The organism is Candidatus Chryseopegocella kryptomonas, from assembly GCF_001536065.1.
Taxonomy (GTDB): domain Bacteria; phylum Bacteroidota; class Ignavibacteria; order Kryptoniales; family Kryptoniaceae; genus Kryptonium; species Kryptonium kryptomonas.
In genome coordinates, this window is sequence record NZ_CZVW01000015.1 from 1 (window position 1) to 51,119 (window position 51,119).

The 51,119-nt window shown below is 36.9% G+C and carries 45 protein-coding genes, 1 other RNA gene and 2 pseudogenes; 12 read left to right on the forward strand and 36 right to left on the reverse strand.

The features are described from left to right. Window position 1 precedes the first annotated feature (1 nt). Window positions 2-2,814, forward strand: a pseudogene (gene uvrA, locus AWW83_RS06915) (excinuclease ABC subunit UvrA). A 1-nt stretch (window position 2,815) separates the two neighbouring features. Here the strand turns inward: uvrA and AWW83_RS06920 are convergent. The 17 genes from AWW83_RS06920 to glnD form a co-directional block, all read right to left on the reverse strand. After that, window positions 2,816-3,649, reverse strand: a complete 834-nt coding sequence (locus AWW83_RS06920; protein ID WP_092350277.1) for an ABC transporter substrate-binding protein — start codon at window positions 3,647-3,649, stop codon at window positions 2,816-2,818. An 8-nt stretch (window positions 3,650-3,657) separates the two neighbouring features. Beyond that, the gene (locus tag AWW83_RS06925; protein ID WP_092350367.1) at window positions 3,658-4,329 is read right to left on the reverse strand and encodes a thiamine phosphate synthase; all 672 of its coding nucleotides are present in this window, start codon (window positions 4,327-4,329) and stop codon (window positions 3,658-3,660) included. A gap of 2 nt (window positions 4,330-4,331) precedes the next feature. Continuing rightward, window positions 4,332-5,399, reverse strand: coding sequence for an AIR synthase family protein (locus tag AWW83_RS06930; protein ID WP_143713915.1), 1,068 nt, complete (start codon window positions 5,397-5,399; stop codon window positions 4,332-4,334). A gap of 13 nt (window positions 5,400-5,412) precedes the next feature. After that, window positions 5,413-6,096 carry a class I SAM-dependent methyltransferase gene (locus AWW83_RS06935; protein ID WP_092350281.1) on the reverse strand — a complete coding sequence of 228 codons (684 nt, stop codon included), beginning with the start codon at window positions 6,094-6,096 and terminating at the stop codon, window positions 5,413-5,415. 20 nt (window positions 6,097-6,116) lie between these two features. Further along, the gene (locus AWW83_RS06940; RefSeq protein WP_092350283.1) at window positions 6,117-6,872 is read right to left on the reverse strand and encodes an RluA family pseudouridine synthase; all 756 of its coding nucleotides are present in this window, start codon (window positions 6,870-6,872) and stop codon (window positions 6,117-6,119) included. Window positions 6,873-6,890: 18 nt separating this feature from the next. Next, a complete protein-coding gene (locus AWW83_RS06945; protein ID WP_143713916.1) occupies window positions 6,891-7,472 on the reverse strand; it encodes a DUF5683 domain-containing protein in 582 nt (193 codons plus the stop codon). Between the two features lie 87 nt (window positions 7,473-7,559). After that, window positions 7,560-8,171 (reverse strand): Holliday junction branch migration protein RuvA, encoded by a 612-nt coding sequence (gene ruvA / locus AWW83_RS06950; protein WP_092350287.1) that lies wholly within the window; start codon window positions 8,169-8,171, stop codon window positions 7,560-7,562. Next, window positions 8,168-8,767 carry a crossover junction endodeoxyribonuclease RuvC gene (ruvC, locus tag AWW83_RS06955; protein ID WP_092350289.1) on the reverse strand — a complete coding sequence of 200 codons (600 nt, stop codon included), beginning with the start codon at window positions 8,765-8,767 and terminating at the stop codon, window positions 8,168-8,170. The genes ruvA and ruvC overlap by 4 nt, the downstream gene beginning before the upstream one ends. A 27-nt stretch (window positions 8,768-8,794) precedes the next feature. Further along, window positions 8,795-9,553, reverse strand: a complete 759-nt coding sequence (locus AWW83_RS06960; protein WP_092350291.1) for a YebC/PmpR family DNA-binding transcriptional regulator — start codon at window positions 9,551-9,553, stop codon at window positions 8,795-8,797. A gap of 19 nt (window positions 9,554-9,572) precedes the next feature. Further along, window positions 9,573-11,273 carry a single-stranded-DNA-specific exonuclease RecJ gene (gene recJ, locus AWW83_RS06965; protein ID WP_159421133.1) on the reverse strand — a complete coding sequence of 567 codons (1,701 nt, stop codon included), beginning with the start codon at window positions 11,271-11,273 and terminating at the stop codon, window positions 9,573-9,575. A 27-nt stretch (window positions 11,274-11,300) separates the two neighbouring features. Then, window positions 11,301-11,702, reverse strand: an RNA gene (gene rnpB / locus AWW83_RS06970) — RNase P RNA component class A. Window positions 11,703-11,707: 5 nt separating this feature from the next. After that, window positions 11,708-12,442, reverse strand: coding sequence for a zinc ribbon domain-containing protein (locus AWW83_RS06975; protein ID WP_143713917.1), 735 nt, complete (start codon window positions 12,440-12,442; stop codon window positions 11,708-11,710). A 231-nt stretch (window positions 12,443-12,673) separates the two neighbouring features. After that, window positions 12,674-13,678, reverse strand: coding sequence for a 2-oxoacid:ferredoxin oxidoreductase subunit beta (locus tag AWW83_RS06980; protein WP_092350297.1), 1,005 nt, complete (start codon window positions 13,676-13,678; stop codon window positions 12,674-12,676). Then, window positions 13,668-15,602 (reverse strand): 2-oxoacid:ferredoxin oxidoreductase subunit alpha, encoded by a 1,935-nt coding sequence (locus tag AWW83_RS06985; RefSeq protein ID WP_092350299.1) that lies wholly within the window; start codon window positions 15,600-15,602, stop codon window positions 13,668-13,670. Before AWW83_RS06985 ends, AWW83_RS06980 begins: the two co-directional genes overlap by 11 nt. Before the next feature lie 85 nt (window positions 15,603-15,687). Beyond that, window positions 15,688-16,698, reverse strand: a complete 1,011-nt coding sequence (locus tag AWW83_RS06990; RefSeq protein WP_092350301.1) for a radical SAM protein — start codon at window positions 16,696-16,698, stop codon at window positions 15,688-15,690. Between the two features lie 21 nt (window positions 16,699-16,719). Then, complete coding sequence (locus AWW83_RS06995; RefSeq protein WP_092350303.1) at window positions 16,720-17,625, reverse strand: hypothetical protein; 906 nt, start codon at window positions 17,623-17,625, stop codon at window positions 16,720-16,722. 2 nt (window positions 17,626-17,627) lie between these two features. Next, window positions 17,628-20,240, reverse strand: a complete 2,613-nt coding sequence (gene glnD / locus AWW83_RS07000; protein ID WP_159421134.1) for a [protein-PII] uridylyltransferase — start codon at window positions 20,238-20,240, stop codon at window positions 17,628-17,630. A 94-nt stretch (window positions 20,241-20,334) separates the two neighbouring features. On the opposite strand from glnD, the gene AWW83_RS07005 reads away from it, so the two are divergent. From AWW83_RS07005 to larE, 6 genes are all read left to right on the forward strand, one after another. Continuing rightward, a complete protein-coding gene (locus AWW83_RS07005; RefSeq protein WP_092350369.1) occupies window positions 20,335-20,661 on the forward strand; it encodes a Rieske (2Fe-2S) protein in 327 nt (108 codons plus the stop codon). Then, on the forward strand, window positions 20,648-22,276 hold the full coding sequence (queG, locus tag AWW83_RS07010) for a tRNA epoxyqueuosine(34) reductase QueG (RefSeq protein WP_092350307.1): 1,629 nt from the start codon (window positions 20,648-20,650) through the stop codon (window positions 22,274-22,276). The genes AWW83_RS07005 and queG overlap by 14 nt, the downstream gene beginning before the upstream one ends. Further along, on the forward strand, window positions 22,263-23,204 hold the full coding sequence (gene trxB / locus AWW83_RS07015; protein ID WP_092350309.1) for a thioredoxin-disulfide reductase: 942 nt from the start codon (window positions 22,263-22,265) through the stop codon (window positions 23,202-23,204). Before queG ends, trxB begins: the two co-directional genes overlap by 14 nt. A 104-nt stretch (window positions 23,205-23,308) precedes the next feature. After that, the gene (locus AWW83_RS07020; protein ID WP_092350311.1) at window positions 23,309-24,715 is read left to right on the forward strand and encodes a tetratricopeptide repeat protein; all 1,407 of its coding nucleotides are present in this window, start codon (window positions 23,309-23,311) and stop codon (window positions 24,713-24,715) included. Between the two features lie 53 nt (window positions 24,716-24,768). Next, on the forward strand, window positions 24,769-25,656 hold the full coding sequence (gene aroE / locus AWW83_RS07025) for a shikimate dehydrogenase (protein WP_092350313.1): 888 nt from the start codon (window positions 24,769-24,771) through the stop codon (window positions 25,654-25,656). After that, window positions 25,646-26,536: an ATP-dependent sacrificial sulfur transferase LarE gene (gene larE, locus AWW83_RS07030; RefSeq protein ID WP_092350315.1), complete on the forward strand. Its 891-nt coding sequence runs from the start codon at window positions 25,646-25,648 to the stop codon at window positions 26,534-26,536. The genes aroE and larE overlap by 11 nt, the downstream gene beginning before the upstream one ends. An 11-nt stretch (window positions 26,537-26,547) precedes the next feature. Here larE and AWW83_RS07035 read toward each other — a convergent pair whose 3' ends face one another. The 4 genes and pseudogenes from AWW83_RS07035 to AWW83_RS07055 all read right to left on the reverse strand — a co-directional run bounded on the left by AWW83_RS07035 (window position 26,548) and on the right by AWW83_RS07055 (window position 30,633). After that, window positions 26,548-27,612: a bifunctional phosphoglucose/phosphomannose isomerase gene (locus tag AWW83_RS07035; RefSeq protein ID WP_092350317.1), complete on the reverse strand. Its 1,065-nt coding sequence runs from the start codon at window positions 27,610-27,612 to the stop codon at window positions 26,548-26,550. A 17-nt stretch (window positions 27,613-27,629) separates the two neighbouring features. Continuing rightward, window positions 27,630-29,369 (reverse strand): annotated as a pseudogene (gene ptsP, locus AWW83_RS07045) (phosphoenolpyruvate--protein phosphotransferase). Further along, window positions 29,344-29,658, reverse strand: a complete 315-nt coding sequence (locus AWW83_RS07050; RefSeq protein ID WP_092350323.1) for an HPr family phosphocarrier protein — start codon at window positions 29,656-29,658, stop codon at window positions 29,344-29,346. Before AWW83_RS07050 ends, ptsP begins: the two are co-directional and overlap by 26 nt. Further along, window positions 29,659-30,633 carry a polyprenyl synthetase family protein gene (locus tag AWW83_RS07055; protein ID WP_159421135.1) on the reverse strand — a complete coding sequence of 325 codons (975 nt, stop codon included), beginning with the start codon at window positions 30,631-30,633 and terminating at the stop codon, window positions 29,659-29,661. It abuts the gene before it with no gap. Between the two features lie 185 nt (window positions 30,634-30,818). On the opposite strand from AWW83_RS07055, the gene AWW83_RS07060 reads away from it, so the two are divergent. Beyond that, window positions 30,819-32,807 carry an ATP-dependent helicase gene (locus AWW83_RS07060; protein ID WP_092350327.1) on the forward strand — a complete coding sequence of 663 codons (1,989 nt, stop codon included), beginning with the start codon at window positions 30,819-30,821 and terminating at the stop codon, window positions 32,805-32,807. A 32-nt stretch (window positions 32,808-32,839) separates the two neighbouring features. On the opposite strand, the gene AWW83_RS07065 is transcribed toward AWW83_RS07060, so the two are convergent. The 15 genes from AWW83_RS07065 to AWW83_RS07140 form a co-directional block, all read right to left on the reverse strand. Beyond that, on the reverse strand, window positions 32,840-33,307 hold the full coding sequence (locus tag AWW83_RS07065; RefSeq protein WP_092350328.1) for a nitrous oxide reductase accessory protein NosL: 468 nt from the start codon (window positions 33,305-33,307) through the stop codon (window positions 32,840-32,842). 2 nt (window positions 33,308-33,309) lie between these two features. Further along, window positions 33,310-35,586, reverse strand: a complete 2,277-nt coding sequence (locus AWW83_RS07070; RefSeq protein WP_092350329.1) for a TonB-dependent receptor — start codon at window positions 35,584-35,586, stop codon at window positions 33,310-33,312. A gap of 575 nt (window positions 35,587-36,161) precedes the next feature. Next, window positions 36,162-36,548: a hypothetical protein gene (locus tag AWW83_RS07080; RefSeq protein ID WP_143713918.1), complete on the reverse strand. Its 387-nt coding sequence runs from the start codon at window positions 36,546-36,548 to the stop codon at window positions 36,162-36,164. A gap of 21 nt (window positions 36,549-36,569) precedes the next feature. Further along, a complete protein-coding gene (locus AWW83_RS07085) occupies window positions 36,570-37,421 on the reverse strand; it encodes an ABC transporter permease (protein WP_092350335.1) in 852 nt (283 codons plus the stop codon). A gap of 1 nt (window position 37,422) precedes the next feature. Then, window positions 37,423-37,863: a nitrous oxide reductase accessory protein NosL gene (locus AWW83_RS07090; protein ID WP_092350337.1), complete on the reverse strand. Its 441-nt coding sequence runs from the start codon at window positions 37,861-37,863 to the stop codon at window positions 37,423-37,425. Next, the gene (locus AWW83_RS07095; protein ID WP_092350339.1) at window positions 37,847-38,758 is read right to left on the reverse strand and encodes an ABC transporter ATP-binding protein; all 912 of its coding nucleotides are present in this window, start codon (window positions 38,756-38,758) and stop codon (window positions 37,847-37,849) included. Before AWW83_RS07095 ends, AWW83_RS07090 begins: the two co-directional genes overlap by 17 nt. Next, the gene (nosD, locus tag AWW83_RS07100; protein WP_159421136.1) at window positions 38,745-40,163 is read right to left on the reverse strand and encodes a nitrous oxide reductase family maturation protein NosD; all 1,419 of its coding nucleotides are present in this window, start codon (window positions 40,161-40,163) and stop codon (window positions 38,745-38,747) included. The genes AWW83_RS07095 and nosD overlap by 14 nt, the downstream gene beginning before the upstream one ends. Continuing rightward, entirely contained in the window at window positions 40,160-40,789 is a 630-nt protein-coding gene (locus AWW83_RS07105; RefSeq protein ID WP_092350343.1) for a hypothetical protein, read from the reverse strand. The genes nosD and AWW83_RS07105 overlap by 4 nt, the downstream gene beginning before the upstream one ends. Window positions 40,790-40,859: 70 nt before the next feature. Beyond that, window positions 40,860-42,749, reverse strand: coding sequence for a Sec-dependent nitrous-oxide reductase (gene nosZ, locus AWW83_RS07110; protein WP_092350345.1), 1,890 nt, complete (start codon window positions 42,747-42,749; stop codon window positions 40,860-40,862). Window positions 42,750-42,772: 23 nt separating this feature from the next. After that, window positions 42,773-43,978, reverse strand: a complete 1,206-nt coding sequence (locus AWW83_RS07115; protein ID WP_092350347.1) for a c-type cytochrome — start codon at window positions 43,976-43,978, stop codon at window positions 42,773-42,775. Between the two features lie 18 nt (window positions 43,979-43,996). Further along, window positions 43,997-45,331 carry a cytochrome b gene (locus AWW83_RS07120; RefSeq protein WP_092350349.1) on the reverse strand — a complete coding sequence of 445 codons (1,335 nt, stop codon included), beginning with the start codon at window positions 45,329-45,331 and terminating at the stop codon, window positions 43,997-43,999. Between the two features lie 18 nt (window positions 45,332-45,349). After that, window positions 45,350-45,847, reverse strand: coding sequence for a QcrA and Rieske domain-containing protein (locus tag AWW83_RS07125; RefSeq protein WP_159421137.1), 498 nt, complete (start codon window positions 45,845-45,847; stop codon window positions 45,350-45,352). A 23-nt stretch (window positions 45,848-45,870) separates the two neighbouring features. Beyond that, window positions 45,871-47,793, reverse strand: coding sequence for an FAD-dependent oxidoreductase (locus AWW83_RS07130; RefSeq protein ID WP_092350353.1), 1,923 nt, complete (start codon window positions 47,791-47,793; stop codon window positions 45,871-45,873). Beyond that, entirely contained in the window at window positions 47,793-48,272 is a 480-nt protein-coding gene (locus AWW83_RS07135) for an RrF2 family transcriptional regulator (RefSeq protein ID WP_159421138.1), read from the reverse strand. Before AWW83_RS07135 ends, AWW83_RS07130 begins: the two co-directional genes overlap by 1 nt. A gap of 92 nt (window positions 48,273-48,364) precedes the next feature. After that, a complete protein-coding gene (locus AWW83_RS07140; RefSeq protein WP_092350357.1) occupies window positions 48,365-48,583 on the reverse strand; it encodes a DUF167 domain-containing protein in 219 nt (72 codons plus the stop codon). 204 nt (window positions 48,584-48,787) lie between these two features. On the opposite strand from AWW83_RS07140, the gene AWW83_RS07145 reads away from it, so the two are divergent. The 4 genes from AWW83_RS07145 to AWW83_RS07160 all read left to right on the forward strand — a co-directional run bounded on the left by AWW83_RS07145 (window position 48,788) and on the right by AWW83_RS07160 (window position 51,033). Then, the gene (locus AWW83_RS07145; protein WP_092350359.1) at window positions 48,788-49,516 is read left to right on the forward strand and encodes a MotA/TolQ/ExbB proton channel family protein; all 729 of its coding nucleotides are present in this window, start codon (window positions 48,788-48,790) and stop codon (window positions 49,514-49,516) included. Between the two features lie 15 nt (window positions 49,517-49,531). After that, window positions 49,532-50,038 (forward strand): ExbD/TolR family protein, encoded by a 507-nt coding sequence (locus AWW83_RS07150; RefSeq protein ID WP_092350361.1) that lies wholly within the window; start codon window positions 49,532-49,534, stop codon window positions 50,036-50,038. A gap of 18 nt (window positions 50,039-50,056) precedes the next feature. Then, a complete protein-coding gene (locus tag AWW83_RS07155; RefSeq protein WP_092350363.1) occupies window positions 50,057-50,470 on the forward strand; it encodes an ExbD/TolR family protein in 414 nt (137 codons plus the stop codon). 104 nt (window positions 50,471-50,574) lie between these two features. Then, the gene (locus AWW83_RS07160; RefSeq protein ID WP_092350365.1) at window positions 50,575-51,033 is read left to right on the forward strand and encodes a GatB/YqeY domain-containing protein; all 459 of its coding nucleotides are present in this window, start codon (window positions 50,575-50,577) and stop codon (window positions 51,031-51,033) included. The last annotated feature ends 86 nt before the right edge of the window (window positions 51,034-51,119 follow it).

Here is a 51,119-nt window from a genome sequence, read left to right on the forward strand (position 1 = left end):
AATTCGTGGTGCAAGACAACATAATTTAAAAAACATAAATCTTGACATACCGAGGGAAAAATTAATCGTAATAACAGGTGTCTCTGGTTCTGGAAAATCATCGCTTGCGTTTGATACAATTTATGCAGAGGGACAGAGAAGATATGTTGAGTCGCTTTCCGCTTATGCAAGACAATTTCTTGACATAATGGAAAAGCCCGATGTTGATTTAATAGATGGATTAAGTCCCGCAATCTCAATTGATCAAAAATCCGTAAGCCACAACCCCCGTTCAACAGTCGGAACTGTAACAGAAATTTATGACTATCTTCGGCTTCTTTTTGCAAGAGTTGGCGTTCAATTTTGCTATAACTGTGGTAAAAGAGTTCAAAAGCAATCAACAGACCAGATCGTTCAAAGCATACTTAAACTCGGTGATGGGAAAAGAATTGAAATTTTTGCTCCCGTCGTTCGTGGGAGAAAGGGGCATTATAGAGAACTTTTTGAAAAAATTTTAAAAGATGGATTTCTTCGCGTTCGGGTTGACGGCAAGGTTTTAGAAATTACACCCGGAATGCAAGTTGATAGATACAAAATTCACAACATAGAAATTTTAATTGACAGAATAACGATTTCAAAAGATGCTAAAAGAAGAATTTACGAATCTGTTGAGCTTGGACTTGAATATGGGGATGGTTCTATAATCGTAAATGATGGGAAAGAGGATTTGTTTTTCAGCAAACATCTTGCTTGCGTTGATTGCGGTATAAGTTATGAAGAGCTTTCGCCAAATTCATTTTCTTTTAATTCACCTTACGGAGCATGTCCAGAGTGTGACGGGCTTGGGGAGAAAAAAGAGATTGATTTAAAACTTGTGATCCCAGATGAAAATGTTTCAATCTCGGATGGAGGAATTGCTCCATACGGAAAAGAAAGAGATACATGGGAATGGTCACTTTTGAAATCTGTTGCAAAAAAGTATGACATTGATTTGAAAAAACCAATAAAAAAGTTAACAAAAGATAAACTCAACATAATCCTTTACGGTGCAGGCGACGAAAAATTTTCGGTTAAATACACATACTCCGATGGTTATGTCGCAACATACACACACAAATTTGAAGGAGTTATAAACCATTTAAAACATTTATACAACAACACAACATCGGAGGGAATTAGACAGTGGGTTGAAAGTTTTATGAGTAGTCAACCTTGCAATGTTTGCAACGGAAAAAGATTAAAAAAATCATCTCTTGCAGTCAAACTCGTTGATGCGAAAACTGGAAAGAAAACGGGAATTGATGAGATTGTTTCAATGACGATTAAATCTGCTTACGATTTTTTTGAAAATTTAAATCTTACAGAAAGAGAAACTTTGATCGCAAAACAAACTTTGAAAGAGATAAAATCAAGATTGAAATTTCTTCTTGATGTCGGACTTGATTATCTCACGCTTGATAGACCGGCAAGAACTTTATCCGGTGGTGAATCTCAAAGAATACGGCTTGCAACTCAAATTGGCTCACAACTTTCCGGAGTTCTCTATGTCCTTGACGAACCAAGCATCGGATTGCATCAAAGAGATAATTTAAAACTTATACAATCGTTGAAAAACCTGCGCGATCTTGGAAACACAGTTATAGTTGTTGAACACGATAGAGAAACAATTGAAAACGCAGATTTCGTCATTGACCTTGGACCTGGTGCGGGTGAAAATGGTGGTTATGTGATTTCAGTTGGAAAACCTTTTGAACTTGATAACAACTCAATTACTGCACAATACCTCAGGGGTGAAAAGAAAATTGAAATTCCAAAGAGACGAAGAGAAGGAAATGGAAAGTTTTTAATTTTGAGAGGTGCAAGCGGAAATAATCTTAAAAACATTGATGTAAAATTTCCACTTGGAAAATTTATCTGTGTGACAGGTGTAAGTGGTTCTGGAAAATCAACATTGATTGATGAAACGCTTTACAGAATTCTCAAAAGACATTTTTACGGTTCTGGCGAAGAACCTCTCCCATATAAATCAATTGAAGGGATTGAACATATTGACAAAGTCATTGAAATAGATCAATCTCCAATCGGTCGGACGCCGCGTTCAAACCCAGCAACATACACGGGTGTTTTCACATTTATAAGAGATCTTTTCTCACAACTTCCGGAGTCGCGACTTCGTGGATACAAACCGGGAAGATTTAGTTTTAATGTAAAGGGTGGAAGATGTGAAGCATGTGAAGGTTCAGGGGTTAAAAAAATTGAGATGCATTTTTTGCCCGATGTTTATGTTGTTTGTGATGTTTGTAAAGGTAAAAGATACAACAGAGAAACGCTTGAGGTAAGATACAAAGGAAAATCAATAAATGATGTTCTTGACATGACAGTTTCAGAGGCGCTTGAATTTTTCAAAGACATCCCAAATATAAAAAGAAAATTGCAAACGCTTTATGATGTCGGACTTGGATATATAAAACTTGGTCAACCCGCACCAACTTTGTCCGGGGTGAAGCTCAAAGAGTCAAACTTGCAACCGAACTTTCAAAAGTTGCAACAGGAAAAACACTTTACATCCTTGACGAACCAACAACGGGATTACATTTTGACGACATAAAAATGTTGCTTGATGTTTTGAATAAACTTGTTGACAAAGGCAACACAGTTATAGTCATAGAACATAATCTTGATGTTATAAAAGTTGCTGATTGGATAATTGACTTGGGTCCGGAGGGTGGAGATGAAGGTGGCTACATTGTTGCTGAAGGGACCCCTGAGGAAGTTGCACAAAATCCAAATTCTTACACGGGGAAATTTTTAAGAAAAGAGCTTGGGCTTGAATGAGCTAAAAGTTTTTGATTATTTCATTCAACCACGGCATCGCTTGGGTTATAAATCCCGGTCCATGATGTGCAAGAAAATCATAAATTCCCGGAGTTATAAAAACAAGTTCGTTTTTTATCGCTTCAACATCTCCAAATCTTTTATGTAAAGAATCAAATATTCTCGCTTTATCTCTATTTTTTGAAAACATCTTCGGCTCATAGATGATTATATCCGGATTTAAATTCTTAACACTTTCATCATCTGCATAAAGCCATTCAGAAGGATGATTCCCGAATATATTTTCACCACCGAGAATTTCAATTGCATCTGTTATATAACTATAAGCACCGAATGTCACAGGAGCGCCGAAATCAATTTCAACATAAATTTTCGGTTTTTTGCCTCTTTCAAAATTTTTTGAGATTAAACTTGATAAATTTACCATCAATTTCTTCTCAAGTTCTCTTGCATTTGAAAAATATCCAGCAACTATCCCAACCTCACAACTTGTTGAAATTATCTCAACAACATTTGGAGGAAGACGCACGGGATAAACTTGAAATTTATCTTCAAGTTTTTTGATTAGTTCAAGTTGATATCCTGTTGTTGTGAAAATTATGTCGGGATTTAACTTTTTAAGTTTCTCATCTTTAAAAGTGTTATAACTTCCAACGATTGTCTTTTTTCTTGCCTCTGGTGGTCTAACACAATAGACGCTCACACCGACGACAAATTCCCCAAGCCCCATCTCAAAAAGCGCCTCTGTGACAGCAGGGCTGAAACTTACTATCCTTTCACATTTATCTGGAAGATTTAATTCTTTCCCTGTGATTTCATTATAAACTTTTCGCAAGTGTAAACTTAATTACTTTTTGCGACAGCGATCTTTTCTTTAAATTTTTTGCTCTCATTCTCTGGATTTTCAGATTTCAATAACGCAGATACAACAGCAACTCCATCTGCACCAGCAATTAAAACATCCTCAACATTTTCAAGCGTGATTCCACCCGAAGCAAAAACAGGAATTTCAGAGCCAAGGATTTCTTTCGCCCTTTTTATCATTTCAAGAGGAACTATCTCGCATGAATCAACCGAAGAAGATGGAAAAACAGAGCAAAACGAGATATAATCAATCCCATTCACCTTTGCCCATTCAATTTTTCTGATGTCATTACCGCAGGTTACTCCAATGATTTTATCCTCACCTATAATCTTTTTAATCTCAAATCCTGATTTATCGGGTAACTCATAACTATCAAGGTGAACTCCATCTGCATTGAGTTTAACACAGAGTTCAATATCATTTGCAACAAGCACGGGGACATTGTATTTATGTGAAATTTCAATTATTTTCATCGCAACATCAAATAATTTCTCAAAATTTTCTTTCCACTTTGTTTTTTCAGCCCAGATTTGAATCACATCAACCCCGCCTTTAATCGCTTTCTCAACGATTTCACAAAGTTTTTCAACTCCAAATTTTTCCGCTGAATTTATATCAACAACGAAATATAAACCACCTTTTATCTTCATCTTTACCTCCATCCTTTATTTATGGCGTTTATATAAGCATTCCAGTAAGGGTCTGCCTCTGGGTAAGTTAATGCTTCTTTCGTTCCATCTTCATTCTCAATCCACATTCCATAAGATGGCTCTGCAAAATAACCAACTTCCACTGCTTCAATTCCCGCTTGAGAAAGTGTTTTTATAAGTTCAGAAACCTTGCTCTCTTTTACTGCGATAATCAAAGTTCCTTCGCTCAAAGAAATGTATGGATCAATTTCAAAAAGTTCACAAATTTTCCTTGTTATTTCAGAGACAGGGATTTTATTTTTAAATACATTAACACCGCATCCACTTGCAACCGCCATCTCATAAATTCCGCCAAGAACTCCACACTCCGTTGCATCGTGCATCGCACTTACTCCATCATCACGAACTCCAATTTTAACGGCAGTTAAGGCATCATCAACGACGGAAAATTTCCAGAAATAATTTTGTGCTTTTTTTAAAAAGTCCGAGCCAAAATTTTTCTCTATCGTTTCTGGGAAAACGCGAGCAAGAATTCCCGTTGTCGCAATTCCAGCACCTTTTGTTATCACAATTCTATCGCCTGGCTTTGCCATATTTGATGAGACATATTTATCAATATCTGAAACTGCTATAAATGTTCCACCGCCAACGATTGTGTAATCAATTCCAAAAAATTTTCCAGTATGTCCGCCAACAATTGCTATGCCAAGTTTTTCGCATTCGCGATGAAATGCATCCCAGTAAATTTCAAATTCTTCTTTTGTGATCTGTGGTGGAAGGTTAAAATCAAGAACTGCATACATCGGCGGAACACCGCTCGTTGCAAGATCCGAAGCAAGAAGATGAACCGTAAGCCAAGCCGAATCTTCAAACCCAAGTGCAGGAATTATTGAAAGCGGATCGGAGGTCAGAATAAGAACCTGTTTATCATTTAACTTTACAACCGCATTATCGCAACCGTAGCCAGGTCCAACAATAACTTCATCTCTTCTTGCACCAAGTTTTGGATATATCACATTGTCAAAAAATAACTTTCCAACTTTTCCAAATTTTGGGAAATCAACTTGCATATTTTCACCGATTTTATTTGAATTTAACTCCAACACCAAGGAAAGAACCCAAAAATGGAATTTTCACCAATTTTTTAATTCCAAAAATTTTCGGGAAAACAGCGCAACTCCAATCAAGAAATTCAAATTCTCCATCAACAAACGCCTGCTTGATTTTCTTTTTAATCATCGGCAAGGAATAAAATCTCGCATTGAAATAGTATGGATTTTTTCCAAGTTTCACTTGAATAATTCTTCTAATCGTTGGCAAACTCCACCTGTTCATAAGCCCCATAACTATTCCACGCCTTGCAACTCTTCTTGCTTCTCTAAACACGCGAACAAGAACAGGCATATACACAAGGTAAGCGACAAAACGGTCAACATGTAAAGATTTATCTTTAAAAGGTAAAAATTCAGCTCTTGCGTTGACAAATTTCCCATCCTTCCAAAGTTCTTTTGCGACACCAAGCATAACAGGCGAAATATCTGCACCGACAACTTTGTATCCAAGCGAATTCAACCACCTTGTGAAGTGCCCCGTCCCACATCCAACTTCAAGAATCTCACCTACGCCATCTATCTGATCAAGTAAAAATTTTAACAGATTTTTCTCCTGGATATCCGCTTCTTTATATTTCCCCTCATAAAAAGATTCATAAACCTTTGCTATTTCGGGTTGAAAATACCAAGGCGTAAATGTCTCTTCTCTTGCCATCGCTTTTCTGCAAATTTGTTTTAAAAATTATCTTCCTTGACGCTGTATTTTCTCAACTGTTTCAACAAACTTTCAAAATCTTTCGGCAACCTCGCTTCAAACTCAACATATTCTTTTTTCCTAAAATGGAAAAATCCAAGCCTCAAAGCGTGCAATGTTAATCTGCTCATTAACGGTTTCTCTGGTTCGTCTTCTTTTGGTTTATATTTTTTCTTTATCTCCGAAAGAAAAATCTCCTGCCTGCCACCGTAAACAGGATCAATAGCAAGCGGATGTCCAATCGCTTTAAAATGAACGCGAATTTGATGCATCCTCCCCGTCAATGGTCTTACTTCAAGGAGTGAGAAATTTTCAAATTCTTCAAGAACTCTGTATTCGGTGATTGATCTTTTGCCATTTTCATAATCAACTTTCATCGTTCCGGGAAGTTTCGGATTCTCGGAAAGCGGAATATCAATTCTGCCTTGTTTGTTTCTTAAATGTCCAGTTATTAAGGCAAGATAAATTTTTTTGACTTCGTGTTCTTCAAATTTTTCGCTCAAATCGGAATGTGCTTCTTCATTTTTCGCAAAACAAATGACCCCGCTTGTTTCTTTATCAAGCCGATGCACGACGAAAATCTCACCGTATTTTTCTTTTAAAATGTCATAAAGATTGGGGATACCACGAGCAAATCTGTCGGGAATTGTGAGAACTCCGGCTGGTTTGTTCAAAACTATAAAATCTTCATCTTCGTAAATTGTTTCAATCTCTTCAATTAACTCGTCAGGTTTCATATTCCGAGCGGGAAATTTTTAAAAATTTAATTTTAGAGAGAACTCCAGTCCCTGATGCGGTTTAAAATTTAACTCCGGCTTCAAATTAAATCTTTTTGCAAGTATAAAAGCATCTATTGCACTTGTGAAGTGATTTACAATTACAAAAACAAGGGCAAACTTCGCATAATACTTCATCGCACGACTTTTGATCCTGATGTCCTTATATTTTTGCCTTGATTCGTCGCTGTTCCACCACCAGAAAAATTTTTCAGGGTCATAAATTTTGTCGTAGCTTCTATCTCTACCCTTTCTCTGATTAAAATCAAAGACGCTTCTGTAATTTTCAATATCAGAGAAAAAGTCATCATTTTTATTCACGGGATCAATACCTGCATTTAAGATGGCAAAATTTATAGCGTCATCATTGAGCCATCTTCCGTATTCGTTCAATCCAAAATAAACAAGCCAAAGCGAGATTTCAGAAGCGATAAAATACTTACCTACATCAAACCTGTCAACATAGATTTGCCCTGCCCCCGGCAAAATCAAAGACATTGTGAAGGCAAGCGCTGGTGATTTCTTAATATCTTTCCCCGAAACAATCTTTTCGTTTATCATCAACCTTTCAAAATCGCCCGCACTCAAAAAATTTGCCAGAAAAAATAAGATGAAAATTTTTTTCATTTTAACTTAGCCAGTGTTAATTTACCTAACTGATGATACATGCCTTAAAGCAAGTTTGACAAGTTCCTCTACTGTAAATTCTCTCTTTTCATTTTCTTTAAGAGCGAGACGAATTGCTTTCTCCGCAACCTGTCTTGTAAAACCAAGCGATATCAAAGCAAGAAGCGCTTCATTGCGAACTTCAACTTGATCCGTGCTTATAAGTTCAACTTTCTTGCCAGCAAATTCAATCTTTGCAATTTTATCCTTAAGCTCAACTATAACTCGTTCTGCGGTTTTTTTGCCAACTCCCGGAATTGAAACAAGAGTTGAAACATCACCACGCATAATTGATTCCTTTAATTCATCAACGCTCATTCCCGACATAATAGCTTGAGCCATCTTCGGACCAATCCCAGAAACTGAAATCAAAAGTTTAAAAAATTCTCTTTCTTCAACCGTTGAAAATCCGTATAAAACCATTTCTTCCTCACGAACGATAAGATATGTGTAAAGTTTTGCCGTTGAACCCGGATCGCCAATTTTATCGTAAACGGTCACCGGAATATTCACAAGATAATTTACACCACCTACATCAATCACAACCTCCGTAGGAGCTTTGCTTACAACTTTTCCTTCAATTGCAAAAATCATTTTCTCTTTCGTTTTGACTTTATTAAAATATCCTCGCCTTCAGAGAGAAACTCCGGATGAGCCTTTAAAAATGCTTTCCAATCTCTGAATCTAACATATTCAGGCACAAGAGTTCTATTAATGTGACAAATTGCAATAGCAAGAGCATCTGAAACATCGTAAAATTCGGCAAAGTTTTTTAAGCCAAGGATTGCCCTTACCATAAATTGAACTTGCTCCTTTGTAGCGTTACCTCTTCCGACAACTGCCTTCTTGACTTCACGAGGAGTGTATTCAAAAACTGAAATTCCGGAGTTAACAGCTGAAAGAATCACAACTCCTCTGACATGACCAATTTTAAATGCGGATTGAAAATTCTTTCCGTAAAATGCGGTTTCAATTGCAAGTTCAGTTGGATGATGTAAATTTATGATCTCGGTAATTTTATCGTAAATTTTTTTCAACTTTACCGGGAAAATTTCTTCCTCATCAAGTTTAACGATGCCATAATCAATCACTGTTAACTTCGTCCTGTCAAGTTTCCCACCTTGCTCCATAACTTTGATTACGCCGTATCCAGTGATATTACTTCCCGGGTCCACGCCAAGGACAATCATCTAAATTCACCATCTGAATTTAAAATTTTAAACTCCCATTTGCTTGCTGTATTCTGCAAGGACGCTATCATCAATTTCAAAATTAGCATAAACATTTTGGACATCATCGTGATCTTCAAGCGCTTCAAGAAGTTTCAAAAGAAGTTGAGCATCTTTGCCTTCAACTTTGACGGTGGTTTTCGGCAACATTCTCACCTTTGCATCATCAAATTTGATGTTATTCTTTTCAAGCGCTTCACGAACTTGCTCAAGGTTTTCCGGTGCAGTTATAACCTCAAAGAAAGTATCATATGACTTCAAATCCTCAGCACCTGCATCAAGTATTATCGCAAGGATAGTGTCCTCATCATATTCTTTTGGAATTTGTATAACTCCTTTTCTTTCAAAAATCCAAGCAACGGAGCCAGCTTCACCCAAACTTCCATTGTGTCTACTCAAGATATTCCTTATTTCAGCTACGGTTCGGTTTTTATTATCCGTTGTTGATTCAATGTAAAGTGCAACTCCGCCCGGACCATAACCTTCGTAAACCACTTCTTCATAAGCAACGCCTGGGAGTTCGCCCGTCCCTCTTTTGATTGCTCTTTCAATGTTTTCCCAGGGCATGTTTGCTGCTTTTGCATTTTGAATTGCGATCCTCAATCTTGGATTTGTCTCAGGGTTTCCACCGCCTTGCTTTGCTGCAACGGTTATCTCTTTAATAAGCTTTGTAAAAAGTTTTCCCTTCTTTGCATCTACAACCGCTTTTTTGTGTCTTATTTGATGCCATTTTGAATGTCCTGACATAGCTTACACCTCCTGAGTTTTACTTTAAATCTTTTACTTTAAATTGAATTACCTGCTGTCCATTCCAGTTTCCCTCGTCAAATGTAAAAACGACGCTTGCTCTTTCCCTTCCCGAAAACTCACCGTAAAGATCACCAAGTCCATATCCAACCGCATCAACTGTCACTCCATTTGATTTAATTTTAAATTTTAAATGATTGTTCCCGAAAGTTTTTACATCAGAAATTGAAACATTGGGAGCAAGAAAAACGGGTTCCGGGTTCCCCGGACCATAAGGTTCAAAATTTTTCAACAATCGCCAGTATTCGTAAATTGACTCTGAAACTTCGTTTATATCAACCATCGCATCAATGTTAATTTCCCGAACAAGCATTTCATCATTTACTATTTCATCCGCAAATTTATTTATCGCAATTTTGAAATCATCAAGTTTTTCTGGGTGAAGGATCATTCCAGCTGCGTGTTTATGCCCACCAAATTGAATGAGCATTTCTTCACATTTTTTTAACGCATGGTAAATGTCAAAATTCGGGATGCTTCGTGCCGAACCTTTTAAAACTCCATCAGCGTAGGTTAAAAGTATCGTTGGTCTGTAATACTTTTCAACTATCTTTGATGCAACAATTCCTATAACACCTTGATGCCATTTTTCATTGTAAAGCACAAAAACTTTATCTTTTTCAAAAATTCCATTGCTTTCAATCATATTAACAGCTTCTTCAAATGCGGTTCTATCCAAAGCTTGCCTTCTTTCGTTTTCTCTGTCCAGTTCCTCTGCCCAGATTGAGGCTGAACTATAATCATTGCTTATCAAAAATTCAACAGCCCTTGTCGCATCGCCGAGTCGCCCAACCGCATTGATTCTGGGTCCGATGATGAAGCCGATGTGCCATGTGTTAATTTTTTTACCTTTTAATCCAGCTTTTTCAAGAAGCGCAAGAAATGAGACTCTCGGATTTGATGAGTTTAGAAGATCAAGCCCATACTTGACAAGTATTCTATTCTCATCAACCAATGGAACAACATCAGCTGAAGCTGCAACTGCAACGAAATCAAGATATTGATACGGATCTATATCAACATTAAGTTTTTTCTGTAAAGCTTGGATAAGTTTGAAAGCAACACCACAACCTGAAAGATATTTAAATGGATATTGACAGGTTTCTTTCAAAGGATCAAGCACAGCATACGCATCTGGAATTACATCCCCCGGCTCGTGATGATCGCAAATTATAACATCAATCCCGAAATTTTTAGCAAACTTCACTTCATTTATCGCAGTAATCCCACAATCAACAGCTATCATAATTGAAGCGCCCTTTTCATAAGCTCTTTGGATACCAACTTTTGAAATTCCATAACCTTCTTTAAATCTATCCGGAATGTAAACTTCAACATTTGCACCGAGCTCTTTTAAAAAAAGATAAAGCATAGATGCCCCCGTCGTTCCATCAACATCATAATCTCCATAGATCAAAATTTTTTCTTTGTTAAGAAGAGCCCGTTGAATCCTGTCAACCGCCTTATCCATATCTTCCATCAAAAATGGATCATACAAATCGTTCAAACTTGGATTGAAAAACTTTTCCATTTTTTCTCTTGTATCAATTCCTCTTGCGACCAGAACTTTTGCGATAGCTTTAGGGATGTTAACTTCGCTTGAAAGTTTCAAAATTTTCTCCTGATTTTGAACCTGTGATATTTTCCATCTGTTTTTCAAAGCACGAACTTGGATTTATTTTTAAAAACCTGGTGCGGGTCTATAAGCCAAATTCTGTCTATCCCACGCAAAAGTGGGAGAGGTGGTTATTTCTCTTCTGCGACCTACCCGAGAGTCCTTCGCCATCAAAGGCGAAGCTGAGGCGGGCAACCTCAGCCCCGTTTTTCAACAGGGGTCCTCTCCTATTTGGTCTTGCTCCATAAGGGGTTTACCCTGCTCCCGATATCGCTATCGGGACGGTGGGCTCTTACCCCACCTTTTCACCCTTACCCCGACTCAAAAGTCGGGGCGGTATGTTTTCTGTGGCACTTTCCATCTCCAGCGGATGTGGCCACTGGAGTTCCTGATTGCTCAGGACTTAACGCCCTAAGGAGTTTGGACTTTCCTCCCTCTGCTTCAAAAGCAGAGGGCAACCACCCGACCCGCACCAGAATTTACTTTAAACTCTCAACCGCTACCTTATAAACCTGATCCGATATCAAAATACGCCCGCACGACTCACAAGAATAAATCCTATTATTCTGCGAAATCTCAACAAGTCGCTGAGCTGGAATCCTCGCACCACAACCACCACAATTTCCATTGTTAATCGGCACTACAGCCGGAACCCCAAGCGCATTTATTACTCTGTTATACCTTGCCAAAAGATGCGCATCAACATCTTTCACAAACTTATCTCTAACCTTTAGCAACTTCTGCTCATCATCTTTTATCTCACTGTCAATCTCCTCAAGTTCTTTCTGCTTCTCCTCTAACTCATCTTTCATCCTTTTCAATTCTTTCTCATCTTCCTTTATCTCTTCCTCAAGCTCACCCTGTTGCTTAATAAGTTGACTCCTTTTCTCCTTAAGTTCCTCAATTCTTTCATCAGCATCACTTATCTGTTTCTGCAAAGTATCATATTCACGATTTGATTTTACCTGCGTCAGTTGTTTTTTCCATTTTTTCTTATTCTCGTTTAATCTACTTATTTCAATGTCAGCATCATCAATCGCTTCAATTACATTTTTAAGCATATCCTTTTTCCGCCGTAGGTCTTCCTCCAGTTTTTCAATTTCCTCGCTCAGCGACTTAATCTCATCAGGTAAAGTTCCTCTCTTCCCAGCAATCTCATAAAGCTTGGTATCAATCAACTGCAACTTATAAAGAGCCACCAGCTTCTTTTTCAATTCCACAACCTCATAAATTAATTTTTATTTTTAAATAAAAAAGTGCACCCCTGCGAGTGCACTTTCATTTATTTCCAGAATTTTTTGCCCAACAAAAATTTAAAACTTTTATTTTCTGTCTCAACTCCCAATCAATTCTTCACAATTTTTTTGTCTCGTGTTTTAAAATATAACAATTACAATTCAAAAAAACAAATGAAAAAACCCTCCCCAAACGGAGAGGGCTTATATTTATATAACTCTGGTTGTAAATTCAGCAAGTAATCTGTCAATTTTGACATTCGTTCGCCCATCACTTAAAGAAATCTTCTGATGAGCCGGTGGCTTTTCAAGGTAATGTTCTATGGTGCCCTGAATTCTCTCCTCATAACTTGATACATGTTCGTTCACATAAAAAATTCCTATCGGAATCTTATCACCCCATTCAAGAGAACGCTCAACTACCTGAATCCACTTTTGCTGTATTTCGTTCGGATCATCTGGATTATGAACATACGGATCATAGCCATTTTCTTCAAGTTTGTAAATTCTCGGAATTGGCTTTCCCGTTACTGGATCAATTCTATCTTTGCCCGAATACCAATCTTTCGTGTTAATATCATTATAAGTCGGACACGGTTGCAGAACATCAATAAATGCAAGACCTTTATGAAGGATTGCCTTTTTAATTATTTCCTTCAAATGTTTAACATCATAAGCATAACCTCGTGCGATAAATGTATAACCTGAAACGAGAGCAAGTGCAATCGGATTAACAGCATCATTTATATTTGGCTTCGGGAGAGATTTCGTCTTCATCCCCAATTTCAAAGTTGGAGATGCTTGACCTTTCGTTAATCCATAAACGGCGTTGTTATAAACGATGTATGTTAAATTAACATTTCTTCTTCCTGAACTTACGAAGTGCCCAACACCTATGCCAAGCCCATCGCCATCTCCACCAACAACTATGACATTTAAATCCGGATTTGCAAGCTTCGCACCAATTGCAAACGGAACAGCTCTTCCGTGAAGTGTATGAATGCCGTAAACATTCACATAATGCGGTGTTTTACCAGAACAACCAATCCCAGAGAATACAACCGCCTTATGTCTTGGGATCCCAAGCTCAAACAATGCAAGTTGCACAGATTGAAGTATCCCGAAATCTCCACAACCCGGACACCAATCGTTATGGACATCTGTTTTATATTCTTCAAGTGTTAATTTCTTTATTTCATCTATTTTAATCGCCATTGTTTAGCACCTGTATTTTGTTTGCTTTATTTTCAAGAATTGATTTTAAAGCGCTGTAAACTTCGCTTAAAGACATTGGTCTGCCGTTGTATTTCAAAACATGGTAATCAATATCCCTCAAAATTTCACGCTTCACAATTTGACCAAATTGTGCCGTTTTATTATGCTCAATATCAATCAAAAATTTTGAATTACCTATCAAATTAAGAACTCTATCCTTCGGGAACGGATGCAAAAGTTTAACCTGAACAAATTTCAATCTGTACCCTTCACTTCTTAACATATCCATCGCATCAAGTATAGCCCCTTTGGTTGAACCCCAGCTTATAATGGCGTAATCTGAATCTTCATCACCATAAACAATCGCTTTATCTTCATCTTCAATCTCTTGAAGTGCAATTTCAAGTTTTCTCATCCTTTTATCAACCATCATCGTTCTTATCTCATGATCTTCAGTTATATGCCCAAGCTCGTCATGCTCATCACCTGTATTCCAGAAAATAGCATTTTCCGTCCCAAGTTTAACCCTTGGGGATATGCCTGTTTCAGTGAACTTAAATCTTTTATAAACACCATCGCTAAAAACATCAACAAGCGCACCTCTTTCAATTTTGACTCTTGAAAGATCAAACTTCTTAACAGTAGCTATTGAATTTGCCATTGCTTTGTCTATCAAATGTATAACTGGGGTTTGATACTTCTCAGCAAAGTTAAAAACCTTAGCAACATCGTAAAATATCTCTTCAATATCTCCTGATGCATAAACAATCCTCGGAAATTCACCATGACCTGCATAAACAGCAAAAAGCAAATCTTCCTGACTATGTCTCGTCGGAAGTCCCGTTGAAGGACCGCCTCTTTGATAAAGCGTAACCACAACTGGAACTTCATTCATCCCTGCCCAACCAAGACCCTCAGCCATAAGCGAAAATCCTGGTCCAGATGTTGCAGTTGAAGCCCTTACACCAGCAAGTCCAGCGCCAATTGCCATAGTAATCGCTGCGATTTCATCCTCAGTTTGAACAACGACAATTGAACCTTTTTCCTCACTTCCATTTTCCCCGATCAAATCAAAAACCGCATTATCTTCAAGATAAACGCTTTCATCCGAAGCTGGAGTTATAGGATAATAAGATTGAAATCTACAACCACCAGCAATTTTACCAAGAGCCGATGCTTGATAACCCTGGATTATTATCAAATCAACAGCATCCCTTCCAACAGGCTGGAGTTTATAGTTTGTCTCTTCAAAATTTTCAAGCACATAATCATATACAAATTTCGCTGATTCTATGTTCAAGTCCGCAACTTTTTTCTTCGCTTTGAAAACATATTTAATCGCCTCTTTAACAAGATTAAAATCATATTTCAACAAAGCAAGTGAAGCTGAAACCGCCATAACATTTATCATAACATCCATTTTCGCAATTTGCGGATTCCCAAGTTTTTCAGCAAGCCCCTCAAGTAGTTTAACATACGGAATTCCATAAACCAAAATCCCATTATCACGAGCATAATTTACAACATCTCCAACACTATAACCAACGCCTTTCTCAGAAAGAAATTTTTTAATTCGTTTATTCGCTTGTTTATCAATCGTCGGAATTTTGTCAACGGTTATATTCTCCTGATTTACATCGTAAATTATCACACCACCAGGGACAACTTTATGTATATGCCTGAACAATGTCTCTGGGTCAAATGTCACAAGAAAATCAATCTCATCAAGATGCGATCTTATAAGATTTGAACTCACTCTGACGACATAATTACTATGCTCCCCTTTTATATTAGAGTGATATTCTCTCTTGCCAAAAACATAAAGACCGCCATAAGCGCACGCCCTTGAAAAGATGTTTGCTCCTGAATCCACACCACTTCCCTGTGGACCGCCAATCATCCAGGATAATTGATTTATCTTCATCTTGATTTCTCTCCTTATTTGATTTTAGATTAATTCTAAATTTTGCAACTTCAAAAGATATAACAAGCTTTAAAATTTTTTCGTTTCAACCCGTTGTCGTTCTAAACTTTAATCTATCCTTGAATGGTTCTTCCCTATCTGAAAAATCAGGTCTGTAAAAATCAGGTGATTCATCAAAATCCTGAATCCAACCATTTTCAAAACCAAATTTATCAAGCAAATCCAAAACAGCCACATATTCACTAAACATTATCCTGCGTGAGATCAAAGGATAATTAAATGCTTTATTCGTCGGATAATACTGCGACATTATGCTCAATGTCACCTCTGTCCCAATCTCTTCAGCAATCCAGCGTAATGATTCCTCGCTCCCTGCGATGTCATTTGGTAAAATCAAATGTCTTATTATCAATCCACGCTTTAAAACTCCATCTTCAATAACAAGTTCACTCCCAACCTGCCTGTGCATCTCTTTTATCGCCATTCTTGAATACTTAACATAATTTGGAATTTTTGAGTATCTCCACGCCATTTCATCACTGCTATACTTTATATCGGGAAGATAAATATCAACAATTCCATCAAGCAACCTCAAAACTTCAACTGAATCATAAGCATTTGTGTTATAAACAAGTGGAATGCGAAGACCATTTTCAACTGCTATGTAAAGTGCCTTAACAATCTGGGGGACGAAGTGTGTTGGAGAAACAAGTCCAATGTTGTGGCAACCTTTATCCTGCAATTCAATCATAATATCAGCAAGTTGTTCAAATGTAACCTCGTTTTTAATTTCAACTTTCCAATTTTGGCTGATTTGATAATTTTGACAGTAAACACATCTTAAATTGCAATTCCCAAAAAATATATTGCCCGCTCCATTAACTCCGACAAGCAATGGTTCTTCACCAAAATGTGGGACATAAGCCGAAACAATCGGTTTATATCCAGAATAACATCTTGCTATCTCATTTTTCAATCTATTAACACCACAATTATGCGGACATATATTGCATTTTTCAAGCATTGATTCAAGAATCTCAACTCTTCTTTTAAGTTCGCCACTTTCATATAACTTAACATAAGAAGGAACGAACATAACTTCAAAGATAACTTTGTTTTAAATCTTCGCCATCCTATTGGCATTGTTAACTGGGAGTAATTCTTTCATATTTTCAATTATGTATCCGATTTCTTCTTTAATTTCAAAGTAATATCTCAACTCATTTTCCCTTTGCTTCAATTCAACATCTTTCGTGATTCTTTTATCGCTTCCTTCTTCTCTATAAGTTTGCTCTATCATTTCGTTGAAGAACTGCTTTCGTCCCGTTTTTAAAACATCAACCTGCGTTTGTGTCCAATTTATTACATCTGACATAAGGTTATAAATTTCGTATATATCCGATGCAGTTGGATTTCCTCTTAAAACTTTCAAAAGAAATTCAAATTTTTCAATTGAAATTTCCCTGTTTCCAGCAACATATACAAAATAAGCACGCAAAAATTCTTCTCGCCATCCTTCCTTCCAAAATTTATCTCTTAACATCGCCTTAACTTTATCTGCATCCTGTCCAAAAACGACATCAATCGCTCGTGAAATTTGCTTTGATGGTTGACAATCAAGATTTAAAAGTTTAACATATCTTTCAAGATTAACTCTATTCAATTTAACTGTAAATTTTTTCTCAACAACTTCATCACCCTTTTTGAAATTGACATAAAAAGTCGTCTGCAATCCTTTAGAATCAAGCAAGTCAATTATTTCCGAAATGTCTTCGCCCGTTAAGACAACCTCATCAAGAATTTTTGAAAACACCGCTTTATCAGAAATCTTCGGCGTGAAAACTGGTGAGAACAAAAGATCAATTTCATAATCCTCAAGATTTTTCAATTCTTCTTCAAAAAATTCATCAATCTGATCAAGTGTATATGAGTAGTGCGAAAGTATATGATTTATAACCTGCTCTGTAATTTGCTTTGGTTTCATAAGTTCGTTTTCTATCATATGAATTAGTTCTTGTTTCATTTTTATTCCGCTGTTAGTTTTAAATTGTTAAGTTCGTAAATGACATTTAAAATTTCTTCTTTGATTTTTTCTTTGAACTTCTCATCACAAATTTTGCGTCCGCTTAAATCAAGGACATAGAAAGAATCAACAATTCCATCGGTTCGTGTGGCAATTTTAGCAAAATAAATGTTTAAACCAAGTTCAGAAATTTTTCTTGAAACCCTGTATAAAAAGCCAAGCGAATCGGGGGCGAAAACATCAATTATAGTATAATCTTTTGAATCTTCAAACTCAACCGCAATCTTGACATCTTTTTTCGTGCTTTCAATTTTTCGCTTCCATTTTCTCCTGTGCTTTTCAAATATCTCATCCAAATCAACTAATCCATTAAAAACATCGTTTAAATCCTTTTCAATCTTTTTACACTGTGTTTGAGATAGTTCAAGCCCAGAAATGTAATCAAAGACCCTGAATTTATCTATCACAATCCCATCCTTTCGTGTGAAGATTTTCGCATCAAATATATTCGCATCGTTTGCAGATAAAACACCGCATATGCTCGCAAGAACAAATGGTGCATCTTTCGTTATGACGGTTATCTCCGTATAACCCTCCATCTTTTTGAAAACGACATCAACTTTTTTCTCGCTTGTTTCAACGATTTTCTTTATATGCTCTTCTATTTCAACATCACTAAAGACGCTTAAATATGAATCATCTTCAATCAAATTTTCAAAATGATTTTCAACAATCTCACGAGAAATTTTGTCCGAAAGAGATGCGATAATTGACTCAATTCTTTTGTTCGTTCTTTCTTCAACTAACTTGTAAACTTCATCAAGTGTTAATTTGTTTTCCACGATTGGCTTTGAAACAAAATAAAGTTCTTCAAGAAGTTGTGCTTTCCAACTCGTCCATACTTCTGGATTCACTGCGGAAAGATCAGCATAGGTTAAAATATAAAGCATATCAAGAAGATCGCTCTTATAGAATTTTGAAGCGAAATTAAACAATGTTTCTGGCTCATAAAAATTTCTTCTAAAAGCGGTTTGCTCCATTAAAAGATGATTTTCAACGAGAAAACAAACATCATCAATTGCGTCAAATTTTATCTTTTGCAGAAAATTTCTCGCCATTTCAACGCCAATTTTGCTATGACCTTCAACTTTTATCGCTTTCCCTGAATCGTGAAATAAAATCGCAAGATAAAGAATGTCCCTTCTTTGAAGATTTCTAAATATATCCCCAAGATTTGAGTGATCATCTGTTAAATTCTCTGCATTCCCAATCGCCTTCAAAGTGTGTTCATCAACAGTGTAAAAATGATAAACGCTGTGCTGAAAAAGTCCCGTCAAGTTGCCAAACTCTGGAATATACTTACCTAAAATTCCAAGTTCATTCATCAATTCAAGCGTAGATGCGACATTGTAGTGTGAATTCAAAATTTTTAGAAAAATTTTATTGACCTCATCTTCGTTTTCAAAGTTAAATCTTTCCGAACTTTTCATAATCGCATCTTTCAATTCCTCATCAAAGTCAACTCCGAATTTGCATCTGTGAAGAAATGCTGTGAAAATTTCAACGGGAGTGAGAAATTTTTTTCCAAAGTTAAGAAAAATTTTTCTGCCATTGCGAATTGAAAAATTAGAATCAATTACTTCAATTTCTCCGAAATCTTGCGGTTCAAATTTTTCTTTAAATTTGCTCACAAAGAATTTATTCAAACTGTAAATTGCACGTGCATTCAAATAATAATCCCGCATAAAAATTTCAACTGCTTTTACTCCACCTTCATCTTTGTATCCAAGACCACGGGAAATTTTCTCTTGAACATTGAAATCAAGAACATCGGTCGTTCCTTCTGTGTCAAAGTGAAGTTCAATTCTCGTTCGGAGTATAAATTCAAAAGCCTTTAATGTCAAGTTAAATTGTTCATCTGAAATAATTTTTTTCGCATGCATCAATTCAAGCATACTTTTACAGGCAGATTTATCAGATGGGAGATTCCAGAAATCAGGGTTTGTGCTTTTGAAAAGCCAAAGCAAAGTGTGAATGTCCCTTAAACCACCTGCACTTTTCTTAACATTTGGTTCAAGAAGTTTGATTGAATTCCCATATTTTTCATGCCTTATGCGATTACCCTCAATTATCCCAGAAATAAATTTTTCTGAATCTCTGCTCAATGCTTTTGATCTTACTTGCTGAATAAAACGATTGTAAAGTTCTGTGTCCCCATACACAAACCTTGCTTCAAGAATTGAAGCCCAAGATTCAAAATCAAACTCAAAAAGTTCAAGGCAATCTTTTATGGTTCTGAAACTATGCCCGATGTTTATGCTCTCGTCCCAAAGTTTTTGAAAAAACTCAACAACTACATTTTCAACGCCATTAGATTTATTCTCAACGAGAAACATAATATCAATGTCGGACTTCGGACACAGTTCAACTCGCCCATATCCACCGAGCGCAACTATCGCAAATGGCGTGTTAAAATTTAAACTTTCTGCGATTGCTCTTAACTTCTTGTCAAGCAAAAAAGTCAATAACCGAGTGGTTTCAAATGCACTCGCACCGTTTCTATGTAATTTTTCAACTTCTTTAAAATCTATTTTAATTTCCGACCCTTGGCTCACGAATTTTACGAGATTTATTTTGCTTAAAATTACGCAAAATTTTTCTCTTTTCAGAATTAAACTTAAATTTAACAAAAAATCAACCTGAAAAAATATGTCAAAGGAGTTAAAAATTTGCAAAGTTTCGGAGATAAAAACTGGAAAGGCGAAATCATTCAAGATAGAAGAATTTGAAATTGCGATTGTGAATTTAAATTCAAATTTTTATGCAATTTCAAATATCTGTCCGCACCAGCACACGAAAATAGTTAACGGAAGTGATGCTATAATTGAAGGTGAAAATATAGTTTGCCCGATGCACGGGTGGAGTTTTGAGATAAAAACTGGAAAACCAGTTTATGGCTCTGGAAGATTGAAAACTTTTGAATTGAAGATAAAAAACGATGAAATATGGCTAATAATTGAGGATGGACAAGTTTGAGTTAACACATAAGATAAAGCAAAAAGCAATTGAACTTGGGTTCTCAAAAGTTGGAATTGCAAAGGCAGAAAAACTTCTGGATGAAGCGGAGAGATTAAGGCAATGGCTTGAGCGAAAATATCACGCTGATATGCTTTGGCTTAAAAATAATTTTGAAAAAAGAATAAATCCCGAGAATATCCTTCCAGATGCAAAGTCAATAATTGTCGTTGGACTTAACTATTTTCAAAAAATTCCGCCAGCAAAGAAAGAGCAGGGCAAAATTTCAATTTACGCTCTTGGTAAAGATTATCACATCGTTCTAAAATCAAAACTTGAAAACCTCTTGAATTTCATAAAAGAAATTTGCCCAAATGTAAACGCAAAAATTTATGTTGACACTGGACCTGTTATGGAGAAAGTTTGGGCTGTAAGAGCAGGACTCGGATGGATCGGAAAACATACAAATCTGATAACGAAAGAATTTGGTTCGTGGATTTTTCTTGGGGTTTTAATTTGCGACCTTGAACTTGAATACGATGAACCAATGGCTGACTTCTGCGGTAAATGCACAAGATGTATAAATGCTTGCCCAACATCTGCAATTGTTGAACCTTATGTGCTTGACTCAAATAAATGCATCTCATACTGGACAATTGAATTTAAAGGAGAAAATTTTCCAGAAGGTATAAAGAAAAAATTTGGCAATTTAATTTTTGGATGCGACATTTGTCAAGAAGTTTGCCCGTGGAATATTAAATTTCAAAAAGAGACAACCGTTGAAGAATTTAAAGCGTTTGAGCACAACATAAATCCAGATTTATTTAAACTTTCAAATTTAACGGTTGATGAGTTTAACCTTCTTTACAAATTCAGTCCGATAAAAAGAGCGAAGTTTTTTGGATTTATGCGAAATGTTAAAAACGCTATCTCAAATTTAACACTTGAAAAAATTTTAAATCTTGATTTTGAATGCGCTATATTTGACCTTGATGGAGTTGTTGCAGATACTTTTCTTTTTCATTTTTCATCGTGGAGTGAAATTTGCAGAAGATATGGGCGTGATTTAAGTTTGGAAGAATTTAGAAAAATTGTCTTTGGAAGAAAAGGTGAAGAAAGTGCAAAAATTTTGTTTGATGGGAAAATATCTGATGAAGAAGCGAAAGAAATAGGTGTTGAAGTTGACAGAATTTTTAGAGTCATAGCAAAGGGACAATTGAAAGAAGTGGATGGGGCGATTGATTTTATAAAGATGTTGAGAGAAAACGGGATTAAAACAGCGCTTGCGACATCTGCACCATTTGAAAATGTTGAGTTAATTTTTAACGAGTTGAGTTTGAATGGTTTGTTTGATGTTGTTGTTTCAGCAAAAGATGTGAAGCGAGGGAAACCCGAACCAGATATTTTTATTCTTGCGGGTTCAAAGTTAAATTGTAATCCGAGAGAATGTATCGTTTTTGAAGATTCAATTGCGGGTCTTATCTCTGCAAAGAGAGCAGGGATGCTTGCGGTTGGCGTTGAAACTACTTTAACGAAAATAGAGTTATCAAATTACGCAGATTTGACAATCAAAAATTTTTTGGAAATTTTTGAAAATGTAAAACAAAATAGAAAGGAGAAAGATGCAACCAATTGAGCACAGAAAACTTATTATCATTGGTTCTGGACCTGCTGGTCTTACGGCTGCTATTTACGCAGGGCGAGCTGATCTTCAACCGCTTGTATTTGAAGGTTCTCAACCAGGCGGACAATTGATGCTGACAACAGAAGTTGAAAATTTCCCCGGTTTTCCGAAGGGTATTCAAGGACCTGAACTTATGCAACTTATGAGAGAGCAGGCAGAAAGATTTGGGGCAAAACTTGAAATGCTTGATGTCACAAAAGTTGATTTTTCCACGCGACCTTTCAAAATCTGGGCAGATGAAGACCTTTATACTGCCGATGCAGTTATAATCGCAACTGGCGCATCTGCCAAATGGCTTGGGCTTGAGTCAGAACAAAAACTTCGCGGTTTTGGGGTCTCTGCGTGTGCAACTTGCGATGGTTTCTTCTTTAAAGATAAAGAGGTCGTCGTCGTTGGAGGAGGCGATACCGCAATGGAGGAAGCTCTATTCCTTACAAGATATGCAAGCAAGGTCACCGTCGTTCATCGCAGAGACAAACTAAGAGCATCAAAGATAATGCAGGATAGAGCAATGAAAAACCCAAAAATTACATTTATCTGGAACTCCGTCGTTGAGGAGGTCTATGATGTGAATCAGAAAAAAGTCACGGGAGTAAGATTAAGAAATGTTTTAACAGGCGAAACTATGGATTACAAATGCGATGGGCTATTCATTGCAATTGGACACCAGCCTAATACGGAAATTTTTAAAGGTCAAGTTGAAATGGATGAAGTTGGCTATATAATAACCAAGCCGGGCACAACTGAAACGAGCGTCCCCGGGGTATTCGCCGCTGGCGATGTCGCTGACAAGGTTTATAGACAGGCAGTTACAGCAGCCGGAACAGGGTGTATGGCTGCTCTTGATGCGATAAGGTATCTTGAATCACTCCACGATTGACAGTGGGACGAGGCGGGTTTCAAACCCGCCTTTTTTATTTGCTTGATTCAAAATTTTTATTTATTTTGACTTTGAAAAACGAAAAATAAACCACCGGGTCAAAAATGGATTTCAGAGATTTTGATGACAGAGATGAATTTGAAGAATCCCCGGAAAAAATTGAAGATAAAATTAAACAATATGAAGAATACATCAGAAAAACCAGTGGCTCTTATCTCAATAGCGAAATCATTGAGGAATTGATTGACCTTTATATTATCTCTGGGCAATATGAAAAGGCATTGCCTCATATTCAAAAGTTGATTGAAATTTTCCCTTATTCAGCTGACTACTGGATAAAGCGTGGAGTCATATTAAACAACATGTCCGAATATGAAAAAGCGCTTTTATCCTTCCATAAAGCATTGATGCTTAATCCGAATGAATCCGACGCCTGGGCAAATATGGCCATAACTTTTGAAAATATGAACAAGACAGAAGAAGCGCTTGAATGTATTGACCGTGCGCTTGAACTTCAACCGACAAATTTTGACTTTATGAGGATAAAAGCAGAACTTCTTGAAAAAACAGAAAGGTATAAACAAGCAATTGACCTTTTGAAAAAATTAGCCGAAATGAACCCGAACAATAAAGATATTTATTTAAAACTTGCAAATTGCTACGAGAAAATCGGCGATTTTGAATCAATAATTGATGCACTTGAAAAATGCATAAACCTTGACCCGTATGATCACGAATTGTGGTATAAAAAAGGATTTGCACATGCAAAGACAAATCAACTTGCAAAGGCGATTGAAAGCTTAGATATGGCAATTGTCATTAAAGAAAACTTTATTGATGCGATTGAGCTAAAAGCGGAGATTCTTTTTAAAATGGGAAGATACATAGATTCACTTGAGACATTCAAACAACTTTTAAAATTTCAACCAAATTATGAAGTCGCCTTATTTTACATTGGGAACATTTACGCAAAACTTGGTCAATATCGTGAAGCTATAAAGTATTATAATCAAGTCATCAAGATAAACCCTTCAAACTTCGTCGCATATTATGCACGGGGAAATTGTTATGAGGCAATTGGAAATTACAAAAGAGCTCTTGCGGATTATACGATTGCTGTTAATTACAATCCGAAAATTTCTGATTTATGGGAAGCAAAAGCGGAACTTGAATATGAAATTGGCAAATTCAGTGAAGCACTTTCAAGTTATATGATGGCGATAAAATTAAATCAAAAGAATCCAGATTTGTGGATAGGTGCTGGTATGACTTATGAGCAACTTGGAAGATACCAAGAAGCAGCACAGGCATATTACAATGCGCTTAAAATAAATCCAGATTATGCAGAGCCGTATTATCAAATTGGACGCTTATTTTTACTTGCAGATATGCTTGATGAGGCGGGGAAATACTTTTCAAAAGCATTTGAACTTGACAGCTCAAAAATTGATGAATTTGAGGAAGAATTTCCTAAGTATAAGCGATACATAAAAAAGTGGGTTAAAAAATAATAAAGACACTGCCTAATCTTTGATTTCACCCAATAAAAAATTAAGCGGGGGCTATGGAAATTAATGCGGAAACGAAAATAGTTGGTCTCATTGGACATCCTGTTTTGCATTCTTTTTCTCCTTTTATTCACAATCTTGCTTTTGAAATTTTGGGGCTTAATTATAAATACCTAACTTTTGATGTGCTACCTGAAAATTTGAAAGATGCCTTAAAAGGGATCATCTCGCTCGGAATAAAAGGAGTAAATGTCACGATTCCACACAAGGAGACAGTGATTGAAAATCTTGATTTCGTTTCGCCAGAGGCAAGGATAATCGGCGCTGTTAATACGATTGTAAATGACAATGGAAATTTAAATGGATACAATACCGATGTTTTCGGGTTTACGGAGTCGCTGAAAAAATACAAAGATTTGCTTTCAAATACCCCAGCTTTTATATTTGGCGCAGGTGGTTCAGCAAGAGCTGTGATTTATTCGCTTATTACGAATTTTCAACCAGAAAGAATTGTGATAGCAAATAGAAACTTAACAAGGGCTGAAAGTTTAGTAAGATATTTCTCACAGGTTCTTGGTTATAAAGATTTTGAAGTTAAAGAATTCTTCCCGCCCGAAATTGCAGGAGACATAAAGTCATCTCGTCTAATAGTTAACACAACTCCAATCGGTATGTATCCTAATTCAAACGAACTCCCTTTTCAATCTGATGAAACATTTCACGAAGGTCAAATTGTCTATGATCTTGTCTATAATCCGCCGATGACAAAGTTTTTAAAACTTGCCCAAAGCAAAGGAGCAAAAGTTATAAGTGGGGTTGAAATGTTAATTCTTCAAGCAAGCAAATCTTTTGAACTATGGACTGGGAAGCAGATGCCAGTTGAAGAAGTAAAAAAGTTCTTGCTTAAAAAACTAAAATTAAGAAAAAAGAGAAATGACACTTAACGATAAATATCTCAAACTTCGCAAAATCCTTGAAGAAATGGGCTCGGTTGTAATTGGTTTCTCGGGTGGAGTTGATAGCACATTGCTTGTTAAGGTCGCTTATGATGTTCTAAAAGATAAAGCAATTGCCGTCATCGGTAGGTCTGACACATATCCAGAAGATGAGTTAAATGAAGCGGTAAAACTTGCAAAGATGATCGGGATAAAGTATAGAATCATTGACACGGAGGAAACGGATAATTTAAAGTTTAGCGAAAATCCGCCCGATAGATGTTATTATTGCAAAACTGAATTATTTTCAAAGTTGAAAAAAATCGCATTTGAAGAAAATATCCAATGGATTGCGGATGGGACAAATGTTGATGACCTTGGAGATTTTAGACCTGGTTTGAAAGCAGTACGGGAAAACAATGTCCGTTCTCCGCTTCTTGAAGCTGGATTGACAAAAAATGAGATAAGAGAACTTTCAAAAATGCTTGGACTTCCAACTTGGGATAAGCCATCTTTTGCTTGTTTATCTTCACGATTTCCATATGGATTGCCGATTGAGAGAGAAAAACTTAAAAAAATTGATAAAGCGGAGTCGTTTTTACGAAAGCAGGGTTTGAAAATCGTCAGAGTAAGATACATTGACGAGAACACGGTCAGAATTGAAACTGGGAAAGAAGAATTCAAAAAATTTTTTGATGATGAATTCAGAAACAAAGTTGTCAAAGAACTTAAAAATCTCGGCTTTATATACATAACGCTTGACCTTGAAGGATACAGGACTGGAAGCATGAACGAAGTTTTACAAATTCAGTTTAACGCAAATCCAAAACATTCAAACGAACTTGAAAAAGTCGTCAATCGTTCGGGAAACGGGGAAAATAATCCTTGAAAATTGGATTTTTAAATTTTCGCAAGTTCTGATTTTAAATACTCAATTGGTTTAACTGGCGTTGGATCAACTTTGTTTAAAATGGCAAGATAAAAACTGACCCAATCTCCAAGATAAATATGCGAGAAAATTCTTGCAAGCAACGATTTGCCTTCCGAATAAATGTTAAGAATTTCACCAGCGTAAGGTCTCATCAAATCATCGGTTATTTCAATTCTGTGTTTTATTCTTTCATATTCTCCATCGTCACGAAGCATCACAATGCTGATTTTATTCATCAAATCCTTGAAACTTCCGCCAACTTCTCCAGACCACCCAACGATTTCATTATGATTTAACTCTGGAAAAACATTAAAATGTGCGAGCATTTTTGCATTCTCCTCAATCTGACAAGCCCATCTCATTGCGACTGCGTCAAATTTACCTGATGTGTAAATAAAGGGTAGAGACCCTGAAAGGCGGATTGCAATTTTATAAGCGAGATTTTCTTCGTGTTCGGGGTTTGAGTAAATTTTTGATTTTTCCTCAATGAGTTTTACCGTCTCTGCGATTTCTCTCTTTTTATTTTTGATAAAGCCAAGTTTTGTGAGAACAACAAGAAGCGGGAAAAAAGAATAACCAAGCGCTGTTCTCGGCGGGAAACCCGACGGTATTTTTATAACTGGATGTTTTTTCTTTAAAGCAATTTTCTCAACCTCACCATTTGAAGTGATGCAAATTATCTTTGCTTTTTTCTTAACTCCATCTTTATAAGCAGAGATCGTCTCTTCCGTATTTCCAGAATAACTTGAAACGACAAGCAATGTATTTTCATCAACAAACTTCGGAAGGAAATAATCACGGTTGACGATTATCGGAATTTTGATTTCTTCTGAAAGATACGAGCGAAGTAAATCACCAGCAATTGCCGAACCCCCAAGACCTGTTAAGACAATTTTGTTAATTTTTTTAACCTGCAATTTAACTTCGGCTTGCTCCCCTATTTTAACTGATTCTTTTATTTGTTCGTGGAAATTGACAAGTTTTGAAAACATATCCTGTTTGTCAAAAGTTCTGATGTCTTCAATTGTAATCATGTTGCCTCCATTTGGTTTTAGATTTCAAATTCAGAGATTAAATCCTTCAACTCCTTCCGCAGATAATCAATGACTTCGCTTTGCGTTTTGAAAATAAGAGCACGCTTGCTAATTCGTTTTGCGTCTTTAAATTTAATTGAGCGAATTATTTGTTTTATTTTTGGAATTGACTTTGGAACAGTGCTGAATTCATCAAGTCCAAGACCAACTAAAAGAATTGTCGCAAGCGGATCGCCTGCCATTTCACCGCACATTGAAACGGGTATCTTTGAGCGATGCGCTGATTCAATCACAAACTGAATTAACCTTAAAACTGCTGGATGAAATTCCTGAAAAATTTTTGCAACTGTTTCATTCCCACGATCAACTGCAAGTGTATATTGAATTAGATCGTTTGTTCCGATGCTGAAGAAATCAACCTCCCGAGCCCTTTCCTCAGCCAATAATCACGACGATGGAACTTCAATCATAACTCCAATTTTTATACTCTCATCAAACTTGACATTTTTCTCTCTCAACTGCGATTTTGCAATCTCAACATATTTTTTAATTTCCCTCACCTCATCAATGGTTGTAACCATAGGAAACATTATCATAACATTTCCTTTGATGCTCGCTCTCAAAATTGCCCTAAGTTGTGTTAGCAAAATATCCGGTCTATCAAGCCCGATTCTTATTCCACGCCAGCCGAGGAATGGGTTATCCTCCTTGTGATAATCTTTGAAGATTTTATCTCCGCCTATATCAAAAGTTCTTATTACAACTTTTCCGGGATAAATTTTTTCTGCAACCCGGAGATATTCTTCAAATTGTTCATCTTCATCAGGGATGATGCTGTTGTTGATTATATATTCGGTTCTGAAAAGTCCAATTCCTTCGGCGCCATTTTCAATTGCCTCATCAACTTCATCCGGAAATTCAATGTTTGCAAGAAGTGTGAACTTTTTACCATCCATTGTTTCCGCAGGAAGTTGCTTCAGTTGTTCAAGTTTTCTTTCAAGTTCAGCAATTCGTTTCATTTTCTCTTGATACTGCTCTATCAAACTTTGATCAGGATTCACGATCACAATTCCTCTATAACCATCAAGAATCACTGTATCTCCGGTTTTTATAAATTTTGTCGCCTCTTTTAGTCCGACGACAGCGGGAATTTTCAAAGCCCGAGCAAGAATTGCTGTATGTGATGTATATCCGCCAAGGTCTGTTATATAGCCGAGGACTTGATTTCTACTGAACAAAATCGTGTCAGCTGGTGTTAAATTCTCAGCGACGACAATTCTTGAAGTGTCAAATCTTGAAAGCCATTTCTCTTGTTGAATGTTTCTTATAACCCTGTTTTTAAGGTCTTCAAGGTCGTTTGCTCTTTCCTTTAAATACTCATCCCCCGAACTTTGCATAAACTTAACATATTTTTCAACCTCGTCATTTACGATGGATTCGGCGTTAAATTTTTCTGTTTTAATTCGCTCAATTATTTTGTCAATCATTGTTTTATCATCAAGCATCAAAAGTTGCGCTTCAAAAATTTGTGCGCCTTCAGAGCCAATTCTTTCAATTGCAAGTTTTAAAATTTTGCTTAATTCGCTTTTTGACTTCTCAATCGCTCTCAAAAATCTTTCAATCTCTACTTCTACCTCTTCCTCTTTAATCTCTTTTTTCGTGATCTTTGGTTTAAGCTTTTCGTATTTAAGTGCTGTCCCAATTGCTATGCCAGGCGATGCAGGTATGCCCTCAATTATCTTTTGATGACCGTCCATCTTTGTTTTCTTCTTTTAATTCTTCAAGTTCACCAAATCCTGATTCAAAAAGTTTAACAATTGCCTCAGCTGCTTCTTCTTCATCTTCACCATCAAATTTTAAAATAAGCTTTGATCCCTGTTCCGCTGCAAGAGACATCACTCCGATTATGCTTTTGCCATTTATTTCCATTCCGTTTTTCTCAATGAAAAAGTCAGATTTAAATTTTGATGCAAGTTTTACAAGCATTGCAGCGGGGCGAGTGTGTAATCCTGTTCTATTTTTTATTTCAACTTCCTTCTTTATCATTTAAATTTTTCTCTCACAAAGTTTATTTGCAAGCCAAATTAACATATCACGTGCTCTGGATTTGGGCAAATCCTCAATTGATTTAACCGCAAGTTCAGTGTAAAATTTAACCTTATTCTGAGTTTCCTCAATGACGCCACAGCGATAATAAATTTCTTTGACAATCGGAACAAGTGAAGCATCAATGCCATCTTTATTGAAAACTCTCATTATAATTTCTCTGTCTTTATCTTTTGTTAATTCCTTTGCTCTTAACAGAAGAAATGTTCTTTTCCCATTTACAATATCTCCACCGATTGACTTGCCAAATTCTTCATCTGCGATAACATCAAGGAGGTCATCCTGAAATTGAAAAGCAAGCCCAAGATTCAAACCATAATTTTCAAGAGCCAGAATTTGCTCTTCACTCCCGTCTGCTATTAACCCACCTATTTTAACGGAGTTTTTGATAAGTGATGCTGTTTTTTTGTTTATCATTTTTATGTAATCGTCAACAGTGACATCAAACTTCGTTTCAAGTTCAAGGTCAAGCGCCTGCCCTTCGCAAACTTCAATCGCAGATTGTGAAAATGCGGTGAAAATTTCGCTTAATCTGTTTGATTTCGTCTGAGACAATAATTTGTATGCTATTGCAAACATTGCGTCACCACTTAAAATGGCTGTGTTCATGTCCCATTTTTTGTGGATCGTTTGAATTCCCCTGCGAAGGTCCGCATTGTCCATTATATCATCGTGGACAAGTGTAAAATTATGAAAAATTTCAACGGCAACAGCAGCATTTAAAGCACCTTTATAATTTCCACCAAGAGATTCACACGCAAGCAAAAGCAAGGTAGGTCTTATCCTTTTCCCGCCAGCGAACAAAATGTATTTTATTGGCTCGTATAAACCCGCTGGTTCGCTTTCCGTAATTAACCGCTTCAAATGTTCGTCTATAATTTCTCTGTAATTTCTATAACTTTGGTCGTAATCCACTTTTTGTTGTTTATAAATTTTTAAACGCTTCCCGACGGATTGACATTCACAGAAATTTTAATAAAAGATGATTAAATAATCAAGTTTTAAACTTTACTTGCCATCGGTTTTACAGAGCAAATGAAAATTTGAATTTAGCGCAATAAAAGTTAATTTTATTAAAAACAACCATTTGAAGATAAGCGATGGAGAAAAAGCGATACATATTGAAGCGGGAGATTTTTGAAGAGCATAGCGTAAAACCGTCAAAAATTAGATATAGAGACGAATTAAACCCAGCGCAGTATGAAGCTGTGATGACGCTTGATGGTCCTGTCCTTGTGATCGCAGGAGCTGGAACTGGGAAAACAAGGACGATAACATACCGTGTAGCACGACTTGTTGAAATAGGCGTAAACCCGGAATCAATTTTACTTCTCACATTTACGAGGAAAGCAGCGCAGGAAATGTTAAGTCGGGCTTCAATTTTACTTGATGCAAGATGCGATAGAGTTTCAGGAGGAACTTTTCACTCATTTGCAAATTTAACACTGCGAAAATACGCTCATCTTTTAAAATATGATAACTCATTCACCATTCTTGACCAAGGAGATGCAGAAGATGTGATAAATTTACTCAGAACGCAAGAAGGATATGATAGAGCAAAAGTTCGTTTCCCACGAAAGCAAACACTTTATGAAATTTACAGCAAAAGTATCAACACAGAGACACCGATTGAAGAAATTGTCCTAAACGAATTCCCACATTATTACGAACAGATTGAAGACATTGTTAAGTTGTTCAGAGTTTATAACTCATACAAAGCAAAACATAATTTGATGGATTATGACGATTTGCTTTTAAACTTAAAAAGATTGCTTGAAGAGTTTGACGATGTGAGGAAAAAACTTGCCAACCAATACAAATACATTATGATAGACGAATATCAAGACACAAATCGTCTTCAAGCGGACATCGTTCGTTTGCTTGGAATGGAACATAGAAATGTAATGGCGGTTGGAGATGATTCACAGAGCATTTATGCATTTAGAGGGGCAAATTTTAGAAACATTATGGACTTTCCGAAAGATTTCCCTGGGACAAAAATCATAAAACTTGAAGAAAATTACAGGAGCACGCAACCAATTTTAAATCTTGCAAACGAAATAATTGACAGAGCAAGGGAAAAATATACAAAAGTTCTTTACACAAAGAAGCAAGGCGGAGAGCTACCTGTAATCGTAATCGCACCAAGTGAAAATCATCAATCAAAATTTGTCGTTCAAAAAGTTCTTGAATTAAGAGAAGAAGGAATTCCATTAAATCAAATGGCTGTTTTGTTCAGAGCAAGCTATTTATCTTTTGACCTTGAAATAGAGCTTGCAAAGGCGAACATACCTTTTGTTAAGTTTGGTGGTTTTAAATTCATTGAGACAGCACACATTAAAGACATCGTCGCTCATCTGCGTGTAATTCTCAATCCAAGCGATGTGATTTCCTGGCATAGAATTTTACTTCTTCTTGATGGAGTTGGTCCGAGAACCGCTCAAAAAGTTATTGAAGATATAACATCTGGAAAATTGAACATAAAGACGAATCCAAATTTCTGGCTTGAATTTAAAGGTTATCCTGAAAGCGTCTTACGACTTTTTAAAGTTCTTTACACAATTTATCCGGACGATGTTTCCGTTCAAGAAAAGACGGAAATAATCCTTCGCTATTATGAGCCGATAATGAGAGATAAATACGATGATTACGAAAAAAGGAAAAAAGACCTTGAAATTTTTGAGAGCATAGCTTCAAGATATGATTCACTTGAAGAGTTTTTAACAGACCTTGCAATTGAGCCACCGAATGAAAGCGTTTCTGAAATTGTCCCACCTGGGACAGATGATGAGTTTTTAGTTCTTTCAACGATTCATTCAGCAAAGGGTCTGGAATGGAACACGGTTTTTATTATTCACGCACTTGATGGAATTTTCCCTTCTTCACACTCTGCGAGAAATGATGACGAAATGGAGGAGGAAAGAAGATTGATGTATGTTGCTTGCACAAGGGCAAAGGAGCATCTTTTCATTTGTTATCCCGTTGGGATTTACGATTCAAGAACTGGCTTTGTTTTAACAAAGCCATCAAGATTTATAGCAGACCTTCCAGATGGACTTGTTGAATACTGGGTGATTGATGAAGAATAAAAAAGGCGGGCAAAAGCCCGCCACAAGATTTTTCAATTGCTCTTTTTTCTCTCCTCACGAATCTTCTTCGCTAAATCAAACATACTTTGATAATCAAGCACTTTACCACCGTAAATTTTTGCAAATTCATCCGCTTCTTTTTTGCTTGCAAAAGAAAATTCAGGCAACATCGCCCTTACCGGGGATATTACGCTTCCAACGACGAACCACGATTTTTTAGCGTCAACGAGCTTGAATGTTTTAAAATCAACCACCTTTACATCTTTAACATTTTTCCCTTCCATTATAGCGGTTGCACAGCCAATGCCACACGCGTGATAAACAGTATCAGCAACTTCAATTTCAACTCGTGTCATCATTTTTTCAAATACATCCATTCCACAAACACTACATGTCCCGAGTTTTTTGCCAAGGTCTGGTTTTAAAATATCCATCATTGATTGAGCGAAAATTGAAGCCGGCAAAAGCAAAAGAGCCAGAATTAAAATTTTAATTTTCATATTCACTCACCAACTTTCATTGTTATGTTGATAAAGAAATTGCGTCCGGGCTCATAAATTGGAATTCCGCTTGTTCTAATTTTTCTGTTAAGATGCTCATAGTAAGCTTTATCAAAAAGATTGTTCACGCCTACGGAAATATCTGCAAATTTAAAATATACGATATCAACGAGGAAATTGACAAGGACAAATCCGGGAGTTGAAGTTTCACCAAAGCTTGTTGATACATCGCTCTTTCGTGCAACAGCTCTTATCGTCAACTCAGGTCTTATTTTTCCATCAAAGAAGTTATAATAAACAACTGTCTTTGCTTCAAATGGCGGAATCTCGGGCAATGCTTCACCAGTTACAGCATCCCATGCCTTTGTCTGATAAATGTTAAGGTCAAATCCAAATGTCCTGCTAAACGTTGATGTATAACCAAGTTCAAATCCAAAGAACTTTGCTCTGTCAATGTTGACAAACTGCTTCACACCGCGAACTCCCATGTTCTTGGGCGTAAGATCGCTTCTTATCTTTGCAGAGATAAAGTTCTTAACATAGTAATAGAAAACATCGCCTTTGAATATGCCTCCGATGACTTTGCTCTTTAAAATCAAATCAATGCTGTTATTTGTCTCTGGCTTTATTGATGGATTCCCGACATAATCATAATTATCAATTCCGATTGGGAGAAAGTTTATAAATCTTTCACTTATGTTCGGGCTTCTCTTTGCTGAACCAGCAAGAATTGTTAATTGCACATTTGGAGTAATTGCTTTATCTAAACCACCGCTGAAGCTGAAATTATGAAACTTGGAAGACAAATTACCAAACAATTTTGCAAAAGATGGAGCTGGCGTTCGTGCTTGTGCGTAATTCACATCGTATCTTGCAGAAAGCATCAAATTAAATCCATAAATTCCTGTCCTGAATTCACCAAAAATTCCGAAATTTGAAACATAAGAATTTTGCCATACCGTATCAATGAAAGTTTTACCAGCCATTGGACCCGTTTTCATTTTCCTCGTTCTGAAACCATCCTTTTCAACTTTCGCATAATCAAAACCGACATAAAGCAAATTATTTCCAAAAATTAAACCTGCTTCACCTCTTCCACCTGTAACTTTTGTATTCGCCTCCGTGACCGCATCAACATTGAGTCTCGTTGGCTTGAATTCGTTATCCATCAAGTGATAAACTTTTGAATAATAAGCTTTAAGATTGACGCTATTTATCAACGAGTTTAAATTTCTCGCTCCATAATCAATTGAAATTATCCTTGAATCATCTTTTCTACCGTCCATAGGAAGTGCTGGATAAAGAACATCACGAGCGTATGTCTCACGAATAGAAAATTGAACTCTATGATTATCGCCCAAATTAACACCAAATTTCCCAGTCCAATCTCTGATTTTAAAACTTGACTGAATTTCATTTCCATCGCCATCTTTATAATTTTTATAATCTTTCACTCCACCAGCAATTCTAAAATCAAACAATCTCTGTCCTCCGAAAAGCGTCAATCTTGCAACTTTGCCATTCCAATTGCTTTCATAACCTGTTTCAATGTTTCCACCGATAGAAAACTTTTCAAATCTTTTTGGCTTCGCAAGGACAAAATTCATAACACCACCAATGTTGGGTCCATAACGCAAGGCATAGGGTCCTTTTAAAATTTCTATTTTTTCAAGGTCTTCAGCTTGAACATGCGAAGTTGGCGGGTCCATTCTGTTTGGGCAAGCTGCTTCAATCTTAACACCATTATCAATTTGAACATTTATCTGGTCAAACTTTGTCCCTCTCACAACTGGATCAAGAGCATAGCCACCTTTTTTAATTGCGGATGTATTGGAGAAATTTCTCACGAAATCACCAAGATCACGAGGTGCCTTTTTCATAATCTCTCTTCCTCCAATCTCTGCCTGATTATATGTCTCGGCTGGTCTCCCAAGAACAACAATCTCCTCAACCGAAAAATAAGGCAATTCTTCAAGATAAACTTCAACCGTTTTAACTTCACCAGATTTAAGTTGAATTTGCTCCTTCGTCTGTTTATAACCGACATAAGAAACGACAAGATTGTAATTTCCAGGCGCAAGATTTTTTATCTCAAAATAACCTTTGAAATCCGAGACATCACCACGATTTGTTCCCTCAATCCATATATTTGCATTCACAAGAGGATATTTCGCTTTTGAATCATAGACAAAGCCACGAATTGTCGCTTTTTCCTGCGCAAATGAAATTTGAAAAGATACGAAAATAAACACCACAAGTGTGAAAATGGCTCTTCTCATGGCTATAACCCTCCTGATTTTTTGTTTGTTTAAAATTTCCAGAAAATTTAAAACGGTAATGTTGATTTGTGGGGATTTTTAATCAGGAGGGTGGAAAATTTCGGTTTGGGAAATTGAAATGTTTAAGTTCTCAACAATTGTGAAAAATTTTTGTTGATTGAAAGGGAATAAATCCTTTTTAGTTTCAAATTTTGCCTCTTTTATCGGGAAATCGGAAACATTTTTGACTTTTTTACATCCGCAACCCGTGGAATCTAAACAAACAAAATTAATCAGGTTAATTCCAATTTTACCTTTACATCCGCATTTGCAATTTTCTTCACATTGGCACACTCCACCGTGGCAATGGTTTTTCCCAGACGGCAGAATCACAAGCACATAATTAAGGCTCACCACGAAAACAAGTAAAAGCGAAAATATTTTGTAAAACCTAACTTGCACCTAAACTTTTGAAAATTGTTTGACGATTTTCTAAAAATTTAACTCAACATTCCAACGCAAAGTTCCACTCCCACGATTAGAATTTCTTTAACAAAAAATTGAAATTCCCCCCTCCGATATGGAGGGGGGAAAGATTAACTTCCTTTCTTCTTAACCTTAACTTGCAAACTGTTAAGTGCAAGGGTTAACTTCGTTCCTGCCTCAACATAATATCTCCACGCATACCCAAGCTGTAAAAAAACATCTTCGTTATACTCGCCTTTGTCCATGCGGGCTTTTTGCTTGTTCATAATTTCATCCGCAAGATTAAGCCAGTATTGTGCATCTGTTAAATCCTTCTTCACAACATCTGTTTGTTCAGATTTTTTAACTTGGTCAAGAAGATTCAGCACAACATTTTTCACAGCGACATTGTCGTTATACTGCTTTTCGCAGGTTGTCTTCCAGTCCTTTTGCCCCTGCGCAAGTGCAAGTGAAAAAGTAAATACCAAACCTGTTAAGATAAAAATCAGGCGCTTCATTTTTTCTTCCTCCACTTTTGTTTAACTTATGTCTTGTTTTGAAAAAATTTTGATTGATAGAAAAGTTGTTGCAATAAACCAGAAAATTAAATCAGCAATTAAAATCACATAGGTTTGCAAGCTCCCGCCCATAAACTTCAAAAACGCTGCACCAGCTGGACCGAAAATTTCAGGTGAGTTCAGAGTTATCAAACTTAACACACGAACGATGTCAACAGGATTTCCAAGAAGTGAAACCATTGCGAAAGTTGCTGCAACTTTGCCCTTTAAAAATGTCGTCGCCCCAATTATCACAAGATCGTAAAAAATTAGAAAAAGAAACCAAACAAGAATTGAGATCCCAAAAGCCCTCGCCCTTTGCTTTGCAATTGCACATACAAAAGCCGAAATCCCAATGAACACAAATCCAAGAAGATTTGAAAGCAAAACAAAAACAAGATATTTGAACACACCTTCTGCACCAACCCTCATCAAAATAATAAAACCACTTATCCCAAACCCAAGAGCAGTCGCACTAAAAATGACGATTAACAAACCTAACAATTTCCCCGCTTGAATCTCCCAACGATTCAAAGGTTGTGAATAAAGTATCTCATTTAATCTTCCATCACCAGAAAAACTCATGACTCCGATGACAAGAGAAACAAGTGGAATGATGTAAAGAATCAAATTAAGCAAACTCAAAGTCGTCCTTGAAAAATCCTGCATGCTCCCCGTGTATCCACTTGCTGTCAATCCAAAATAAGAAATTCCAAGGACAAGAATTGTAAAGATTGCTGTAAAAATATGCGTCCACTTATTCCTAACGCTTGTGATGACCTCCGTCTCCGCAACAGTTAAAATTGCATTTCCAGATAAAGCAAAATTTTTCATCTCACTTCAAAATTTTAATTTCAAGTTGTTCATAAGGAAATTCTTCCCCGCCGTATTCTCTCATAAATCTCTCAAGCGATTCCTTCGTTTTAAATGTGACGACAAAATAATTCATCGGCGTTTGAATTTTCTCCGACCTGACGAAATAAGCGTTTTCAATCTTAACCCATTCTTTCGTGTAAAAATCCCTCACAAACATAACCGAGCCATCGGGCAAATTCTTCATCTTTTTAAATTCAATCATACATCCAATGTCGTCAAACTTATAAACTTCACCATCTGGAGTGACTATCTCCGTTGCAAAATTGAGTTGAGAAATTGCCATCTTGCAAAGATAACAAACATCATAAGGTTCAATTTCTTCAGGTCTTAACTCTTTTGAACACGAGAAAAATAAAATTGACAAAGTCAAAATTAACGCTGTTTTAACTTGTCCTTTCATGTTCTTCAATTAATTTTTGGTAAATTGATTCAAAAGATTGGCTTGATGTCTGGAAATTTTCAATTTGTGCTCCACTTTCCTTGATCTTAAAAAGTATGTCAAGAATTTTGCTTGACTCCGCTTTTATAATCATACTTGTTCCATTTCTTCTAACCTCAAGCGCTCCATAATCGTATGCAACTTTAACGAAATCATCTTGCATATTTTTCACGACAAGATAAATTTTTGACTCAAACTTTAACTTCTTTTTTAATTCGCTTGCGTTTTCAAAAGTTATCAATTTCCCGCTCACAAGAACCCCAACTTTATCCGCAAATTCATCAACTTCGTTCAAAAGATGAGTTGTAAAAAGAATTGTTTTACCCTCTTTTTTCAAATTTGAAAGAAGAGATTTAAACCTCATCACACCTTCGGGGTCTAAACTCAATGTCGGCTCATCAAGAATTAAAATCGGGACATCGGGAAGAAGAGCAATTGCAATTCCCAAACGCTGTGCATTACCTCCAGAGAGTTCACGACTGTATTTTCCAAGTATATCTTTCAAGTTCAAAGTTTCAATCACATATTCAACTCTTTGAGCCGACAAATTTCTCACTTTTCTGAAAAACTCAAGTATCTCAATCACTTTCAAATTTTCGTGAAGAGCAACTCTTTGCGGAAGAAAACTCAAAAACTGTCTTGCTTTTTTGGGCTCTTTTAAAGCATCTACTCCATTGATGTGAATTTCACCTTCATCAGGGATCACAAGCCCGACGATTGATTTGAGCGTGGTTGTTTTACCGCTTCCATTTGGACCAAGCAAAACCACCGTCTCATTTTCTTCAACGCTGAAACTTACACCATTTACCGCAAAAACATCGCCGTATGATTTTTTTAAATTTTTAACCGAAAGCATATCTTGACCTCAAGATTTTTGATTGAATCAGAAGAATCAAAAAAGGAACAAAAGCCATAAGTCCAATTGCAACAACTATGAAAAACGCAATCTTTCTATTTTCCTCGCCACGAGCGACTTCTCTTTTGACAAGATATGTTAGATCAGGGATTTCAACTTTTCTCATCAGCGGATGTTCATCATAGATATTAAACGACTTAACAATCGGCATTGCTTTTTCTGCTATTTCAATCGCTTTCGCACTCGGGCTTGACAGATAAAGTTGCAGGGCTGGATATTTCCCTTGAATTGATTCAAAAACATTTGTTAACTTGAACTTCACATCTCCAACGCCATCATTATCAAGATCGTATCCGAGATATCCGTCCCAGTAATTTCCCCTGCCATTGTTGCTGAATTGAGTTGTCTTCGGATTTCCAATTGTCCTGATCAAAGCAAGATTTCCAATGAAATTATTTTCGTAAATTTTATCATAGTTCGCACTTGCAAAAAGTGCGATAGCAAGGTCATTGTTCATAACAAGATTCCTGCGAATGATGTTGTAATTTGTGCTTTCAAAATGAAGCCCTATTGAATTATCAATTACATAATTTTCTTCAGCAACGCAATAATCGCAAGATTGAAGCAAAAGTCCGTAAGAACTAAATCCACGATTTCTCGCAAAGATATTTCTTTTGAAATAAATATGCCTTGAATACATCACTGCACCACCAACGACATCATTAATGAAAACATTTTCCTCAAATCTGTTTGAATCCGAAAACATATAATGAATCCCGTATCTTAAATCGGTTGCGTAATTTCTTCGGATCAAATTGTTTGAAGATTCCTGAATATACATTCCATCTCTTACCTTCGTGATGAAATTCTCTTCAACAAGGTTGAAGTGCGAATTCCAGATGTGAAGTCCGCTCCCACGCTCACCTATGCCAAGATAAGGTCTTCCGATGACGGTATTTCTTCTCACAATATTATAGTTTGAAGCGAAGAAATAAATACCGAAAAGAACATCTTCAAGTAGGTTATTTTCAACGATGTTGTATGAAGAATTTTTTAGAAGGATTCCAGAATCTTCTTTTTGCAGTAAATTTCCTCCACCTGTAATTTTAAATCCATTTATCACGCATGAATCCGCAAGAACTGTGACTGTGCTCCCCCAGTTTTCGCCTTTTATCCACGGTCTTCCAACACCGATCAATACAAGTGGTTTTTCAAGAAATATATTCCCGAAATATTCCCCGCCGTAGACATAAATAGTATCGTGTGGTTTTGCAACCGCAATTGCTTCCTTTATAGTTTTGAATTCGTAATTTTTCCCAACTTTTAAAACATCCGCAATGCTTGAACAAAAAAGTAATGAAAGCAAAAAAGAAATTTTCAAAATATGTCCTGATAAAATTTTCACTCTGTTTTCACTTCTTTTGATGTTAATATCAAAGCGACAACAAGCGTCAGAAGTGATAACAAAAGTCCAATTGAGCCAAGATCAGGATAACTATAAACTGTGAATTGTGCTATTAATTTTTTCCCCAAAAGAGGTGGAGTAAATGGTTGAACTTTTATCGGCGCATCTGGAGCAAGATTATGCCCATAGGTGTAAAGTTTGTTGTAAAAATCAAGTATTGAGAAAATTCCAACATAAAGATACATAACGATCAAGTCAACAAGCGTTGAAATTTTCCCAAGGACAACCGCTCTTAAAGCAAGAAGCCCCAAAGCACCAAAGACAAACGGAAGATATGTAAACTCTGCAAAATCACTTTGAGAAAGTGGCTTCATACCGATGTAATGGTTGAGCGTATTGATTTCACGGAGATCATCTCTGCCTGCAGTTTTACCGCCTTCAAGCTTATAGGAGTAAATGTAAAGTTTTAAACCATCGGGATAGAATGTCGCAAAAAATTGCATTCTCCATAAAGGGAAGAAGAAAACCGCAAGAAGGAAGATTACAGAAATAAAAATAACAAGTCGTGATTTCAGGTTCAAAGGTGTGTCCTGGAGTTTTTCCCACTTTTGAATTATTCGCTCCATTTTTGCGTTCTCCCTATTAAATTTTTTGATAGAACGGGGTGGCATTTAAGCCACCCCTTAAGTGTTTAATTTACTTTTGTGCTACACCAGCTCCGCCTTTCGGCTTAACAAGAAGATAACCCTGCATCTCTTGATGGAGAGCAGAGCAGAAGTTTGTGCAATAGAATGGATAAACGCCCGGTTTATTTGCAACGAATTCAATCGTCTTTGTCTCGCCTGGGTCAACAACAACATTTATATCATACTCACAAATTGCAAATCCATGAAGTTCGTCCGTCGTCTGCTCAATGTTTGTAAGATGAATTATAACTTTATCTCCTTGATTAACTTCAATCTTCCACGGTTGGAACCTTGACCTTACCGCTATCATCCAAACCTCAACCGTATTCCCCTTTCGCACAACTTTTGCATCTTTCTCATCCCAGATCGCATTCGGATTCTTATTATCAATACCTTTTTGATAAACTTCAATAACTTTATCTTTAAGTTTGTCCGCTCTAATTGCTTTCGCATAATGTGGTTCCGGTTCTGTAAAAGCATCGTAAAGCAATTTCATCTTTTCACCTGTTATATCAATTAACTGTGATGCCTCTGGCTGGGATGGTCCAACTGTGAGATGCCTTCCGTGAGAAAGCTTATTTAAAGCGATGACATACTTCCCAGCCGGATGCTTTGTGTCACCTTCGGGAACACAAAGATGTCCGATGTTATAAGCGATCGGTATTTTATCAACAACTTCCCAAGTCCCAAGTTTCCACTTTGCGATTGCACTTTCAACGAAAAGCGATGTATAAGCATAACCTTTATCATCAAACTGCGTGTGAAGTGGACCAAGCCCAACTGGAACCTCTGCTTCACGAACGCTTTCGTATCTCAAAACTGGAATTCCATCTTCTTCACCAACAAAATCTTTATTCTCAATTGCTTTGAGCATTTTTTCAAAGTTATAAACTGTCGTTATGCTCTGCAATTTCCCGCTTCCAACGATCCACTTACCATCTGGGCTGACATCAACTCCGTGCGGTGATTTAGCACATGGCATAAGATAAACAACCCCGGGAGCTTCTTTCGGGTCAATCACTCTGACGCCGTTAATAATTTTATACTTACCCTGCTTCAAGTATTCCTCTGCTTTCTTCCAGTTAACAGCTGCAATGTAATCACGATCATTTTGAGAAGCTGTTATTTCAAGGATTCCTGTTGCTCTTTCGGAGTTATAGCATGTCCAGAAAACCCAGCCATGGCTTGGTCCTTTTCCAGCGTCTCCAAGGTCAAAGTTAAACGGTGGCATTAAAACCTGGAATCCATGCTTTTCATCCATTCTCATCTCACCTGTTTTAGGATCAACTTCAACAAGCGCAACAATTCCGTGATATTTCTTCGCATATTCCTCAACTGGGACATATGTTCCTTTTGGAATTGGGACAGAAAATCTTGTCGCAATTGTGACATATTCAGTATTTTCGGTTACAAAAGTTGAGCCATGATTTCCGGAGAGATTTGGAATTGGACCAAGTATTTGCTTCACTTTGAAATCTTTGAGGTCAATTCTTGCGATGCGATTATTTGCGTTATCATTGATGAAAAGCCATCTTCCGTCATAATCTCCATTCGTTTCGCTCAATGCAGGGTGATGCGCATCTCCCCAAGTGTAGCCACCAAGCATTTTCTTTGTCTCAGCGTCAAAACCATAGCCAGTTGATGGATAAGGTGTGAAAACCGGAATAGTGCAGATGTGTCTCATTGATGGAATCCCTGCAACAAAGATATTTCCTGAATGTCCACCTGAATAGAACAGATAAAATTCGTCAAGGTCACCGGGTGGAACATAAGTTGCAAGTGCTGCTTCAACTGCTTCTGACTTAACTGCTTCTTTTCCGGGTTTGCAGCTGTGGAAAACGATTGCAACAGCAACAAAGGTAATTAAAATGCCGAGGACAATTTGAAGTTGCCTTTTCATGGCTAGGGCCCTCCTTTTGATTTTTAATGTTTTGAGGTTAATTGTTGTTTGCGATATTTCTCATACGCTTTCGTCAAAAGTTGAACAACGGTTGCTTTTTCTTCATCTGTCAAAGTTATCTGGCTTCCTAACACAATTGCCATCGTCCCTGTCGGCTCTTTGATGAAGTTTTCAAGCGTCTTTCCGAATCTACTTGGCACATCTTCAACTGCATTGCTCAAATCAGGTCCAATTTTGGCTGCTGATTCAATCCCAAAGACAGAAATTGAATGACACACAAAACATCCTTTATTAACAAAGAATGCACCTTCGCCCTCCCTCATCTGTCTTTCCTTCTCAATCTCTTCAGGCGTTGGAAGATCAGCAAGGGCTGTGTAAGATTGCGGATAATACTCCGGCGGTAGATGAACTTTTTTCCAGCTTAACATCAAAAGTGTAAGAGCAATCGCTTCTCTTGAGCCAAATCCCATCTCCGGCATAATTGATTCAGGCGAAACCATCTTCGGATTTTTAAAGTGAGCAACATGCCAAGCGAAAACTGATTTCCTTCCACCAATTCTTGCATAATCAAATTGTTCAGGCGCTTTATCTCCTTCATAAGTTAAGTCAGGACCTATCACACCACCACGACCGTTAATTTTATGGCACGCACGGCATCCTTTTTCTTTGACAAGTTTTTTAGCATAGTTTATGTAATCAGCCCCAGCTGTTAAAGTATCATAACGATGACAGATATTGCAGTTCATCTGCATCAAAACCTTTCTATCCGGAGGACGATAAAGGTCTTCAAGCTCTTTCCCAAGCAACGGCTCTTCCCAGTGTTCAATGAAACCATGCGCTTCCTCTTTATTCAGGGCGTATCCCTGTCCACCGTGGCAAATTGTGCAACCATATTTTGAAACTGGATGCTTGTCAAGAATTTCCTTTGGATGTGTTTTAAATGGATTTGGTGCGTTTTCAAGCCCCTTCCATTCATAACCCATATGACAGGTTATGCATCTATCAACTCGCCTCAACTCTTTCACATAAATTTGTTTTATCCCCGTCTCTATTCCTTTCGCTTTCTCTTCACCAAGCTTTTGTTTGACATATTTTTTGAACTCCGATTGATACATTTTCCATTCCGGGGTAAAATAGCCAACATAGACGATTAAAGTTACAATTAAACCGATTACAGCGACTGCATAAATTGCGATGACATCTTTTTTAAGTTTCTCTTTTTCCATCATTTATGCGAATTTTTCTTTTTAAAATTTCTTTGGAATTTCTGGCCATGGCTCCCACGGGAAGTAGAATTCCCAGTTCGGTCCTCGCATATAAGTTCCAATTATGATTAAAAGGATTACAAAGAAGCAAAGCACAAGAAAAACAATGTTTTGCCTTATTCTTTCTTTTCCGAACCATACGCCGGTGTTAAGATTTGAGCTTTTATCAAAATACGGCCAAATCGCAAGCAATAAGACGAGAACGCCCGGAATTAAAATCCCACCTATAAAAGCACCATTCAAAACAAAACCCCCGATTCTAATCGTCGTTATAGCCACAAGTTCCTGCAACCAAAGGAAATACCACGGAGCTTTTGCCGGATTTGGAGTTACATTCGGATTCGCCGGCTCCTCAAGTGGAGCGTTGATAAACAAACTAATCAAAGCGACAAAAATAAATGTCCCAAGCATAACAAGACCAATTCTTCTAATAAGAAACGGAACGGAATTAACAGTGTATTTTTCTTCATCAAGAAGAGTTGCTTCAACCTGAACTGTTCTCCCCGTAGTCAATCCAAGCAATGAATAAGTTTTGCTCTTGATCCCATCTTTCACTTTTTCCTTTTTTTGACTCAAGACCAAATTATCAACGCAGGCAAGCCCACCATCTTTTCTTATCCTCCACATATGATAAGAGAAAAGTATCAAAACAGCAGATGGCAAAAAGAAGCAATGAAGCACATAAAATCTAATCAAAGCATTTTGCTCAATCTCATGCCCACCCAAAAGAATAAACCTTATCCATTCACCAACAAGAGGTGCGCTTTTTGCAATGTTTGTCCCAACTGTAATAGCCCAAAACGCAAGCTGATCCCACGGCAAAAGATAACCTGTAAATGAAAGAAGCAAAGTTATGAGCAAAAGCACAACCCCAACAATCCAGTTCAAAGGTCTATTTTGCCCGACGCCAATTCCATTTTTATAAGCTCCGGTTAAAAACACACGAACCATATGCAAAAAAGCAGACGCAACCATAAGATGAGCTGCATTCCTGTGCATCGCCCTTATAAACCAACCAAACGAAACAACATACTCTATATCTTTAATACTTTGATACGCTCTCTCAACCGATGGAACATAAAGAAACATCAAAATCACACCCGTTATCCCAAGAATTAAAAACAATGCTGCTGTTATCGTCCCAAGCCATAGAGAATATCCCCAAGACAAACTTTTGAGAGTAACTTTTGCCGGAAACCAGTGAAGCAACAAATTTCTGACTATTGACTCGCCCGCCTCTTTCTCAGACCTCGGACTCCATGTCCAGAATAAACCTCGTCCGTTTAACCTTTTTTGTTTAACCTCTAATTCAGCCATAGCAAACCTTTTTTAATTTTACACTGTAAGCTTGTAGTTTTGTGGAACTGTTTTATTTAAGTCAAGAACAAGTTTTCCATCCTCTGGTGAAATCTCAACCTTTACCCAATCAAGCGGTCTTGGAGCAGGTCCAGCATAATTTGTCCCATCTCCGTAAAATTTTGAGCCATGGCAAGGGCAATGAAATTCCCATTTTACTTCAACTTCTTTACCACCAATCTTGACAATTTTTGGCTTTGATAAACCAACATATTTGACAGTGCAACCAAGATGTGTGCAAACAGCAGATATTGCATAAAATGTCTTCCCCTCACGAAAGATGTATGCCTTAATATCGTCAATAAATGTCACACCATCTGGAATTTTATCCGGCTCATCAAGTTTAACTCGCCTCACACTTTCATAACTTACATTCGGGAACAATGATCTTATCCATGTGTAAAGTTGTCCCACAAGCCCAACCAGAAGCGAGCCAATCCCAATTGTTTTTAAAAAATTTCTTCTGTTAAGTTTCATCAAGTCCTCCATTTGTTTATTTTTCAATCTTCAATTATTTCCTGCTCCACATAATACATTCTCTCCATCGTCATCGCATCAGTTGGGCAGACAATTGCACATAAGCCACACCTTATACATTTCTCATCATCTTTAATCATTGCAGATAAAGGCACGCTATCTGAAAATTGATAATGTTGTAAAAGTTTCTCTTTTGTTTCCTCATCAAGTTCAAGTTCTTCAATCGGAACAAGTTTCAAACAATACTCTGGACAAACATCCGTGCAAGCTCCACATAGAACACATTTTTCTGCGTCATAAATAGTTTGAATATGGCAGAGCAAGCATCTTTTTGCCTGCTCAATTGCTTGTTCTTCGGTATATCCAAGCTCAACTTCATCAATTCCTGTTCTTCTATCAATTGGAATTGTATCAGGTGCCTTCCTTGGGATTATCTCATATCCAACATAAGTTGAATAATCTCGCTTTTGGATCTTTTCAACCGATAGATGAAAAATTTTTTTGGTTTTCAAACCACGCAGATAGTTATCAATTGATATCGCAGCTTGTTTACCATTCGCAATTGCATCAATTAAATTTCTTGGACCAAAGGCGACATCACCACCAGCAAAAACACCCGGGGCTGTTGTCTCAAGCGTTTCTGGATTTACTTTAATCGTTCCAGATGCAGTAAGTTCAATACCGTCTTCCGGTTTCAAAAAGTTCAAATTCGGTCTTTGCCCAATGGCAAGGATAACTGTGTCAGCTTCCATATATTCACTTATGCTTTCATCAAAAATTGGGTTAAATCTCCCATTTTCATCATAAGTTCTTTTAACACCCATAAATTCAACGCCTTTAACTCTTCCATTTTCACCAATGAATCTTTTAACGCCTCTTTGCGGATGGAATATAATTCCCTCTTTTACTGCTTCCTCAAACTCTTCTTTCCCTTGTGCAGTCCTTAACACAGGCATTTCTTCAAATGATTCCAAACTTGCGATGTGAATTTCAAGAACACCCGCTCTTCTTGCGGTCCTTGCTGCATCCATTACGATGTTATAGGTTGAGCCATTGCCGATTTTCTCTTTCTCCTCCATTTCAACAGCCATTCTCAAAGCTGTCCTTGCAGCGTCAAAAGCAACAAATCCACCACCTATTACAAGAACCTTCTCACCAAGTTCAACTCTGTAGCCATTATTCACACCAACGAGAAAATCAATTGCTTTTATAATTCCATTGAGATTTGCACCTTCAACATTCATCTCCCTTCCTTCTTGCGTCCCAACAGCGATGAAAATAGCATCAAACTCCTCTTTTAACTCTTTTATCCCAAAATTTTTAGTCAAAGGTGTGAGCGTTCTGACTTCAACACCAAGCCAAAGGATTTTATTTATTTCTTTCTCAATTATAGCCCTTGACAATCTAAATTCTGGAATTCCGTGTCTCATCATTCCACCAAGAACATGAGAAGCTTCAAAAATTGTCACTTGATAACCTATTAAAGCAAGATCATGAGCGCATGCAAGTCCCGCAGGTCCAGCCCCTATAATTGCGACTTTTTTATCTCTGACATCAGATTTTCTCACCTTTGCAATGGTTGGCAGATGCCAGAAAAGTTTATTATCACCAGCGTCAAAATCATTCTCAAAAATTTCATCTTGTGTATCCGGGTAAAGAGATTCAACTCCATATTTTTCGGTTAAAAATCTTTTTAATGCTCTTATCGTCACAGGTTTATCAATGCTTCCTCTCCTGCAAAAATCTTCACACGGAGCAGCACATACTCTCCCACACACAGAAGCAAATGGATTTGGCGAGCGAGCGACAAAATATGCTTCTTTATATCTTCCCTCCGCAATTAATTGAACATATCTACCTGCATCGGTATGAATTGGACATGCTGCTTGACACTTGACCTGCTTTTGCCAATGTATTAAATCGGGAAGAAAAATTTTGTAACTCATCAATTGATGCCCATCTGAGTTTTAATTTTTTTAAGCAATATGAAATCTTCCGCAAATTGAAGAACCCTTTTCCCATTTCTTAATTCTTTAACCATATCTGCTAAACTTTCGTGATCAAGCAACACTCTCACTTGATTTTTTATCTTAATCCAGTAATCGTGCAAAGCACACGGATCGTCTGGATTACAAGGACCGATCCTCAAAATACAAGAGTCAAACCAATCCGTTCCGTCAATTTCTTTAACTATATCAAAAATCGTTATATCCTTTGGATCCTTCGCAAGGACAAATCCCCCACCTGGTCCTCTAACAGAAGCGAGAAAACCTGCTTTAACAAGAAGTTGCATCACCTTGTTTAAAAACTCTCTCGGAATAGACAAAGCCCCAGCGATTTGCTTTGCAAGGACAGGTTCTTGTGAGTTCATTGATGCTATAAAAATCATCGCTTGAATTGCATATTTACAGGTCCGACTAAGCAACTCAAATTTCGGATTTATTTGTCTGCAACTAATTTAAACCCAATAAAATTAAAAGTCAAGAAGTGGATAAACTTGTCCACATTTTCTTTAACTTAATCAATTTCAACGACCTTGTTCCTTGCGTTTAAACCCGAAATAATTTTAACTTTTGACTTTGGAACTTTGAAATAATCTGCAATTAAACTTATCAACTCATCATTTGCTCTCCCCTCAATCGGTGGTGCTTTCACAAATGCTGAAAAATGTAATTCGTCAATCTTTTCAATTTTGCTAATCTTTGCGTTCGGCTTAACCTTTACAAATATGCGCATAGAATTTGATGACTTTATTTTTAAATTATTTTGCGACTTAAAAACTCAGCATAATTTCTCCTACACCCTGCTTAAACCCAAACTTTGACATTGGACTCAAATACGGCTTAACTCTTGATTTTGAGAAAATTATTTATTATAATTTCCACAAATGCAAGTTAAACGAAATTTAAAACAAAAACTAAAATTTTGGAGGTTAAAAACATGGTTTTATCGCAAGGTGTATTAGCGTTTTTATTCCAGGCACAACAGAAGGGATTGATTGAGCAAATTACAAATATTCTCGTTGAGAAGTATATTGAAGGTGGATTCTTTATGCATCCTATTCTTGCAATCTTGATAATTGGTCTTGCTCTCAGCATCGCAAAGTGGATTTCACTTAGCAAAGCAAGCATCAATACAAGAAAATTCCTTGCTGAAGTAAAGAAAGCGCTTGATGAGGGCGGTGTTGACAAAGCCCTTGAAGTTTGCCAGAAAACCCCAGGTCCTGTTGCAAGCATCTTCCAGGCTGGACTCTTAAGAGCAAACGAAGGAATTGAAGCAGCAGAAAAAGCGATCATCTCCTATGGTGGAATTGAGATGGCTTTCCTTGAAAGAGGTCTCGTCTGGCTTTCGCTGTTTATCTCACTTGCACCACTTCTTGGTTTCACAGGGACAGTTCAAGGAATGATCGTCGCATTTGACTCAATCAAGGAAGCAAAGAATATATCACCAGAAATCGTTGCAGGCGGTATCTCAATAGCACTTTTGACAACGCTTTTCGGACTCATCGTTGCGATGATACTTCAAACATTTTACAACTACTTCGTTTCAAAAATTGACAGGATCGTAATTGATATGGAAGAAAGCTCAATTGAGCTTATTGATGCGCTTGCAGCGATGCAGCAAGGAAAGAAAGTAAGTGAGCCGTCGGAAACAAAGAACACAAAATAAAATTTTTTAAAAGCCATGTTTAAACGAAGAAAAAGAGCCGAAGCAGAAATCCCATCTGCTTCAATGGCAGATATAGCTTTTGAATTGATGATATTTTTCCTCGTAGCAACAACATTTGATGTTGACACAGGTATAGGTCTTGTCCTTCCACCTGCTGCGGAAACAACCGAACAAGTCAAGGTTAAACAAAGCAACATTGCAAAACTCCTCGTAAACGCAGCAGGCGAAGTTTTGCTGGATGGAGAACTTATCACAGTTCCACAAATTAGAGAAACAATAAAGAACAAGATCAAGCAAAATCCAAAACTTATTATTTCAATTAAGACAGACCGTGAAACCAGTTATAGCAGATACATTGAAGTGCTTGATGAATTAAAACTTGCCTATAATGACCTGCGTGAGGAGTATTCATTGCGAACATTTGGTAAATCGTTTAAAGATCTGACAAGAGATCAACAAGAAGAGGTAAAGAAGGAGATTCCAATTCGTATTTCAATAGCCGAACCAGAAGAAGTCAAATAAAAAGGGAGGCGATAAATAATGAAATTCAAAAAGAAGTTTGGTGAAACAAAACCGAGAATTCCAACAGCGTCATTGCCAGATGTAATTTTTCAACTAATTCTATTTTTTATGGTAACGACGACGATCAAGGTCTATGATGTGAAGGTAAGATACATTTTGCCAGAAGCAGCTGCAATTGAAAAAATTGAGAACAAACGACTCGTCTCATACATCTGGGTCGGAAGGGACGGAAGAATTCAAATTGATGACAACATCGTTCAACTTGATGATATAGTTGACATTATGTACCGAAAGAGACAGGAAAATCCAAATGTCATAGTTTCCTTGAGAATTGACCGTGATTCAAAGATGGGAATTGTAATTGATATACAGCAAAGATTGAGAAAAGCAGACGCTTTGAGAATTAACTACTCAGCGTTGCAGAAATTGTAATGATGGTTGCAAAATTAAATTTAGTTAAACAAAATTTGATTTAAATTTTCAAAGGCAGGCATTGTCCTGCCTTTTTATTTTTAAAAACAAAGAACAGTCAAAAAATGGGCCTCAAGGAAAAACTTCAAGAAGATTTGAAAAACGCAATGAAATCGGGAGATAAAATTCGGCTTGAGGTTGTCAGAATGCTTCAAACAATGTTAAAGAGAAAAGAAATTGAAAGAAAAGGTGAAGGGAAGGACTTAACAGAAGAAGATGAGATTCAAGTGATAAAATCGGAAATTAAAAAGAGGAAGGAAGCAATTGAACTTTTTGAAAAGGGCGGGAGAAACGATCTTGCTGAAAAAGAGCGAAAAGAACTTGAAATTTTAAACGAATATCTTCCTGAGCAAATGTCGGAAGAAGAGATAAAAAATTTTGTTGAAAAAGTTATTCAAGAAATTGGCGCAACTGGACCAAAAGATTTGGGCAAAGTTATGGGAGCAGTGATGAAAGAACTTCGTGGGAAAGCAGATGGCGCCTTGGTTCAAAAAATTGTCAAAGAAAAACTTCAAGTGCAATGAATTGGCTTGATTATGTAATTCTTGGTTTTCTTGCTTTGTTTGTTTATCGTGGTTTTAGAAAAGGATTTTTGAGAAGAGTTCTTGGT

Excerpts from the sequence above, each read along its gene's own strand:
- AWW83_RS06925 (WP_092350367.1), bottom strand. The coding sequence starts at position 4,329 with ATGAAGATAAAAGGTGGTTTATATTTCGTTGTTGATATAAATTCAGCG.
- AWW83_RS06930 (WP_143713915.1), bottom strand. The coding sequence starts at position 5,399 with ATGCAAGTTGATTTCCCAAAATTTGGAAAAGTTGGAAAGTTATTTTTT.
- AWW83_RS06935 (WP_092350281.1), bottom strand. The coding sequence starts at position 6,096 with ATGGCAAGAGAAGAGACATTTACGCCTTGGTATTTTCAACCCGAAATA.
- AWW83_RS06940 (WP_092350283.1), bottom strand. The coding sequence starts at position 6,872 with ATGAAACCTGACGAGTTAATTGAAGAGATTGAAACAATTTACGAAGAT.
- AWW83_RS06945 (WP_143713916.1), bottom strand. The coding sequence starts at position 7,472 with ATGATAAACGAAAAGATTGTTTCGGGGAAAGATATTAAGAAATCACCA.
- ruvA (WP_092350287.1), bottom strand. The coding sequence starts at position 8,171 with ATGATTTTTGCAATTGAAGGAAAAGTTGTAAGCAAAGCTCCTACGGAG.
- ruvC (WP_092350289.1), bottom strand. The coding sequence starts at position 8,767 with ATGATTGTCCTTGGCGTGGACCCGGGAAGTAATATCACTGGATACGGC.
- AWW83_RS06960 (WP_092350291.1), bottom strand. The coding sequence starts at position 9,553 with ATGTCAGGACATTCAAAATGGCATCAAATAAGACACAAAAAAGCGGTT.
- AWW83_RS06980 (WP_092350297.1), bottom strand. The coding sequence starts at position 13,678 with ATGGCGATTAAAATAGATGAAATAAAGAAATTAACACTTGAAGAATAT.
- AWW83_RS06985 (WP_092350299.1), bottom strand. The coding sequence starts at position 15,602 with ATGAAGATAAATCAATTATCCTGGATGATTGGCGGTCCACAGGGAAGT.
- AWW83_RS06990 (WP_092350301.1), bottom strand. The coding sequence starts at position 16,698 with ATGTTCGTTCCTTCTTATGTTAAGTTATATGAAAGTGGCGAACTTAAA.
- AWW83_RS06995 (WP_092350303.1), bottom strand. The coding sequence starts at position 17,625 with ATGAAACAAGAACTAATTCATATGATAGAAAACGAACTTATGAAACCA.
- AWW83_RS07005 (WP_092350369.1), top strand. The coding sequence starts at position 20,335 with ATGTCAAAGGAGTTAAAAATTTGCAAAGTTTCGGAGATAAAAACTGGA.
- queG (WP_092350307.1), top strand. The coding sequence starts at position 20,648 with ATGGACAAGTTTGAGTTAACACATAAGATAAAGCAAAAAGCAATTGAA.
- trxB (WP_092350309.1), top strand. The coding sequence starts at position 22,263 with ATGCAACCAATTGAGCACAGAAAACTTATTATCATTGGTTCTGGACCT.
- AWW83_RS07020 (WP_092350311.1), top strand. The coding sequence starts at position 23,309 with ATGGATTTCAGAGATTTTGATGACAGAGATGAATTTGAAGAATCCCCG.
- aroE (WP_092350313.1), top strand. The coding sequence starts at position 24,769 with ATGGAAATTAATGCGGAAACGAAAATAGTTGGTCTCATTGGACATCCT.
- larE (WP_092350315.1), top strand. The coding sequence starts at position 25,646 with ATGACACTTAACGATAAATATCTCAAACTTCGCAAAATCCTTGAAGAA.
- AWW83_RS07035 (WP_092350317.1), bottom strand. The coding sequence starts at position 27,612 with ATGATTACAATTGAAGACATCAGAACTTTTGACAAACAGGATATGTTT.
- AWW83_RS07050 (WP_092350323.1), bottom strand. The coding sequence starts at position 29,658 with ATGATAAAGAAGGAAGTTGAAATAAAAAATAGAACAGGATTACACACT.
- AWW83_RS07060 (WP_092350327.1), top strand. The coding sequence starts at position 30,819 with ATGGAGAAAAAGCGATACATATTGAAGCGGGAGATTTTTGAAGAGCAT.
- AWW83_RS07065 (WP_092350328.1), bottom strand. The coding sequence starts at position 33,307 with ATGAAAATTAAAATTTTAATTCTGGCTCTTTTGCTTTTGCCGGCTTCA.
- AWW83_RS07070 (WP_092350329.1), bottom strand. The coding sequence starts at position 35,586 with ATGAGAAGAGCCATTTTCACACTTGTGGTGTTTATTTTCGTATCTTTT.
- AWW83_RS07080 (WP_143713918.1), bottom strand. The coding sequence starts at position 36,548 with ATGAAGCGCCTGATTTTTATCTTAACAGGTTTGGTATTTACTTTTTCA.
- AWW83_RS07085 (WP_092350335.1), bottom strand. The coding sequence starts at position 37,421 with ATGAAAAATTTTGCTTTATCTGGAAATGCAATTTTAACTGTTGCGGAG.
- AWW83_RS07090 (WP_092350337.1), bottom strand. The coding sequence starts at position 37,863 with ATGAAAGGACAAGTTAAAACAGCGTTAATTTTGACTTTGTCAATTTTA.
- AWW83_RS07095 (WP_092350339.1), bottom strand. The coding sequence starts at position 38,758 with ATGCTTTCGGTTAAAAATTTAAAAAAATCATACGGCGATGTTTTTGCG.
- AWW83_RS07105 (WP_092350343.1), bottom strand. The coding sequence starts at position 40,789 with ATGGAGCGAATAATTCAAAAGTGGGAAAAACTCCAGGACACACCTTTG.
- nosZ (WP_092350345.1), bottom strand. The coding sequence starts at position 42,749 with ATGAAAAGGCAACTTCAAATTGTCCTCGGCATTTTAATTACCTTTGTT.
- AWW83_RS07115 (WP_092350347.1), bottom strand. The coding sequence starts at position 43,978 with ATGATGGAAAAAGAGAAACTTAAAAAAGATGTCATCGCAATTTATGCA.
- AWW83_RS07120 (WP_092350349.1), bottom strand. The coding sequence starts at position 45,331 with ATGGCTGAATTAGAGGTTAAACAAAAAAGGTTAAACGGACGAGGTTTA.
- AWW83_RS07125 (WP_159421137.1), bottom strand. The coding sequence starts at position 45,847 with ATGAAACTTAACAGAAGAAATTTTTTAAAAACAATTGGGATTGGCTCG.
- AWW83_RS07130 (WP_092350353.1), bottom strand. The coding sequence starts at position 47,793 with ATGAGTTACAAAATTTTTCTTCCCGATTTAATACATTGGCAAAAGCAG.
- AWW83_RS07140 (WP_092350357.1), bottom strand. The coding sequence starts at position 48,583 with ATGCGCATATTTGTAAAGGTTAAGCCGAACGCAAAGATTAGCAAAATT.
- AWW83_RS07145 (WP_092350359.1), top strand. The coding sequence starts at position 48,788 with ATGGTTTTATCGCAAGGTGTATTAGCGTTTTTATTCCAGGCACAACAG.
- AWW83_RS07150 (WP_092350361.1), top strand. The coding sequence starts at position 49,532 with ATGTTTAAACGAAGAAAAAGAGCCGAAGCAGAAATCCCATCTGCTTCA.
- AWW83_RS07155 (WP_092350363.1), top strand. The coding sequence starts at position 50,057 with ATGAAATTCAAAAAGAAGTTTGGTGAAACAAAACCGAGAATTCCAACA.
- AWW83_RS07160 (WP_092350365.1), top strand. The coding sequence starts at position 50,575 with ATGGGCCTCAAGGAAAAACTTCAAGAAGATTTGAAAAACGCAATGAAA.